Source organism: Paractinoplanes rishiriensis, assembly GCF_016862375.1.
GTDB classification, from domain to species: Bacteria; Actinomycetota; Actinomycetes; order Mycobacteriales; family Micromonosporaceae; genus Actinoplanes; species Actinoplanes rishiriensis.
Genome location: NZ_BOMV01000012.1, coordinates 57068 through 114110 on the forward strand (window position 1 = coordinate 57068; position 57043 = coordinate 114110).

A 57043-nucleotide genomic window follows, 5' to 3' on the forward strand; every position below is an offset into this window, starting at 1 on the left:
CCGATGCTGATCGTGATGGCGACCGCCCTGGACGTGCCCCTGTCCACGGTGCTGCACACGGCCGGCGCCTACTACCTCGCGTACGGCCTCATGCAGCCGGTCTGGGCCATCGTGTCGGACCGGCTCGGCCGGGTCCGCACGCTGCGTTTCACCCTGCTCGCGGCCGGCGTCGCCGCCGCCGGATCGGCCGCCGTCACCAACGCCGCCCAGCTCGGCGTGGCCCGGGCGCTGACCGGCGCGGCGTTCAGCGCGGCCATCCCGGCCAGCCTGGTGTACGTCGGCGACACGGTGTCCGCCGGCCGGCGGCAGACCGAGGTCACCAACCTGATGGTCGGCGTGGCGCTGGGCACCGCGCTGGCCTCGGCCGGGGCCGGCGCGCTGGCCCAGGCAGCGAGCTGGCGGGTGGCGTTCCTGGTGCCCGCGGCCGCGTCGCTGCTGCTCGTGTTCCTGATGCGCAAACTGCCCGAACCGGCGAACGACCGCCCGGCCGAGCCCCTGTTCGCGCCCGTGGGCCGGCTGGTCCGCTCGCGCGCCGCGCTGCTCGTGCTGCTGCTCGCGGTGGTCGAGGGCGGCGTGCTGATCGGCGCCATCACGCTGCTGCCGCCGGCGGTCGAGTCGACCGGGGTGAGCCCGGCGCTGGCCGGCGCGGTCACCGCGGTGTACGGCATCGCGGTGCTGGTGTTCGCGCCGCTGGCCGGGGTGGTGTCGCGGCGCCGGCCGGCCTGGTGGCTGATCGGGCTGGGCGCGGTGGCGGCGGTGGCGGCGTGCGGCCTCGCGGCCTGGACCAGGCAGGCGTGGGCGGCGGTGGGGATCGCGGCCCTGATCGGCCTGGCCTGGGCGAGCATGCATTCCTCGCTGCAGACCTGGGCCACCGAGGTGCTGCCGTCGGCGCGGGCCACGGTGGTGTCCGGTTTCGCGGGGTCGTTGTTCGCCGGCAGTGCGCTGTCGGCCGCCCTGGTGGCCGGTCCGGCCGAGGCGGGCCGCTACGGCGCGGTCTACGCCGGCCTGGCCGTCGCGGCCGTGCCGCTCGGCATCCTCGCCACGGTGGCGCGCGCCCGGTGGCGCCCGGCTCCCGCAGTGCCCCCGCTGCCCGGGCCCCGGGAGCCCCGCGCCGATGTTCCTTCCGCCGCCCCTCCCGGAGGTCGCGATGACCGGCCCTAGAATCGTGCGAATGACGGCCCCGACGCTCCGCGACGTCGCGCAGCTCGCCGGGGTGCACCCCGCGACCGCTTCCCGCGCGCTCAACCCGCAGACCCGCCCGCTGGTCAACGCGGACACCGCGCGCAAGGTGCTGCGCGCCGCCGAGTCAATCGGCTACCAGCCCAACCCGATCGCCCGCAGCCTCAAGACGGCCCGCAGCAGCACCGTCGGCCTGGTCATCCCCGACCTGACCAACCCGCTGTTCCCGCCGATCGTGCGCGGCATCGAGGACGTGCTGACCCCGGCCGGCTACAACGCCTGGATCGTGAACACCGACAACGACCCGGACCGCGAGGAAACCCAGGTCGAGTCGCTGCGGTCGCGCCAGGTCGAGGGCCTGATCGTGGCCACCGCCAAGCGCGAGCACCCGCTGCTCGTCCGGCTGCACCGCCAGGGCATCAAGATGGTGCTGGTCAACCGCCGGGTCGACGGCCTCGAACTGCCGTCGGTGACCGCGGACGACGATGCCGGCGTGGCGCTGGCCGTGTCGCACCTGGCCGCCCTGGGACACACCCGCATCGCCCACCTGGCCGGCCCGCAGGACACGTCGACCGGCGTGAGCCGGGCCCGCGCGTTCCGGCACGCCATGCACGACCACCGCCTGGCCGACGACCCGGCGCTGACCGTCGAGTGCGGTTACTGGTCGGAGACTGCGGGCGCCGCGGCGCTGCGCAGCCTGCTCGACTCGGGCGCCTCCTTCACCGCGGTGGTGGCCGGCAACGACCTGATCGCGCTGGGCTGCTACGACGTGTTCGCCGAACGCGGCATCGCCTGCCCCGAGGAGATGAGCGTGGTCGGCTTCAACGAGATGCCGTTCCTCGACAAGATGCGGCCACCGCTCACCACGGTCGCGATCCCGCACTACGAAATCGGCGGCGAGGCGGCCCGCCTGCTGCTGGACACCCTCGACGAGCCGGAGCGCCACCCACGCTCGGTGCTCCTCGCCCCGTCTTTGGTGGTACGCGCATCGACCGGCCCGCCGCGCTCCGCGTGACCCCACGTTGCAGGTCAGGCGGGTGCCGGCAGGTCCGCTTCCAGCATCCGTGCCGCCCGTGGGGCAGATCACCGGCCGCGCCCTCACCGTGGAGAACCCGTCGGGGCTCGGCTACACGCTCGTGCCGGGTGGTCAGTAGCCGTAGCGGCTCTTGAGGTGCCGCCACCAGTCGCGGAGCATCCAGGCGTCGAATTCGGTGAGGTTGCTCATGAAGTATGCGGTGGCCATGCGCTGGCCCCAGTCACCGCCGGCGCCGCCGCCGAAGCCGTCGGTCAGCCACAAGGAGTGGTCGTAGTGCCGTGCGACGCCGCCCGGGCAGTTCGGGTACTGGCCGTTCTGGTTGAAGAAGCGGCCGCACGTCGTGGAGCACTGCGGCGCGTTCTCCCGGATGTCGTTGACGTAGATGTCGACCGACGTGTCGGTCCACTGCAGCTGCGAGCGGTTACGCACCGCCCAGCCGACCACCCGCACCGGGACGTCGGTGTACGGCCAGGCCTCGCATTGAGGTCATGAGAACTCGGTGATCAAGGGCCGGGCGCCGGTCGCGGGGCGGCTCTCGGGGCGGCTGCGTTTCTGCGCGTACATGGCGGCGTCCGCGCGATCGATCAGCCGGTCGGCCGGCTCGGCGAGACCGGGCGCCGCGAACGCGACCCCGACGCTGGTGCCGACGGTGCACGAGGTGCCGGCGACGGTCATCGGCTGGCGGATCGCCTGGTGCACCCGGTCGATCAGCTGCCGGACCTCGTCGTCGGAGATCTCCGGGCAGAAGATGAGGAACTCGTCGCCGCCCATGCGGCCGACCACGTCGCCGGGCCGGACACCCTGCTGGAGCCGGCGGCCGACCTCCTGCAGCACGACGTCGCCCGCCTTGTGGCCCAGCGTGTCGTTGATCGGTTTGAAGCCGTTCAGGTCGCAGAAGAGGACGGCGGAGCGCTCGGTCAGGGCGGCTTCGATGCCGGTCAGGACGGCCCGGCGGTTCGGCAGACCGGTGAGCTCGTCGTGCGTCGCCTGGTAGGCCAGCGCGTGCTCGGCCCGGCTGCGCTGCTCGGCCAGCTGCCAGAAACGCACCAGCACCAGCGGAATGACGAACGCGGTGCTGACCGACAGGACGAGCACGTCGGGCGGAGCGTGACCGGACGCCTGGGAGAACCCGGCGACCACGGGAGTAGCGAGCAGCATCAGCCCGATGCGGACCAGCCGTCGTGGGGTGAGCCGGTCGATCACGGTGTTGTCGGGCCGGCTCAGGTGTGCGGCGGCCGGGTGCAGCGCCGCGGCGGCGACACCGAGGTATCCGACGAACCAGAAGACGCGGACCCACGGTGGGTAGTCCACGCCCTGCCCGCCGGAGGTGGCCGCCGACACGGTGATGCCGAGCAGCGTGCCGGCGGTCGAGATGAACAGGTAGAACAGGGTGCCGCGGGCCTTGACGGTGGTGGTGGCCACCCGGAGGAGCGCGCCCAGAAGTGCCATCAGGATGAGGAGCTCGACCAGGACGGCGAACTGCCCGCCGCCCCCGACGCCCTGGCTCACCAGGCGCGGGCGCAACAGCAGTTCCCAGACCACCCCGGCGCCGGACACCCCGACCAGCGTCGCCTCGAGGATCCCGCCGGGATCGTGCGGTGCATGGCGCAGGACCAGCACGATGCTGCCGCACAACAGGCCGACGTAGCCGAGGGCCATGCATCCGTGGCGCACCAGCTGGTAGTGGCTCAGCTCGACCACGGCCGGGTCGGCGACCCGGAGCAGGTGCGGTACGGCCAACAGGGCCACCCCACCGGCCAGCAGGTGCCACGGCAGCACGTCAGTGATCTTGTTGAGGCGCCTGCCCACCTCGATCGCGAGGATGGGCAGCAGGTTCACGGCGAGGAAGACCAGGCCGCGCTGGGACGCGTCGACCGCCAGGTAGGCGGCGAACGACGCGGCCACCAGCAGCACAAAACCGGCATTTACCAGGGCACGGTGCACGGATGGCCTATCGACCACCGCCCGGCGCGCGTGATGCTTTCACAGCAAGGCCACAGCCTGGCCCGCGTGACGCTTTACCGCGAGGCCACAGCCCAGCCCGCCGGTTCGAGACGCAGCTGCGCCGGCGGGCGGATCTCGGCGGCCCCGGCGAGCAATTCCCGCACCTGCGGCACCGGCAGGTCCGCGGTCGCGTCGCCGATGTTCAGCGCCACCACCAGCCGCTCCGAGCCGTCCGATACCTCGTACACCAATTGCTCGTTGGCCAGATGCACCACCCGGGTCCTGGCCCGATGCAGCCAGGGATGCCGGCGACGCAGCCCGATCAACTCCTGGTGCAGCGCGAACGTCGGCCGGCCGAACGGGGCCAGCTCCGCCGGGGTGGCCGGAAACGGCGGCCGTACCGCGTCGTCGCCGGCGTTCCGGTCTTCCTTGACCCCGCGGAACGCCTGTTCGTCGCCCGCGTAGATCGAGGGGGTGCCGCCCACGGTCAGCAGGATCGCCAGCGCGTGCGCGAGGTGTCGTTCGTCGGTCAGCCTGCTGGCGACCCGGGTGACGTCGTGGTTTCCCACGAACGTGAGCGGCGCGAACGCCTCGAGGAACGTGTTGTGCCGGTCCAGCGCCCAGGACAGCTCGAAGAAGTTCCGCTCGTTGAGCGAGCTCCAGATGGCCTTCCACAGCTCGTACTGGGTGACCGCGTCGACCGTCGACCCGTGCACGAACTCGACGTAGTCGCCGTGCAGCACCTCGCCGACCAGGTACGCGTCCGGGTGCGCGGCCCGGACCTGCGGCAGCACCCCGGCCCAGAACTCCTGCGGCACGGCGTACGCCGCGTCCAGCCGCCAGCCGTCCGCGCCGCGCTCCAGCCAATGGTTCATGACGGCGACGACATGGCTCCTGACGTCGCTCGACCGGTGATCGAGAGCGACCAGGGCGCCGTGGCCCTCGAAGTCCGCGTACTGCGGTTCGACGCCCGGCTGCCACTGCTGCGGCCAGGTCAGCCGGAACCACGACGCGGTCGGCGCGGCCGGCCCCTGCTCCAGCACCGCCCGGAACGCCGGGTGGCCGCGGCCCACGTGGTTGAACACGCCGTCCAGCAGCACTCGCAGGCCACGGCGGCGGGCGGCGGCGATCAGCGCGTCGAAGTCGGCGTCGTCGCCGAGCCGTGGATCGATGCGCAGGTGGTCGACGATGTCGTAGCCGTGCGTCTCCGAGGCGAAGACCGGACCGAGGGCGAGGCCGGAGGCACCCAGCTCGATCGCGTAGTCGAGCCACGCCTCCAGGCGGCGCAGCGGATGCGGGCCGGGCTGCGGCTCGCGGGCGGGGTACGCGCCGACGAAGCCGAGCGGGTAGACCTGCCACCAGAGCGCGTGCCGGACCCATTCAGCCATCTGTGCAAAGTACCCCGGAAGGCTGTTCGTCGCTGGCGGCCCCTTTGCGCGGTGACTCCCTCCCGAGCCGGGTGCCGCCGCCGCGTACGGCAACGAGCGTGCGGTGGGCGAGGCCGTCGCGAGTGTTCGCCCTCGCTGCGCCGGGCCGGCGACCGGATCCGGGACCTGGATGAGCCGGCCGGCCGAACTACATGACTGTAACTAGATGATCTTTGCCGTCCGGCGTGCGTACCGTTCGCTGGTGGGGATCTTTCTCGACCCGATAGCGCCGATGCTCGCCGCCGCCGGCCGGGCACCGGCCGGTCCGGACTGGGCGTGGGAGTTCAAGTATGACGGCGTTCGCGCCGTGGTGTACGTGTCCGGCGGTCAGTTGCGGGCGCTGTCGCGGAACGGCAACGACGTCACCGACGGTTACCCGGAACTTGCCGAACTTCCCGGCCTGCTGGGTGACCGGGCCGCGATCCTGGACGGCGAGATCGTCGCCAACGAAGCCGGCGACCGGCCCAGCTTCGCCCGCCTCCAGCAGCGTATGCACCTGCGCCACCCGTCGCCGGCGCTGGTCGCGAGCGTACCGGTCAGATTTTATGTCTTTGATGTTCTGCACCTCGACGGCCGGGAGTTCACCGAGCTGCCGTACGCCGCCCGCCGCGACCTGCTCGCCGGGCTCGGCCTCGACGGTGACCGCGTGTCGACGCCCGCCAACCACACCGGCGTCGACGGCACCACCATGATCCGGGCCGCCGAGCTGGGCGGCTTCGAGGGGGTCGTCGCCAAGAAGCTCACCGCCCCGTACCGGCCCGGCAAGCGCAGCGCCGACTGGACCAAGATCCCGCTGGTGAAGACCCAGGAGTGCCTGGTGCTCGGCTGGAAGCCGGGCGAGGGGCGCCGCGCCGGGCTGGTCGGCTCCCTGCTGCTGGGCGTCTACGACGACCGGGACCGGCTCGCCTACGTCGGGCATGTCGGCACCGGGTTCACCGACCAGATGCTCCGCCAGCTGGAGACGGATCTGCGGCCGCTGGCCCGCGCCACGCCGCCGGTGCCGGATGTGCCGCGGGAGTTCGCCCGGCACGCCCGCTGGGTGGAGCCGTGCCTGGTCGGCGAGGTGGCGTTCCGGAACTGGACGCCGGACGGCCGGCTCCGGCACCCGTCGTGGCGCGGGCTGCGCACCGACAAGAGCGCACCCTCCGTCCACCGGGCGCCGCCGATACCACCGGCACCGGGCACCGTGACCGGCGCGATGGCCACCGCGGACGGGCGCTGGCGCGTCGAAGCGGTACAGCGGGGAAGGCAACAGTTCTACCGGTTGATCCACGGTGACAACGTGATCGACGGGCTGGCCATCGCCACCGTGACGCGACTGCTCGCCGAAGCCGGCATCGACCTCGCCGACCTGACCGAGGTGACCGAACGGCCGACCGGCTCCGGCTTCACCGCGGCGTAGCCCCGGAGCTCAGCGGGGACCCATCACCACCGCCGGGTCGAGGCCGAGTCCGGTCAGCACCGCTCGCGCGGCGTTGCGCCCCGGCCGGCCGCTCACACTGCCGCCCGGATGGCTGGTCGAACCGGTCAGGTAGAGCCCGTCAATCGAGGTGGCGTAGTCGGGCCAGCCCACCAGCCACTCGCCGCCGTCCATCGCGAACTCGCCGCCGTGGCACGACCCGCCCAGGTTGTGCTGGTTGTGCGCGGCCACGTCGACCGGCGACTCGGCGCACTGGGCGAGGATGTCCAGATTGGTGCGCGCCGCCACGAGCCCGAGTAACTCGTCGGCGAAGAAATCCCTGGCGACGGACCAATCGCGGCCGTCGGCGCGCTCCCACGGCGCCACCGTCAGGATCTTGAACGTGCCGGCCCCCGCGGGCGCGCGCGACGGGTCGACCACCGTCTGGTTGACCAGCAGCAGCCACGGGTCGGTCGCGTCGGTCTGGCCGCGATGGAAGGCGTCCAGCTGGCGCGCGATCCCCTCGGTGCCACCGAGGCCGGCCGCCGCAGCCCGCACACCGGAGAACGTCAGGTCGGATCCGAGCGCGGCATGCACCGCGAACACGCTCAGGCCCGGACGCCACGCTGCCCGCGCCCGGTCCAGGTCACCCGGCACCCGTTCCAGCATCCCGGGCAGGGTGGCCAGGTGGTTGGCCGCGACGACCGCGCGCCGGCCGGCGACCCGGCGTCCATCGGCCGTGTGCACCGCGACCGCGCGTCCGTCGCGTACCTCGATGCGGTTGACCACGGCGTCGCACTCGACCACGCCGCCCCGGTCCGTCAGCAGCCGGATCAGCGCGGCCGGCAGCGCGCCCGAGCCACCCAGCGGCGTCGACCAGCCGAATCGCAGCCGGCCCGCGGTGATCGAGGACGGCAGCACGCCGGTGCCGGGACGACGCGGGTCCTGGATGGTGGCCAGCGACAACCAGAGCATGAGATCCCGTACGGCGGGATGGCCGAACCGCTCGTGCACGACGTCCCACGCCGAGCGCGCCCGGAGGTCCCGGTATGCCGCGGCAGCCGCCGACGAGCCCAGGTCGAACCCCGACGACCAGCGCCCGTGCACCTCGGCCAGCCCGCCCTGCCACTCCTCGACGAGCTGCCGGAAGGCCACCGCGTCCGCTGCCGACCAGCGTGCGATCTCGTCGGCCGTGGCGTCCAGGCTGCGATGCACCGTCAGCAGCGACCCGTCGTCGCGGGGGAGTACCACGGCCGGGTCGGTATGCACATACTCAAGTCCCCAGCGCGACACCAGTTCCAGTTCGTCGTCGGCGAGCAGCGGGTTCGACTGGATCAGCACGTGCGCCGACGAGCACGAGTCGTGCGCGAAGCCGGGCAGCGTCAGCTCCTCGGTCACCGTGTTCCCGCCGGGGATCGGCCGGGCCTCCAGCACCGCAACGTCAAGACCGGCAGAGGCCAGGTACGCGGCGCAGATCAACCCGTTGTGGCCGGCGCCGACGACCACGACATCCACTTCCTCCGGCATGCCCATCGGCCGATCCTGCCATGCACACGATTGCAATAGCTATGGCCTGCGCAGGTGTAACCATGTTGACGTGTCGTGGGCAAACGTTTGGGGGAAGGGCTTGCTACCGTCCTGCGACGATGGACCTCCAAGCCGTGCTGCGCGCCCTCGCCGACCTCGCTCCGGCCGGCGCCGACCGGATACTCGACGTGACCCGCGGCGGCCGGGCGCTCGCCTGGCTGCCCCGGCCCGACGTGGCGCCGCGCGGCAAGGCCTTCGACCGGCTGGCCGCGCTGGACGCGCTGCATCGCGAGGAGCGCCTGCTGCGTCGTGGCTGGGGTCTGGTGGTCGGCTCCATGCCGGTGGATGGCAAATTGCAGCGGGTACGCCTCCCGTTGCTCACCGAACCGGTGCGGCTGCAACGCGGTCTGCGCGGCTACCACGTCCTGCCGGCCGGCGAACTGGAGGTCACCCCGCTCATCCGCAACCGGACGCTGGCCGCCGACCTGGCGAACGGCCCGCTGGTCGGCACCCCGCCGTGGCTCACCGCGGTCGGCACCACGGCCTGGATGCGGGCGGTGGCCGAGGCCGCCGGGCTGCCGGTCGCCGACGTCCGCCCGGCCGGTGAGATCCCCCGCAAGTTGCCGGCCGACGACCTGGTCCTGTTCCCGGCCGCCGCCCTCTACCTGTCCCGCGACGTGTTCAGTGCCGGTCTGCGCGACGCCCTGATCTCCTGGGCCGCCCGCCCCGGCCTGGACCGCACCGCGCTGGCCCACGTCTACGGCGACACCCAGGCCCCGGTCCCGCCGTCCGCCGACGAGGACGTGCTGTCCCCGCTCCCGCTCAATCCGGCCCAGCGGGAGGTGGTCCGGGCCGCGCGGGAACGGCCGCTGACCGTGGTCTCCGGCCCGCCCGGCTGCGGCAAGAGCCACGCCGTCGTCGCGGCCGCCATCGAGGTGGTCGACCGCGGCGGCTCGGTGCTGATCGCGACCCAGTCCAGTCACGCCGCGGACGTGCTCGGCGACCTGCTGCGCCGCTATCCGGGCCCGACCCCGGTGCTGTTCGGCGACGCCGAGCGGCGCGCCGCCATCGCCACCGAACTCGGCGCGGGCGCCCCGGCCGGCACCCCGGACCGGGTGCTGCGGGCCGACCGGGACGCGGTCGAGCGGGCCCGCAGCCGGGTCCGCGGCCTGGAGTCCGCGATCGAGGCCGCGCTGGCCACCGAGGCCCTGGCCGCCGAGTTGCCGCAGTGGGAGCCGCTGCTGCCCGGCCTGGCCGTCGACGTGCCCGGCGCCTTCACCCCCGACGCCGGCCTGGATCCGGCCCGCAACCGATGGTCCCGCTGGTGGCAGCGCCGCCGCCTGGGCGTCGCCGGGGCTGTCCCGGACGACCGGGTGACGGCCGCCCTCGAAGCCGCCCGCTGCATCCGGGCCGCCGCCCGCCTGGCCAGCACCGGCGGCACCGACCTGACCGCCACCTGGACCGCACTGGTCGCCGCCGACGAGGCCCTGGCCGAGGCCGCCGGTCAGGCCGTCCGCCGCCGGGCCACCAGCGCCGCCCGCTGGTCGCGGGAGGCCAGGCGGGCGGCCGGCGGCCTGGCCACCGCACTGCGGGCCGGCCGCGACCGCCGCCGCGAACTCCTGGCCACCCTCCCGGGCCCGGCCCTGGTCCGGGCCCTGCCACTGTGGATCGGCACGGTCACCGACGTGGAGGATCTGCTGCCGCCCACCCCCGGCCTGTTCGACCTGGTGATCCTCGACGAGGCGTCGCACGTCGACCAGATCCGCGCCGCCGCCGTGCTGGCCCGCGCCCGCCGCGCCCTGATCGTCGGCGATCCGCGCCAGCTGCGGTTCGTCTCCTTCGTGGCCGACGTCGACGTGACCGGCACCCTGCGCCGGCACGGCCTCGACGACCGGGTCGACGTGCGCCGGGTCAGCGCCTTCGATCTGGCCGCCGGTGCCGCCCCGGTCACCTGGCTGGCCGAGCACTACCGCGGCGACCCGCACCTGATCGAGTTCTCGGCACAGCGCTTCTACGCCGGCCGGATCACGCTGGCCACCCGGCACCCGCGCAACGAGGACGCCGACGCCATCGACGTGGTTCGCGTCGCCGACCCCGCCGCCGAGGTCACGGCGGCCGTGGAGGTGGTCCGCGACCTGGTCGGGAAGGGCGAGAGCGGCATCGCGGTGCTGACCCCGTTCCGCGCTCAGGCCGAGGCGGTCGAGGCCGCGCTGCTGGCCGCCTTCGACCTGCCCGAGATCGAACGACTCGGCCTGCGGACCGGCACCGTGCACGCGTTCCAGGGCAGCGAGGCCGGCACCGTGGTGGCCTCGCTCGGCCTGGCCGGCGACGACCCGGCCGGCCGGCACCGGTTCGTGGCCGACCCCAACCTGTTCAACGTGCTGGTGACCCGCGCACGCCGCCGCATGATCGTGGTGACCGCGCTGGGCCCGCAGACCGGCGGCCTGGTGGGGGAGTACCTCGCGCACAGCGCCCGCCGGCCGGCCCCGCCGGCCGGCGGTACCGGCAGCGGCGATCGGACCTGGCCCGGAAGACTGGCCGCAGAGCTGGCCCGGGCCGGCGTGCCGGTGCGGCGTGACTACCCGGTAGGCGACTGGCACGTGGACCTGTGCGCCGGAGAAGCCGGGCCCGCCACAGCCGGACATATCAGAAATGCCGGAAGGGTGAGCGGCGGGCGCGCAGGCGTTGGGCCCGGAGGCTTCGCCGCCGCACAAATCGAAAATACCGTAAGTGCGCCCGGCGAAAGCGCCGGCGTGGCCGGCCTCATCTGCGCGGTGCATCCCGACGGGCCGGCTGCCCACATCCGTCGCGAGCGGGCCCTGCGCCGGGCCGGTTGGCGCCTGCTCGACGCGTTCCCCAGCCGCTGGTCGGACAACCCGGCCGCGGCCGCCCTGGAGCTGAGCCGGCAAGTACTTGCCCAGCAGGAAAGTGAGTCGTAGACTTTCCCGCAAGGAAAGTACATGTCGAGGGGGAAATACCATGACCATCCCACCGATCGACGCCGAGCTCGCCCTGGCCGAGGTGCAGGCCCGCCGCGCGCAGGTGATCGACAACAACCTCACCCCGCCATGGTTCTGGCCGTCGCTCGGCGGTCTCATCCTCCTGTTCGTCGCGGCCGTCGAGAGCGAGGTGCCCTGGCTGGTCGCCACCGGCAGCATCGTCTACGGCGTCGGCCTGGCCGTCCTGATCGCGCTGGTGGTCCGCCGGGTGCGGGTGCAGATCCGGCCCGAGCTGCTGGGCGTCCGGGGCTTCCTCACGATCTTCGGCTTCGCGGCCGGCCTGGTCGTCGCCGGTCTCGCCGTGGGGCTGACCCTGGAGGCGCTCGACGTGCCCTGGCCGGCCACCCTCGCCTGCCTCCCGGTCGCCGCCGGCCTGGCGTTCGGCGGCCCGCGCCTGATCCGCCACCTGCGCACGCTGATGCTGGACGGCCCGCGGTGACCGAGCCGCGGTTCGACGAACTGATCCACGCACCCACCCGCCTCTCCCTGGTCAGCCTCCTGGCCGCCACCGAGTGGGCCGACTTCAAATACCTGCGCGACAGCGTGGGCCTCTCCGACTCGGCGCTCTCCAAGCAGCTCACCACGCTCGAGGAGGCCGGCTACGTCGAGATCCGCAAGAGCTTCGTGGCCAAACGCCCGCGCACCTCGGCCCGGCTGAGCGCGGCCGGGCGCCAGTCCTTCACGGCGCACATCGCCGCGCTTCAGGAGATCGTGGCGCGCGCCGGGCTCTCGGTGGTGCCCGACGAGGTCAGCCCCTGACCGGCGGGCCGGGCCAGCCGGATCCCGATGGCGCCGGCCACCGCCACCACCCCGAGCACCAGCAGCGCCGCGTCCAGGCCGCCGATCGCGCCGCTGAGCCCGGCCACCACGAGCGGGCAGGCGAACTGGCCGAGGAACACCGCCGACGTCCACAACCCGGTGCCGCGGCCGCGCTGCTCGAAGGTGAGCGAGCCGAGCGACCAGGTGAGCAACGCCGGCAGCAGCAACCCGTTGCCGAACCCGGTGAGCACCGCGAACGCCACCACGGCCGGCACCGTCGAGGCCAGCGAAAGGCCGGCCAGGCCCAGTCCGGACAGCGCGAAGGCCATTGGCGCGGTGACCGCCGGGCCGAAGCGGGCCAGCCGGGCGAAAAGGAACGCGCCGGTCGCGGTGCCCAGCGAGCCGATCGCGCTGACCGCACCGATGGTGGCCGTGGACGCCACGCCGATGTCGTCGAGCTTGAACGACAACTCCACGATGAGGACGTAGAAGACCAGACCGCCGAGCAGGCTCACCCCGGCCGGGGCCGCGATCTGCCGCCACGGCACCGGCGCCAGCCTGCGCTCGGCGGCCACCGGTGCCGGCTGCCACAGGTAGCGGGCGGCCAGCGCCGCTAGTGGGAGGCTCACCGCGTACAGCCAAAAGGGGGTGCGCCAGTGCTGCGCGCCCAGCGCGCCGCCCACCGCGAAGAAGACCGTGGCGGCGACCGTGGTGTAGACGACCTGAAGGCCGAAGTAGCGCTCCCGCTGCGGGCCGTGGAAGTAGTCGGCCAGCAGCGTCGTGCAGCAGGTCATGATGGCTGCCTCAGTGAGACCGACCAGCACCCGGCTGGCCACGATCAGCTCCAGCGAAGGCAGGTAGAGCGGCGCGGTGCCGACGATCGCGTACACCACCAGGGCACCGACCAGCAGCCGCTTGCGGCCCAGCCGGTCGACGATCCGCCCGGCCACGGTCGCGGTGAGACCGATGATCAGGGCGGGCGCGGTGAGCACGATCGGGGTCAGCGTCGCCACGCCGGGGGTGCCGGCGAACGCGTCCTCGATGCGCGGCAGCACCGGGGCCAACAGCACGGCGCCGAGCACCCCGAGGCAGCTGGACAGCAGCAGGATGAGGGCCTGCATGCGCCCGGCCGGGCGGCCGGTCGCGGGGTCGACAAGGGTTTCCGGCACGGTCCGCTCCCAGGGGTGAGGGTGATGGGCGTCACTGGCCAGCCAGTGTCGGCGTGCCGGGCCGGGCCGCGGAAATCACTAATCCTGAACCCCGCCATCCACCGGGCTGATGGCCCGTATCAGCAATCCGCTCTTCCCGGGGGCGCCGCCGGTGCCGGACCGTGGGGAGCTGCCGGAACTCGACCGCTCCGACCCCGAGGGTGCCATCGCCGAGGCCGTGAAGCGCTACTCCAACTGGGGCCGCTGGGGCGCCGATGACGTGCTCGGCACGCTCAACTTCCTGGACGACGCCAAGCGCCGCGAGGGCGCCGCGCTGGTCCGCCGCGGGGTGAGCTTCTCGCTGGCCCAGTCGTTCGACATGAACGGGCCGCAGAAGGGCTGGCGCCGCCGCACCAACCCGGTGCACACCTTGCTGGACACCGGCCTGGACGCGGAACGCGGCCAGGGCTTCCCGCACGGCCTGGGCGGCGCCGACGACGTCGTCTTCATGCCGCTCCAGGCGTCGACCCAGTGGGACGGGCTGGGCCACATCTTCGACCACGGGCGCGCCTGGAACGGCCGGCGGGCCGGCGACGTGGTGACCAGCGAGGGCGACCTTGTCACCGGCATCGAGACGGCGGCCGCGGCGATCGCCGGCCGGGGCGTGCTGCTCGACGTCGGCCGCGCGTTCGGCACCGGCGGCGAACTGCCGGACGGCTTCGCCATCACCGCCGAGCACCTGCGGGCCACCGCCGAGGCGCAGGGCAGCCCGGTCGGCCGCGGTGACCTGGTCTGTGTGCGCACCGGCCGGCTGGCCCGGGCCCGGCGGGAGGGCTGGGGCGACTACGCCGGCGGTCCGGCACCCGGCCTGTCGTTCACCACGGCCGGCTGGCTGCACGACTCCGAGATCGCCGGCATCGCGACCGACACCTGGGGTTTCGAGGTCCGCCCGAATGAGTTCGACGACGCGTTCCAGCCCCTGCACCAGGTCGCCATCCCGCACCTCGGCCTGTTCATCGGCGAGATGTGGGACCTGGACGCGCTGGCCGACGACTGCGCCGCGGACGGCGTCCACGACTTCTGGCTCACGGCGGCTCCGCTGCCGGTGACCGGCGCGGTCGGCGCTCCGGTCAACCCCCTGGCCGTGAAATGAGCCGTCAAGTGAGGAGCATCCGATGACCGCCGTGCACACCGTCCTCGTCGTGGGCAGCGGCCTGGCCGGCACCGCGACCGCCATCCACCTGGCCGGCCGGGGCGTCGCCGTCGACCTGGTCGAGATCAAGCCGGACATCGCCGCGATCGGCTCCGGCATCACCCTGCAGGGCAATGCCCTGCGCGAACTGCGTGCGCTGGGCGTCTGGGAGAGCTGTCGGGAGCAGGGGTACGCCTTCGACGTCACCGGCCTGCGCGCGCCCGACCCGGCCGGCACGCTGCTCGTGGAGATCCCGGACGCCCGCACCGGTGGCCCGGACCTGCCCGCCGTGATGGGCATGCCCCGGCCGGCGCTGGCCCGCATCCTGGTCGACCGGGCCGTGGCGGCCGGCGTGCGGGTCCGCTTCGGCACCACGTACACGTCGCTGCGCCAGGACGACGCGGGCGTGGACGTGACATTCGCGGACGGCTCGACCGGCCGGTACGACCTGGTGGTGGGCGCCGACGGGGTCCGGTCGTGGACCCGGCGGCAGCTCGGCATCGAACTGGAGACCCGGTCGACCGGCATGGGCATCTGGCGCGCGTTCGGGCCGCGGCCGGCGAGCGTGACCCGGACCGACCTGTACTACGGCGGGCCGTCGTACATCGCCGGGTACTGCCCGACCGGGGAGAACTCGCTGTACGCGTACATCGTGGAGCCCGCACAGGACCGCTCCACGCTGACCCCCGCGGAGCAGCTCGCCACCATGACGGAGCTGGCCGCGGCGTACCACGGACCCTGGGACGAGATCCGCGACCTGCTGACCGACCCGCAGACGGTGAACTACACCTGGTTCGAGACGCACGTGCTGCCGGCGCCGTGGCACCGCGGCCGGGTGGTGCTGATCGGCGACGCCGCGCACACCTGCCCGCCCACCCTGGCCCAGGGCGGCGCACAGGCCCTCGAGGACGCCGCGGTGCTGACCGGACTGCTGACCGAGCGGGACACCGTGGACGACGACCTGTGGGCCACCTTCACCGCCCGCCGCTTCGACCGCGCCAAGACCGTGGTCGACGCGTCCAACCAGCTCGGCCAGTGGCTGCTCGACGACGTGCGGGGCGACGTGCCCGGCCTGATCCGCAGCGTCGCGGCCGTCGTCAGCCGGCCGGCGTGAACGGAGAGACGATGACCCAGCGACTCATCACCCACCTGCGGCACGTCGACCTGGCCGTGCCCGACTACGGCAGGCAGCTCGACTTCTACACCGGCACCTGGGGCCTGAAGGCCGAGCACAGCGACTCCGGGCTCACCTTCCTGGCCGCCGAGGGCAGCCCCGAGCAGTACGTGGTGCGGCTGCGCCAGGCCCGCGACAAGCGCATCGACCTGATCGCGTTCGGCGCCGCCTCGGCCGCCGACGTCGACACCCTGGCCGCGCGGCTGGCCGCCGACGGCGTGCGGCTGGTCGGCGAGCCCGGCAAGCTGCAGACCCCGGGCGTCGGCTACGGCTTCCGGTTCTTCGACAACGAGGGCCGTACGGTCGAGATCTCCGCGGACGTGGCGGTCCGGCAGCACCGGCCGATCGAGGAGGGCGAGTCGATCCCGGTCCGCCTCTCGCACGTCGTGCTCAACTCGGCCGACCCGGAGGCCACCCGCGCGTTCTACGAGAAGCACCTGGGGTTCGCGCTGTCCGACACCCTGATGCACCCGCACCTGGGCAAGATGATGTGGTTCATGCGGGTCAACACCTGGCATCACAGCCTCGCCATCGCCCGCTGCCCGCACCCGTCGCTGCACCACGCCAGCTTCGAGCTGCGCGGCCTCGACGAGTACATGCGCGGCACCGGCAGGGTGCTCCGGGCCGGCGTCGAGAAGATCTGGGGACCTGGCCGCCACCTGGCCGGCAACAACACGTTCAGCTACTTCCTCGACCCCAGCGGCAACACCATGGAGTACACCACCGAGCTGGAGCGGATCGACGAGGACACCTGGCACCCGCACCTCTACGACTTCACCCGGCCCGAGGTGGCCGACCAGTGGGGCACCGCGAACGCGATGAACGAGTTCGTCGCGAAGCGCTCGTTCAACGACCCCGACCAGGGGCTGTTCCAGGCCCCGCCGGTCTGATGCGGTTCGCTACCTACGAGGCGGGCGGCGAGCGCCACGCGGCGGTCGTCTCCGCGGCCGGCCTGCACGCGCTCCCCGGTGTCACGGTTCTCGACCTGGTGCGCGGCGGCCTGCCGGCGGCGCGGGAGATCGGTGCGGCGGCCCTCGGCGGGCCGGCCGTGCCGGTCGGGTCGGTGCGGCTGCTGCCGCCACTGGAGCCGGTGGCGGTACGCGACTTCGTGGCGTTCGAGGAGCACGTCGAGGGCGTCGTGCGCAGCGTCGCCGGTGGTGCCGGGGTGCCGCCCGAGTGGTACGAGGCACCGGCGTTCTATTTCACCAACCCGTACGCGCTGGTCGGCGCGCACGACGACGTGCCGGTGCCGCCCGGCTCCAAGCTGTTCGACTTCGAGCTGGAGGTCGCCGTGGTGGTCGGCCGGGACGGCGCGTCGCTGACCCCGGAGCAGGCCCGCGAGCACATCTTCGGCTACGCGGTCATGAACGACTGGTCGGCCCGCGACCTGCAACGCCGCGAGATGAGGGTGCAGCTCGGCCCGGCCAAGGGCAAGGACTCGGCCACCACCCTCGGGCCCTGGCTGGTCACCGCCGACGAACTGGCCCCGCGCGCCGATCCGGACGGCCACCTGCCGCTGGAGATGCGGGTGTCGGTCAACGGCACCGAGATCGGCCGGGATCTGTTGTCGCACATGGGCTGGCCGTTCCAGGACCTGATCGCGTACGCGTCCCGCGGCACCACGGTCCGGGCCGGTGACGTGCTCGGCTCCGGCACCTGCGGCAACGGCGGCTGCCTGGCCGAGCTGTGGGGCCGCCGGGGCGCGACCGAACCGCCGCCGCTGCGGCCCGGCGACGTGGTCGAGATGACCGTCGAGGGCATCGGCACCATCCGCAACCGGGTTGTCGAGGGCCTCGACCTGCCACCCGTCCGCCCCGCCCGCCGCCGCTGAGAGGACCTCACGATGTACGAGTACTTCCCCGGCAACTACGTCTGGAACCTGGGCGTCGTCGCCACCCTGAACTCCGGCGGGCTGATCGACGAGGTGGACCGGGCCTGCCGCCCGATCCGGGAGGCGGCGACCCGGGGTGAGGACGCCGGCACGCCGGACTTCCTGCGGGCCTGGACCGCGCTCACCGACCAGCTCGTGAGCCAGGCCGAGGCCGCCGAGAAGGCCGGGCACCGGCGCACCGCCGGCCAGCTGTACTTCCGGGCCACGAACTACCTGTGCCAGGCCGAGCGGATGCTGTCCAACGCCGACCCGGACCGGCTGCCGGCCTACCGCCGGGTGCTGTCGCTGGCCGGGAAGGCGTTCGAGCTGCGCGACCCGCGGATCAGCCGGGTGGAGATCCCATACCGGGGCGGCAGCCTGCCCGCGTACTTCAGCGCCGCGCCGGGTGATGGTCCCGCGCCCGTCGTCGTGCTGGTCAACGGGCTCGATTCGACCAAGGAGCACATGTACGCGTCGAGCCACTGGGCGGAGCTGGCCGCGCGCGGCATCTCGTGCCTGATGCTCGACCAGCCCGGCACCGGCGAGGCGCTGCGGCTGCGCGGCCTGACCGCCCGGATCGACGCCGAGACGTGGGCCGGTGCCGCGGTCGACTACCTGGAAACCCGCTCCGGTGTGGACGCTGCGCGGATCGGCATCGTGGGCTGGTCGCTGGGCGGCTATTACGCGCCGCGCGCCGCCGCGTACGAGAAAAGATTTGCTCTCTGCGTGGCCTGGGGCGCCAACCACAACTGGGGCGCGGTGCAACGACGCCGGCTGGAACGCGAGGGTGAGCGCCCGGTCCCGCACTACTGGGAGCACGTGCTGTGGGTCTGGGGCCACACCGACCTGGCCGAGTTCATGGAGTACGCGGACGGCGTGCACCTGGACGGCGTGGTCGAGCACATCACCGTGCCGTTCCTGATCGCGCACGGCGCCGGCGACCGGCAGATCCCGCTGGAGTACGCCCGTCGCTCCTACGACCAGGCGGTCAACAGCCCGAAGCGCGAGCTGCGCGTGTTCACCGCCGAGGAGGGCGCGACCGAACACATCGGCCTCGACCACCTGCCGCACGTGAGCAGCTTCATCGCCGACTGGGTGGCCGACACGTTCGCCGCATGACATCTGTCATCCGAACCGGTGTGCGGGCGCACTACTGAGCCGGCCCGCGGCATCGAACACTTTCTGCATGACGAGTTCAGGTGCTGCGCCGGCGGTCGAGGTGACCGAGCTGACCCGGCGCTACGGCAGCTTCCTCGCGGTGCGGGGAGTGTCGTTCCAGGTGGAGCGGGGCGAGCTGTTCGCGCTGCTCGGCACCAACGGTGCCGGTAAGACGTCCACGCTCGAGGTGGTCGAGGGCCTGGAGCGGCCCACCGGCGGCGGCGTGCGGGTGCTCGGCCACGACCCGTACACCGAACGCCCCGCGGTGCGCCCGCGGATCGGCGTGATGTTGCAGGAGGGCGGCTTTCCGCCGGACCTCACGGCCGCGGAGACCCTGGCCATGTGGGGCGGTACGCTCTCCCGCCCGCGCCCGGTGGGCGAGGTGCTCACGCTGGTCGGCCTGGACCATCGGGCGACGGTACGGGTCAAGCAGCTCTCCGGCGGCGAGCGGCGCCGCCTCGACCTGGCGCTGGCCCTGCTCGGCCGGCCCGAGGTGCTGTTCCTCGACGAACCGACCACCGGCCTCGACCCGGAGAGCCGGCAGCGCACCTGGCAACTGGTCCGCGGCCTGCTGCTGGACGGCGTCACGGTGCTGCTCACCACGCACTACCTGGAGGAGGCCGAGGCGCTCGCCGACCGGCTCGCCATCATGCACCGCGGCGAGATCGTGACCACCGGGTCGGTGGCCGAGGTGGTGGCGGCGTATCCGGCGCGGATCCGGTTCGCGCTGCCCGAGCACGTGCACCGGGGCGAGCTGCCGGCGATCTCCGGGGTGCAGCCGGGCGACGGGCGGGCCATCACCATCCAGACCGCGGCCCTGCAGCAGACGCTGACCGTCCTGCTCAACTGGGCCGCCGACCGCGACATCGCGCTCGGCGAACTGGACGCCCGCTCGGCCTCCCTCGAAGAGGCGTTCCTGGCGATCGCCGGTGCCGACCGCGAGGCGGTGGCCGCATGAGTGCCGTGCTGCGCCGGGTCCGGTCGCTGTCCGCCGCCGAGATGCGCCTGCTGTTCCGCAACAAGACCGCCGTTTTCAGCGCGTTCGTGCTGCCCCTCGGCATGGTCGGCCTGCTGGCCGGCGTCAAGATCGACGGTGGTCAGCTGTCCACCAACGCGTTCGTCATGACGTCGCTGCTCGGCTTCGTGCTGCTCGCCGCGGTCTATTACAACCTGGTGACCACGTACGTCTCCCGGCGCGAGGAACTGGTGCTCAAGCGCCTGCGGGCCGGGGAGCTCACCGACCGCGAGATCCTCGCCGGGGTGGCCGCGCCGGCCATCGTGGTGGCCGTCCTGCAATGCCTGGTGGCCGCCGTGGCCGGCGCGGCCTGGCTCGGCCTGCCGGTGCCGGTGAACCTGGTGCTGCTGCTGGTCGCGGTGCTCGGCGGCACGGTGGTGTTCGTGTTGCTGGCGGCGGCCTCCGCGGCGTTCACCCGGACCGCCGAGATGGCCCAGGTGACCACGCTGCCGGTGCTGATGGCCTGCCTGCTGGGCTCGGGCGTGGTCCTGCCGCTGACCGAACTGCCCGAACCGGTCGCCGACGTGCTGCGGGTGCTGCCGCTCACCCCGGTGGTCGACCTGATGCGCCTCGGCTGGTCCGGCACGGTCGGTGTGGAGGCGCCGGCCGGCTTCACCGGCGTGCTGGCGCCGTCGCTGGCCCCGCTCGGCCTGCTCGCGGTCTGGCTGGTGCTGGGCACGCTGGCGGTCAAGCGCTGGTTCCGCTGGGAACCGCGGCGCTAGGGTCGGCTTCATGTTCAGGTGGTGGCGGGAACGCAGCCAGGCGGCGCGCTTCGACTTGTCGGTCCGGGGGTCGTTCTATCTGAACTTCGGCATCGTGGTGGCCCTGGCCACCGTGTCGCTGATGTCCGACCTGGGCGACGGCACCTGGCTGGTGCTGCTGCTGTTCGCGGCCCAGGCGGTGTGCTGCACCCTGCTGGTGCGCGCCGGCCTCGACCACCACGCCGGCCGCCGCTCCCGCCCGGTCGTGCTGGCCGTGGTCGCGGTCGCGGTGACCGCGGCCGGGGTGCTGGCCGCGTATCTCGCCTACCCCGACGCCGACCCCGACCGGCAGGACGGGCCGGCGAACGCCATCCTGGTCATCCTGGGCGGCTGCCTGGTGGCGGCGCTGACCACCGCGGTCCGGTCGTACGTCACCGTCGCCACCGGCCTGGCCCTGTGCGCGACCGCGTACGGGATCTCGGCCGCCCAGGGTGTCCGCAACATTCCCGGCCTGCTCGCGTTCGGCTTCATGCTCCTGGTCGTCGGCCTGGCCTGCCGGGTGACCACCTGGATGCTCGACGTGGTGTGGGAGCTCGACCGCGCCCGGCAGGTGCAGGCCGGCCTCGCGGTGGCCGAGGAGAGGCTGCGCTTCGCCCGCGACCTGCACGACGTCGTCGGCCGAACGCTCTCGGTCATCGCGCTGAAATCGGAGCTGGCCGCCCAACTGGCCCGCCGAGGCCGCGACTCGGCGATCGACGAGATGCTCGAGGTGCGCCGCATCGCCCAGGAGTCGCTGGACGAGTTGCGCGCCGTGGTCGGCGGTTACCGCGCCGCCGACCTGGACTCGGAGCTGGCCGGCGCCCGCTCGCTGCTGGCCTCGGCCGGCATCGAATGCCGCATGATCGGCGACGGCAGCGGCCTGCCCGCCGAGGTGCAGGGCACGCTGGGCTGGGCGGTCCGCGAGGGCACCACGAACGTGCTGCGGCACAGCGACGCCCGCACCTGCACCATCACCCTGCGCGGCGCCGCCGCCGGCGAAGTCACGCTGACCATGGACAACGACGGCGTCCGCGCCCCCGCCCCGGCCGCCGGGTCCCGGGTCCGCTTCGGCAGCGGCCTGGTGGGCCTGGCCGAGCGGCTGGCCGCGCTGGGCGGCACCGCCACCGCCGAACGCCACGGCAAAGACAGCTTCCGCCTGACGATCACCCTCTCGGCCGCCCCCGCGGCGGCGTCCCGCTCCGCGGCACCGCCCGCCCCCGCTCCACCGCTCACCATTCCCGCCGCCACGGCCACCGCGCCCGAGCCGCCGATATCGGCGGGTGACGTAGCTGGAGAGCGGGAGCCCGCGTGAGCGACACGCCGATCCGGATTCTGCTGGCCGACGACGAGCACCTCATCCGCGGCGCCCTGGCCGCGCTGCTCGGGCTCGAGCCCGACCTCACCGTCGTGGCGCAGGCGGCCACCGGCGCCGAGGCGCTGTCGATGGCGCGGGCGCTGCACCCCGACGTGGCCGTGCTCGACCTTCAGCTCCCGGACCTCGACGGGGTGCGGGTCGCCGAGCGGCTGCACGACGAGCTGCCGCGGTGTCACACGATGATCGTTACCAGTCATGGGCTGCCGGGGCATCTCAAGCGCGCGCTCACCGCGGGGGTCCGCGGCTTCCTGCCCAAGACGGTGTCGGCCGAGACGCTGGCCACCGTGGTGCGCACCGTGCACGGCGGCGGCCGCTACGTCGACCCGCAACTGGCCGCCGAGGCGATCGGGGCCGGCGACAGCCCGCTCACCGCCCGCGAGGCGCAGGTGCTGGAACTCGCCGCCGCCGGCGCACCGGTCGAGGAGATCGCCCGGAAGGCGGCGCTGTCGGCCGGCACGGTTCGCAACTACCTGTCCGCCGCGGTCACCAAGCTGGGCGCGGCCAACCGGCACGAGGCGGTCCGGCTGGCCCGCAGCTACGGCTGGATCTGAACGCCGAATCCAAATCGATTCCGCAATTTATCCGTGGCAATAGCTTGTGTCCCACATGGACCCGTGGCAATATCGTCGGCGATCATCAACTGAGTGCGGCGGGCTTCCGCCGAACGGGGACTTAGGGAGATGTTCTGCCATGGGCGAATTATTGCATCCGTCGTGCGCTGGATGACATGCCGGTCCGGACCGAGACCGTTGCGATCAACATTGGTGAGGATGCCGAATTAGGCGACCGCGTGGATGCGGTCGAATGGTCGTGCGACGCGTTGTCGCTCGATCCGGCACACCTCGGAAACGTGCGGAACGCGCAGTGGGAGACCTCCTACCTGTTTGCCGATTCGGGGGGCACGACTGTCGGTCTCCTTTCGCTGCACCGCAGCCGGTCGGAGCATTTCCCGGTGGAGATGTTCGACCCGGCGGCGGTCGCGCCCGCGGTCTTCGGGGCCTGGCGCCGGCCGGCGAGCGACTACCTGTTCCTCGGCGGCGGCACCGATCTGGTGGCCGGCTGTGCCCTGGCCCGGCACCTGCCGGAGGCGGAGCGGGCGCGGGTCGGGCGGGCCCTCGCCGACGCGGCCTTCGCGACCGCCGAACGACGCGGACTGTGCCCGGCCGCGATGTACGTGCCGGACGGCCAGGCCGCCCTGTTCCGTGCCGGCCACCGCCCCGGCGTGGTGGTCGAGCACCTGGCCGAACTGCCGGTACCGGGCCCGGACCTCGACTCCTACCTGGCCTTTCTCGACTCGGGACGGCGCTCGGTGGTGAGCCGCGACCTGAACCGCCTGGAGCGGGCGGGCCTGCACGGCCGGCCCGGTCCGGCCGCGGATGCGGCCGCCGAGGGCGCTCCGCTGGTGGCCGCCGTGAAGCGCCGGCACGGCATCGCGGAACACCCGCGGCTCACCGCCCTGCGGCTGAGCCGGTGGGCCACCGTGCCGGTCGGGTGGCGGCTGGCGTTCGAGGTGCGCGACCGGCACGGCCGGCTGGCCGCGGTCAGCTTCGGCTGCCACGACGGCGACGTCCTCGAACTGTTCGAGATCGGGTTGGACGACGGCGCCGACCGGCATCTCGCCTATGTCGAGGCGCTGGTCTACGCGCCGATGCGATATGCGATTGCCGAGCGGTGCCGGGTCATTAGACTCGGGCTCGGATCGTCCCGCCCCAAAGACCTGCGCGGAGCACGGTTCATTCCCATGTGGGCCATCGGAGAGGAGATGCGGAAATGACCGCGCAGACCGATGACATTCGCAGCGAGGAATGGCAGAACGCACTTCCGGACGCCACCGTTCCGCAAAACCGCCGACAATTTCCGCGCTGCGATTCGTGGAACGCGTGGAAAATCGGCGGGGCATTCAATTCCCGCTCGGGACGCTGTTGGCGGACGGCTCGTTCGGAGCCGTTTCCGGCGGGCTCAGCGGCACGACCGGAATGCGATGACCGTAACCGAGCGCCCGCCGCCCGCGCCACATCCACTGCGCATCCGCGCAGTCCGCTACCAGTTCCTGGTGGTGGGCCGAACTTGCCGTCCCTCGTGCGCACGCCTCAGGAGTTGAGCCTGCCATGACGATCCTTCAGGAACCGCGCCGCCTTCAGCGCATCGCCACGACCTACAGCCAGCGGGCCCGGCTCGACGCCTGGCGCACCCGCGGCGCCCGGCCGGCACCGGTCTCGTTCGGGCTGCGGCTGCGCGGCCCGGTGTCGCACGAACTGCTGGAGCAGGTGCTCACCGCGCTGGCCGCCCGGCACACCGCGATGCGCACCGCCTTTGCGCCGGACGCTGTCTGCCTGCCGCCCGGCGAGGTTCGCTGGGATCTGCGCCGCTTCCGGCCGGGGGAGCGGCCGGCCGCCTACGACTGGCTGCACGAGCCGTTCGACCTGACCGCGCCGCCGCTGTTCCGCGGCGTCCACCTGCGCTCCGGCGAGGTGTCCGAGATCGGGCTGGCGGTCGACCACATCGTCATGGACGGCGGCTCGGTGCGGGTGTTCCTGCTCGACTTCCAGCGGATCTACCGCTGGGCGGTGGGTGTCACCGCCGCGATCGGCGAGGGCGCCTCGGACATGGGCGAGTTCGCGCGGGCCGAGCGGGACTGGTGCCGCGAGCGCGGGGCCGAGTCGGTGCGGTTCTGGTCCGGGCGGTGGCGCGACTTCGGCCCGTTCCCGCCGCTGCGGATGGACCCGCCAGCCGGCGCCGGAGCTGGGGCCGGCGTCTGGCGGGACACGGTAGCCGTACACGGTCATGGTTTGAATGTCGGCCGGGTGACCACGCCGGTGCTCACCGCGGCGGCCGCCCTCGCCGCGATCCGGGACGTCACCGGCGCCACCGAGGCGGGCGTGATACTCCCGTCCGCGCGCCGGTTCCTGCCCGGTCTCGACCAGACCATCGGCTATCTCACCAACCGGGTGCTGCTGCGCCTCGACACTCCGGCCGGGCAGCCCTTCGAGGATCTGGTACGCGCCGTGCGGGCGTACACGATCTCGGCGCTGGAGCAGACCATGATGCCGTTCGAACTGCTCACCGCCGAACTGGCACCCGGCTCGGACCCGCGCCGCCCGGGTCACCCGTACCTCCATCTGAATGTCATGCGGCCGCCGGCCGCGCCGAGCCTCCCGGGTCTCGAGGTCGCCTGCTTCGAGCCGCCCCGCCACGACGCCGACGCCCACCTGTCCGGGATGCACGTCGATCTGGCGGACACGGCCGGGCCGGTGCTCTCGGCGACCTACGCCAACGCGGTGTTCGACCCGGCGTTCGTGGCCCGCCTGATGGAGCGGATGTCCGGATATCTGCAGGGAACCACCGGGTGATCGCCCGCGGCCGGCTGCTCGACCGCGGGCGACCGCTGGGGTTACTGGATGGCGAAGCTCGGGTGCGGCGGCTGGTTGTAGGCGGTGTTCTGCCAGGCAACCGCCTCGCGGTACATCCGGTCCTGCATCAGCGACGGACGCGAGATGCTGGTGGCGTCCGTGGTGGAGTAGATGCGCAGGGCCGTGTTGTTCGTGGTCGGGAAGATGACCTCCTCGCGCCAGTCACCGAGGATGTCGGCGGACAGCGACGGGGTGGCCTTGGTGCCGTTGTTCGAGTGCACGCCGCTACCGGTCAGCAGCCGGGTGTCCGAGCCGGTCCCGTACTTGCTGATGTTGGTGCCGTCGAGCAGCTCGCGCTGGGCGTCGCCGTCCCACCAGATCACGAAGTTGGCGCTGGACGGCTTGCGCCCGATGTTCGCGCCGCTGGTGTTGCGCAGGCCGTCGACCGCGTTCGACCAGGACTCGGCGCCCGGGCTGCCGGACCAGATGTCGGCCGAGACGGCCCGGCCGTTGTCGCAGTTGCAGGCCGGGGTCGACCAGATGATGCCGCCGGTGCGGGCGTCACCCATCCACATGGCCGGCTTGCTGCCGTCCTCGCTGGGCTTGAAGAACTCCAGCCCGGACCGGCTCGGGATCAGATCACCCACGTGGTACGCGTCGCCGTGCCCGCGCCCGGAGGTCCACAGCCCCGAGCCGTTGTCGTCGATGGCCATCGAGCCGTACATGATCTCGTCGCGCCCGTCGGCGTCCACGTCGGCGATCGACAGCTGGTGGTTGCCCTGCCCGGTCCACGCGGAGCCGTTCGTGGAGGAGTTGCTGTCGAACGTCCACTTGCGGGTCAGCGCGCCGCCCCGGAAGTCCCAGGCCGCGATAACGCTGCGGGTGTAGTAGCCGCGCGCCATGATGATGCTCGGGTACGAACCGTTGATGTACGCGGTGCCGGCCAGGAAGCGGTCGACCCGGTTGCCGTACGAGTCACCCCAGCTGCTCACGGTCCCGCGCGCCGGCACGTAGTCTGCGGTGGCCATCGCCGCACCGGTCTGCCCGTTGAAGACGGTGAGGAACTCGGGCCCGGCCAGCACGTAGCCGGACGAGTTGCGGTGGTCGGCGGACGCGTTGCCGATGACCACGCCGGTGCCGGAACGGGTGCCGTCGGCGGTCTTCATGGCCACCTCGGCCCGGCCGTCGCCGTCGTAGTCGAACACCTGGAACTGCGTGTAGTGCGCGCCGGCCCGGATGTTGCGGCCGAGGTCGATGCGCCACAGCCGGGTGCCGTTGAGCTTGTACGCGTCGATGAAGACGTTGCCGGTGTAGCCGGACTGTGAGTTGTCCTTGGCGTTGGACGGGTCCCACTTGAGGACGATCTCGTACTGCCCGTCGCCGTCCAGGTCACCCACGGAGGCGTCGTTGGCGGCGTACGTGTAGGACTCGCCGCTGGGCGTGGTGCCGCCACCCGGGATCTGGATCGGCACGTCCTGCTGGGCCGCGGCCAGCGCCACGGTCGGTGCGACCGCCGCGAGGGTCTCGACCCCGCCGCTCACCGGCCTGACCGTGTACGAGGCCCCGACCGGCCCGCTCGCATCGGTGAAGTTGGTGCCCGCGGTGATCGGCGCGGAGTTGAGCTTGGTGGATCCCCGGTAGACGTTGAACGCCACCCCGGCCGGGTCGGACTTGAGCAGCCGCCAGGACAGGAAGTTGCCCTTGGCGGAGCGCAGCACCACCAGCCCCCGGTCGAGCTTCTCGGTCGTGCTGGTCGGGTCCACGGCCGCGGCCACCGCGCCGGGCGTCTCAGCCGCCTGAGCCGACACCACCAACGTGGTGCCACCCCAGGCGACCGCAGCCACAGCCGCAACCACAGTCGCCCCCCGAACAACTTGCTTGACACGTTTCATTGTCGGCTTCCCCTACTCGGTGGTGGATAGGCAAGCGCTTTCCTGAAACGTAGCGTTAACATTGGTAATTGTCTATATGCGTCCAACTCCGAACTTCCATGTGCGGATCACCCACACCACCCAACCTGGACGTATGCATGCGGACGCCGCTGCCGACGGGCGGTGCCGGCCGGCTTGCCGCGGTGGTGAGGGGCGGTCGGGATCTCAGTCCCTGGCGGATGGTCGGCTGTTCGCATCGATGCCGCCGGCCGCCACGTCGGTGCCAGTGTGCCCGGTGCCCGGTGCCCGGTGCCAGTGTGCCCGGTGCCCGGTGCCCGGTGCCCGGTGCCCGGTGCCCGGTGCCCGGTGCCCGGTGGCTGTGCGTCCGGTGGCTGTGCGTCCGGTGGCTGTGCGTCCGGTGGCTGTGCGCCTGGTGGCGGTGACCCTGCCCGGTGAGTGGACCGTTGCTTCCCATCCGGCAGGTCAGAATGGACAAAGCGTATGAATCACCGCATTCTCGCGGCCCTCGGCGCGATCTTGAAAACTTGCTGTCTGCCGCGAACACGGAATCGACAACTCTGCCTCGACGGGCCACACCACGGCGCTCGGCGGACACGACTCGGCCGTCCCCGCCGCCCAGGTCGACCGAATCGGCCTTGGCGCCACCCTCGCGGACCTTGGCGGGCGGCCGACCACCGCTTCCGGTGTCGGAACGCCAAGATGGCGCTGCATGGGGAGGTCGCTTGCGGATCTTGGTGGGGGCGCCACGGGAAGCGGTGGTCGGCGCGTCAAGGTCGCTGTCAGCCGAAAGGGGATCGCTGAGTTGGGGGAGCGGGCGGAAGGGCGCCTGCCTGCTAACTTTTGGCTAGTTCTGGGGCTGGAGGCGGGATGAGCTTTGTTCAGATCATCGAGTACGAGACTGATCGGCCTGAGGAGATCGCGGCGCTCGGGGAGGCTCGAATGGCCGAGGGCGGGCCGCCGGACGGGTTCCGGCTCACGGTGGCTCGGGATCGGGACAATCCGAACCGGTACGTGAGCGTGGTGTCCTTTCCGTCCTACGAGGAAGCCATGGCCAACAGCGCGCGGCCGGACACCGACGAGTTCGCCCGGAAGATGGCGGCGCTGTGCACCAGCCCGCCGCGCTTCCGGAACCTGGACGTCATCCGCGAAGCTCTCTAGCGCAGCAGGCCCGCCAGCCAGGGGAGTTGGCGGGCCCACTGGTGGCCCACGCCGCCCTCGTGGTCGTTGAAGGGCCAGACGTCGATCACCTTGTCGGGCTGGGTCGCGGCCCTCGAGCCGTACCAGTTGAACGCGGCGTAGACCGTCGACGGCGGGCAGACCGTGTCCATCAGCGCCACCGAGAAGCGCGCGGGCGCGGTTGCCCGGCGGGCATGGTTGACGGCGTCGATGTAGGAGAGGGTCCGGTACGCCGTCTCCTCCCGGCCACGGTGCACCGACAGATAGCGGGCGACCTCGGCGTACGGGTCCTTCCCGGTGATCTGCACGGCCCGGCGGAAGTGGCACAGGAACGGGACGTCGGTGAGCACGGCGGCCACCTCGGGCACCAGACCGGCGACCGCCAGCGCCATGCCGCCGCCCTGGCTGCCGCCGGAGACCGCGATCCGGGCCGGGTCGACGCCGTCCACCGCGCGCAGCGCCTCGAAGGCCCGCACCGCGTCGGTGAACAGGCGCCGGTAGTAGTGGTCGTCCGGGTCGTTGATGCCCTTGGTCATGACGCCCGGCACGGCGGGACCGGCGCCCACCGGGTCGGGAGTGTCGCCGCCGTTGCCCCAGGTGCTGCCCTGGCCGCGGGTGTCCAGGAACAGTTCGGCATAGCCGGCCGTGGCCCAGCGGAGGTGATCGGTGGGCAGGCCGCGGCCGCCGCCGTAACCGTTGCAGCTGAGCACCGCCGGCAGTGGGCCGTCCACGCCGCGCGGCCGCACCAGCCAGCCGCGCACCGGGTGCCCGCCGAAACCGGCGAACGTCACGTCGTAGGTGTCCACCAGCGCCAGATGGGTCTCGACCGGGGAGATCTTCAAGCTGAGGTCGTACGCGCGGGCCTCGGTCAGCGTCTTCTGCCAGAAGGCGTCGAAGTCCGAGGGCTCGTCCACCTCGGGTGCGTAGCCGGCGAGTTCGGACGGGTCGAGGTCCCACAACGGCATGGGTGAAAAGCTCCTGATCGGCTGTGGGTGGGGGAAAGTGGCGCGGGCGTGCCGGGGCAAACCGGCACGCCCGCAAAACCGGAACTACAGAACCGTCACGGCGTCGATCCACTGGTCCTGGCCGCCGCCGATGTACAGGTTCATCGTGTGGACGACGTTGATCGTCGGGCAGCCGGGAGCCAGCGCCGTCAGGTCCAGCGCGTAGATGCCCTCGCCCGTGGGGTGGGCGTCGCCCTGGCACCACGTCCATGCGTCCCCGGTCTGGAAGGACACCGCGAACGAGCCGTTGTTCGACGGTGACGCGAAGGTCAGCGTGGCCCGCTTGCTCAGGTCGATCGGCTCGGCCAGCTGGGTGCCGAACCAGCCGCCCGCCGTGCCGGTCAGCCGCAGGCTCTGCGCCCCGTCCGCCTTGAACTCGGTGCTGGTCGCCGTCGTGCCCGCGTCCGGGTTGAAGTTGGCCGGAGCCCACCCCTGCACGCCGCTCTCGAAGTCGAACAGCTTGAGCGCCGCGCCCGGTTCCGGCTTGACCGTGACGGTGATCGTGGCCGGTGCCGAGCGGCGCCCGCGGTTGTCCGCCACCGTGTAGGTCGTGCTGGCCCGTCCATAGAACCCGTCGGCCGGAACGAACGAGACGGTCCCGTCCGCGGCGGCCGCAAACGTGCCCCCGGTGACGGCCGTTGCCGACAACCGAACCGTGGACGGCACCACCCGGGTGGCCGGCCGGTACACGATGTCGTTGGCGAGCGCCGCGACCGTGGCGGTCGTCCCGAACTCGACCGTCGCGCCGTCGTCGTCGGCAACCGGCGGGAAGGTGGACGCCAGCCCGCGGATGCGCTTGCTGAAGTTCCCGAGCGTCGTGCACACCGGGCTGGGGCAGTACGTCGTGAAGCCGTCGTAATCCCCGTACAGCGACCCGTCCTCCATCTTGTCGGACAGGATCCAGTACAGCGCCCCGGCCTGCCCGGACGCCGTCACCGCGTCGGTCCACTCCTGGTAGACCGCGTTGCGCCGGGTCTTGTCCTTGAGGCCGAACTCGCCCAGCATCACCGGCTTGCCGATCCGACGGGCCGCCGCGGCGTGGTCGAGGATGTACTGCGTCGACCACTCGGTGGTCTTGCCCCAGTGGTCGGGGTACAGGTGGTAGCTCATCAGGTCGATGTTCTTGAGCGACGCCAGTCGGACCGTGTCCACGCCGTCGGCGCCGTTGTGGGTCCAGTCGTCGCCGCCGGGCTGGTCGTTGAAGAAGCCCTCGTCGCCGGCCGTCACCAGGTGCTTGCGGTCGACCGACTTGATGAACGTGGACATCTCGTCGGCCCAGGCCGTCACCGTGTCGGTGGTGCAGGTCGACGAGCGCGGGTAACGGCCCGAGCCCACGCAGCGCGGCTCGTTCGCCAGGTCCCAGGCCATGATGGTCGGGTCGTTCTTGTACTGGATGCCGGTGATGGTGTTGGTCCGGTTCAGCACGTGCGCGATGTAGTCCCGGAACCAGCCCCGGATCGTCGCGTCGGTGTAGAAGTCGTCGTGGTACGAGCCGCCGGCCCATTCCACGTAGCGGTCCATGCCGCCGAAGTCACCCCAGTTGTTGGTGAACGGGATGACCAGGCGTACCCCTGCCTCTTTTGCCTTTGCCACCACGGCATCGAGCCGCTCGAGGCCGTCCGGACCGTCGTTGTACTTCGGGTGGCCGGTGCCGTCCCAGTACTGGAAATAGACGCCGTTCTGGCTGCCGGCCGTCGGGTTGGTGCCGTCGGCGGTGCCGGTGTCGAACCAGCCCCAGGTACGCAGCACCGTGAAGCCGGAGGCGGCGGCCTTGTCGATGACGTTGTCCCGGGCCACCGCGGACTGGTAGTGCAGGTAGTAGTTGTTGGTGCCGGCGAATCGGAACGGCTTGCCGGCCAGCAGCAGCCGGTTGCCGGATCGGGTCACGAAGGACGAGGAGGCCGGCGCCGCGCTGGCGGGGACGGCGGCCATGGTGGACAGCAGGGCCGTGGCGAGGACGACGGCCCCCCGGGTGCGGAGTTTCACGGCGCGAATCTAAACGCGCTTAACTTACTGGTCAAGGCGTGACCAGCATCGATGTAACTCATCGATAACGTTCGAAATGACAAAGCCATAACGGATCGCCACACACCGGGCGGCACCGGGACATCAACTCTTGACATAGCAAACTTAAGCGACTTAATAATGTCCCGTCGATGTCCCGTTCCCATCCCCCGCCGTTGACGGCGATCGATTGAGGGATCCACCCATGCGCAGACACCCCACCCGGCGAGTCGTCCTCGCCGTGGCCGCCACGTCGGCCTTGTTACTCTCCCTGGCCGCCTGTTCGGACAGCTCCTCCGAGGGCAAGTCCACCGGCACCGCCGCGAACAGCTCCATCACCATCTTCAACGGAGCCACCGGCACGATCGTGGAGAACTGGAACCCGTTCACGCCGACGTTCCTTCAGCCGACCAACGGCCTGATCCACGAGCCGCTCTACTACTTCAACCTCGCCACCGAGGCCAAGCCCGAGCCGATCCTGGCCACCGCCTACGAGTGGGCCCCGGACGGCAAGACGCTGACCATCACCACGCGTGAGGGCGTGAAGTGGTCGGACGGCCAGCCGTTCTCGGCCAAGGACGTGGCGTTCACGTTCGACCTGATCCGGCGCACCCCGGCGATCAACAGCGGCGGCACCAAGTTCGACTCGGCCACCGCCAAGGACGACAAGACCGTGGTGCTGACGTTCCCGCAGAACGCGTTCACCGAGGAAGCCAGCATCATCGGCAACACGCCGATCGTCCCGGAGCACGTCTGGAGCAAGATCGCCGACCCGGGCAAGAGCATCAACCCGAACCCGGTCGGCACCGGCCCGTACAAGCTCAAGACCTTCTCGGCGCAGAGCTACGTGATGGAGAAGAACCCGAACTACTGGGTGGCCGGCAAGCCGGAGATCGCGAACGTCCGGTACATCGCGCTGGCCACCGCCGACGCCGCGAGCGCCGCGCTGATCGCCGGTCAGGTGGACTGGATGAGCTCCTTCCTGCCCGGTCTGGAGCAACTGCTCAAGGACAAGAAGAATCTGGCGTACGTGAACACGCCCGCGCTCACCGCGTCGATGTTCACCTGCTCGAACGCGGCCATGGGCTGCAGCGGCCCGCAGACCGACGTCGCCGTGCGCCAGGCCCTCTACCACGCGATCGACCGCGAGCAGCTCAACAAGCTGGCCGGCGGCGGCTTCGCCGGTAAGGCGTCGCCCACCCTGCTGCTGCCCGACCGCGACAAGAAGTGGATCACCGACGAGAAGCTGGTCGACACCCCGCCGGCCCCGCACCCCGAGATGGCCAACGAGATCCTCGACAAGGCCGGCTGGGCCAAGGGCGCGGACGGTATCCGGGCCAAGGACGGCAAGCGGCTGACCCTGACCATCCAGACCGTCACCGGCTGGAGCGACTTCATCTCGCTCAACGACGCGATGGCGCAGCAGCTCAAGGCGGTCGGCGTCGAGCTCAAGCCGACCCAGCTGTCCTGGAACGAGTGGAACAACAACCAGGTGCAGGGCAAGTTCCAGCTGTCGCTGGACTCGATCGGCCTGGGCGCGTCGTCCAACCCGTACTACACCTACAACCCGCGTTACCACTCGCGGACCGCGGCCAAGGTCGGGGCGCCGGCCGGCAACAGCGGCAACTACGCCCGCTACAGCAACCCGGTGGTGGACAAGGCGATCGACGCGGCGGCGATCACCAACGACGAGGCGGCGCAGAAGGCGCAGTACGCGATCATCCAGACCGAGATCGCCCGGGACCTGCCCTACATCCCGATCTACCTGAACTCGATGCTCACCGAGTTCAACACCGCGAACGCCACCGGCTGGCCCACCAACGACAACAAGTACGCCCTGCCGGCGTCCTGGAAGCAGTGGGACAACCGGGCCGTCCTGCTCAACCTGAAGCCCGCGAAGTAACCGGACCGGCGCCGAGGAACGCACCATGCGATATCTGTTCCAGAAAATCGGGTTCTACCTGGTCGCCTTCTGGGCCGCGGTCACGGTGAACTTCTTCATCCCGCGACTCATGCCGGGCGATCCGGTCGATATCCTGCTCTCCAAACTGGGCCAGCGCGGTCCGGTCACCCCGGAGACCAGGCACTCGGTCGAGGTGCTCCTCGGCGTCACCACCGGTCAGTCGATGTGGTCCCAGTACGTCGACTACCTGCGCAACCTGGCCATCGGGGACCTCGGCGTCTCGGTGGTGTTCTTCCCGGCCTCGGTGAGTTCGATCGTCGCGCAGACCCTGCCGTGGACGATCGGGCTCATCGGCCTGGCCACGATCATCTCGTTTCTGGTCGGCGTGGGTCTCGGCACCCTCGCCGGCTGGAAGCGGGGCTCGTGGCTCGACCACCTGATCCCGGTCACCACGATGTTCCAGTCGGTGCCGTACTTCTGGCTGGCGCTGATCCTGCTGTTCCTGTTCGGCAGCGTGTGGCCGCTGTTCCCGCTCAACGGCGGCTACGACGTGTACGAGGTCACGCCCGGCTGGAACGCCGCGTTCATCGGCTCGGTGATCTACTACGGCACGCTGCCGGCGCTCACCATCATCATCTCGTCGGTGGGCGGCTGGATGCTCGGCATGCGCAACATGATGGTGTCCACGCTGTCCGAGGACTACATGGTCACCGCGGAGGCCAAGGGCCTGCGGCCCGGCCGGATCATGCGGCGGTACGCGGCGCGCAACGCGGTCCTGCCCTCGGTCTCCGGGTTCGCCATCTCGCTCGGCTTCGTGGTGGCCGGCTCGATCGTCACCGAGGCCGTCTTCTCGTACCCGGGCATCGGTTCCGCCCTGCTGCAGGCGGTCGGCGGCAACGACTACGCCCTCATGCAGGGCATCTTCCTGGTCATCACGCTGTCGGTGCTGGGCGCCAACCTGCTGGTCGACCTCCTGTACTCGGTCATCGACCCGCGCACCCGGGCCCGGAGCTGAACATGACACTTGCCACCCAGGCGGCCGAGTCCGCCGACGCCGACACCGCGGCCGCGCTCGCCACCACGAGACGCCGCCGGATCCCGCTGCCGCCGATGACCGGCAAGCTGCTGACCGGCCTGCTGATCGGCGGAATCATCCTGCTGTTCGGGCTCGCCGGGCCGTTCTTCGTGCAGGACCCGTCCGAGGTCAACAACATCGGGCTGTCCGGGCCGAGCGCCGACCACCTGCTCGGCACCACCCAGACCGGGCAGGACGTCCTCGCCCAACTCGCCTACGCCACCCGCGGCTCGCTGACCATCGGCGCCATCGTGGGCGTGCTGACCCTGCTGCTGTCCGCGTTCTTCGGCATCGTGGGCGCGTACGCGGGCGGCTGGCTAGACGAGGCGTTCTCCCTGTTCACCAACGTCATGCTGGTCATACCCGGCCTGCCGCTGGTGATCGTGATCTCCAGTTATGTGCCGGACAAGAGCCTGATGCTGGTGGCGCTGGTGCTGTCCATCACCGGCTGGGCCGGCTCGGCCCGGGTGCTGCGCGGCAACACGCTGAGCCTGCGCAGCCGCGACTACGTGCTGGCGTCCCGGGTGGCCGGCGAGAAACGCTGGCGCATCCTGGCCGTGGAGATCCTGCCCAACCTGATCCCGCTGCTCGCCTCGCAGGTGGTGTTCGCGGTCATCTTCGCGATCCTCGGTGAGGCCGGCCTGTCCTACCTGGGCCTCGGCGCGAGCGGATCGTTCACCTGGGGCACCATGCTCTACTACGCGCAGAACGGCCTGGCTCTGCGGCTCGGCGCGTGGTGGTGGTTCGTCCCGCCGGGCCTGATGCTGGCCCTGTTCGGCGCCGCCCTCTCCCTGATCAACTTCTCGATCGACGAGATCATCAACCCGAAGCTGCGCAACCAGACCCGGGGCGCCCGGCGCGGCTGGCGGATGTCGCGGCAGCAGCTGGCCAAGGCGAAGGAGGGCACGCTGTGAGTTCGGTGCTGACGGTCCAGAACTTCAGCGTCGACTACCTGGTCGAACCGGTGGTGCACGCGGTCAAGGACGTCTCGTTCACGCTGAGCCGCGGCGAGGTGCTGGGTCTCGCGGGGGAGAGCGGCTGCGGCAAGAGCACGTTGGCGTACGGGATCGTCCGCCTGCTCAAGCCGCCCGCGATGATCACCTCGGGGCACGCGGTGTTCCACGCCCCGGACGGCGGCGACCTGGACTGGAACGAGCTGGGCACCGAGGAGCTGCGGCAGGCCCGCTGGGACAAGATCTCGATGGTCTTCCAGGGCGCCATGAACTCGCTGAACCCGGTGGTCTCGGTCCGCGACCAGTTCGAGGACATCTTCACCACGCACCGCCCGCGGATGGGCCGGCGGGAACGCCGGCGGCGCTGCGGCGACCTGCTCGAACGGGTCGGCGTGGACCGGGGGCGGCTGAACGCGTACCCCCATGAGCTCTCCGGCGGGATGCGCCAGCGGGTCATGATCGCGATGGCCATGGCGCTGGAGCCGCAAATCATGATCATGGACGAGCCGACCACGGCCCTGGACGTGGTGGTGCAGCGCGAGATCCTGCGCGAGATCGCCCGGCTGCGCGACGAACTGGGCTTCGCGGTCATCTTCATCACCCACGACCTGCCGCTGCTGCTGGAGATCAGCGACCGGATCGCGGTGATGCGCAGCGGCGAGATCGTCGAGCTGGGCAACGCGCTCCAGCTCTACACCGCCCCGCAGCACGAGTACACCAAGCAGCTGCTGGCCTCGTTCCCCAGCCTCACCGGCGACCGCGGCTCGTTCGTCCGCGGCGCCATGGACGACCGCCTGCTCGCGCTCGACGCGGTGCAGGTGGGCAAGGAGGCGGCATCCTCATGACCACGATGGACGTACGGGGTCTCACCAAGGACTACCGGCTGCGGAACGGGCTGCGGACCAGCCGGCTGCGGGCGGTGAACGACGTCACCTTCACCCTCGAGCACGGCCGGACCATCGCGCTGGTCGGGCAGAGTGGCAGCGGCAAGTCCACCATCGCCAAGCTGCTGCTCCAACTGGAGCGCCCGACCGCCGGCGACATCCTGCTGGACGGCGAGCCGGTGGCCCGCCGAGGCTCCGGCCTGGTCCGTTACCGGCAGCGCGTGCAGATGGTCTTCCAGGACCCGTTCGCGTCGCTCAACCCCCATCACACGATCGCGCATCACCTCGAGCGCCCGGTCCGGCTGCACAACCCCAAAATGACCAGTGCAGAGGTACGCCGGCGCGTGCTGGACCTGTTGGAGCGGGTGCGCCTGACCCCGGCCGGGGAGGTGGCCCGGCGCCGCCCGCACGAGCTGTCCGGCGGGCAGCGGCAGCGGGTCGCGATCGCCCGCGCGCTGGCCCCCGAGCCGGGCGTGCTGATCGCCGACGAGCCGGTGTCGATGCTCGACGTGTCGATCCGGCTGGGCGTGCTCAACCTGCTCGCCACCCTGCAGCGCGAGGAGGACCTGGGCGTCCTCTACATCACCCACGACCTGGCCACCGCCCGGCACTTCTCGGACGAGATCCTGGTGATGTACAAGGGCAGCATCGTCGAGCGCGGCCCGGCCGACGAGGTGATCCTCAACCCGCAGCACGAGTACACGAAGACGCTGGCCGAGGCGGCGCCCAACCCGGAACGGCGGCTGGGCGAGCTGAGCCGCTAGGCCTCATCCGCTAGCCCAGCGCCGCACGGACCTCCTCGGCCTCCGGCGCGCCGAGGTCGGCGTAGAGCGCCAGCGCCCGCTCGAAGTGCTCGCGGGCGGTGGCCTCGTCGCCGAGCGCGCGGTGCACGTGGCCGAGCCCAGCGCCGGCCCGGGCCTGCTGGTCGCGGAAGCCGATGTCGCCGGCAACCGTGGCGGCCTCGGTGAAGCAGCGCCGGGCGTCCTCGGCCCGGCCGGCGGCGTGTGCGGCCTCGCCGAGGCTGTTCAGCACCCAGGCGACGCCCTCCTGGTCACCGCTCTCCCGGGCGATCACCAGCGCCTGCTCGTGGTAGCCGACCGCGTCGTCCGGCTCGCCGAGGCGGGTGTGCAGCGTGCCGAGGCTGTCCAGCACGCCGGCCTCGCCGATCCGGTCGCCGAGGCTGCGCTGCAGGGCCAGCGCCCGCCGCAGGTGCCCGCCGGCCGGCTCGTACCGGCCGGCCCGCAGTTCCGCGTCGGCCAGCACGCCCAGGGCGTACGCCTCACTGTTGGTGTTCCTGGTTTGTACGGCCAGATCCAGGGCCTGCTCGCAGTAGTCGATGGCCTCGGCGACCCGGCCGGCGCGTTCCAGGGTGATGCCGAGCCCGCTGAGCGTGTTGCTCTCGCCGACCCGGTCGCCGGCCTGCCGGTACATCGCCAGCGCCTGCCGCAGATATCCGACCGCCTCCTCGCTGCGGCCGGACCGCTCGGCGACCATGCCCAGGTTGTGCAGCGCGGTGCCCTGCCCGGACCGGTCGCCGGCCTGCCGGAACAGGGTGAGGGACTGCTCGGAGTATTCGGCGGCCCGCCGCACCCGGCCCATCTGGAAGTGGGCGAAGCCGAGGTCGCGCAGGGCGTGTGCCTGCGCGGTGGCGTCACCGATGCGGCGGGCGGCCTCCAGGGCGTGGCCGTGGATGGCCATCGCATCGGCGTTGTGCCCGCTGCCGAGATAGCGGGACAGCACCCGGGACAGCCCGACCGCGTGCGCCGCCGAGTCGTGGCCGGCGACCGCGAGCATGGTGGGCCGTTCGCCGTCCAGCCAGGCGACGGCGTCGTCCGGGTCGGACAGGTCGGGCGCGGGCGAGCCGGCCGGTGGGACCCGCGGGCGCCGGTAGGCCTCGGCCGGGTGCAGCGTGTCCATGGCGGCCGCCGCGGTGCTCAGGTAGTGGTCGAACAGCCGGGTCAGCGCGGCCCGGCGGTCGGCGGGCCGGTCCTGGTCGTGCGCCCGGGTGGTGGCGAACGCGCGGACCAGGTCGTGGAACGTGTAGCGGCCCGGACCGGCCGGCAGCAGCAGGTGGTCGCGCCACAGCTGCTCGAGCCCGGCCCGCGCGGTGTCGAGACCGGTGCCGAGCAGGGCCGCGGCCGCGTACGCGTCGACGTCCGGCCCCGGGTGCAGCGCGGCCAGTCGCAGCAGCCGCTGCTGGTCGGCCGGCAGGTGCTGGTAGGACAGGTCGAGGGCGAGCTCGATGCCGGAGTCCAGGCGGCGGTCGCGGTGCCGCTCGTCGAGCCGGTCGGCGTGGTCGGTGAGCGTCCAGCCCGGCGTGCTGCGCATGTGCCCGGTGATCAGCGAGAGCGCGAGCGGCAGGTAACCGCAGCGCTCGGCGATCCGGGCCGCGGCACCCGGGTCGGTGCCGGTCGCGATCTCGGGCACCGCGCCGGTCAGGAACGCCAGCGCCTCGTCCGGGCTGAACACGTCGACGGTCAGCCGGGTGGCCGCCAGCTCGGCCAGGTTGCGCCGGCTGGTGACCAGGGCGAGGCAGCCCGGGGTGTCCGGCAGCAGCGGGCGGACCTGGTCGGTGCCGGCCGCGTTGTCGAGCACGACGAGGGCGCGCAGGCCGGCCAGGCGTTCCCGGTAAGCGGCGGTGCGGGCATCCACCCCGTGCGGAATCTGGTGGCCGGGCACGCCGAGCAGCCGCAGGAACCCGTCCAGCACCGCGGCCGGGTCGGCCGGCGGCTGCATCGGGTCCGGGTGGAAGCCGCGCAGGTTGACGAACAGCACCCGGTCGAACGGCTCGTCCCGGCCGAGCAGGTGCCCGGCGTGCACGGCCAGCTGGGTCTTGCCGACTCCCGCCATGCCCTCGATCGCGGTGATCACCACGGCGCCGCCACCCGCCACCGAGAGGGCGAGCCGGTCGAGCTCGGTCGTGCGGCCGGTGAAGCCGACCAGGTCCTGCGGCAGCTTGTCGTGCACCCGCACCTGCGAGACGGCCTCGGACTCGCCGGCCACCACCCGCAGCGCCTGGCGCCACTGGGTGACATACCCCACGTCGGGGTGCAATGCTTCCACCACGGCCAGCACCAGGTCGGTGTTGAGCCGCCGCCGCCCCGACTGGAAACAGTTCGCGACGGTGGACCGGCGGGCCAGCTCGGCGGCCGGCCGGCCGCTCGCGGTCCAGGCCGCGTTCACCCGGTCCTTGATCGTCTCGTAGGAGGGGTCACCCGCCCAGATCTTCAGCAGGCGCAACCGTTCGACCAGGTCGTCGATGTGGTCGGCCTGGGCCGGATCGGGCAGGGTGGCAAACGGCATTCGCCCTCCAGATATCGAGCGCGGCGGATCAGCGGGGCCGAGGTTAGTGCGCAGCGATGCCCCGCGTCCAAAATCGTCCAGACTTCACCACCGCCGCCGACGGACACCCGACACTGGATGCCACGGGGGGCCAGGGAACCTCAGGGTCCCGGGCGGCAAAGACGGAACGATCGGCCCCGCGGTAACCCCAGAGCTGCGGGGCCGATCGTTCATCGAATTCCCCCTTCCCGGCCCGCCTCGATGCCGGAGCGAGAATGCCGGCGGCGGCCACACCGCGTGCCCCTGCGACCAGGTGAGCTACAGGACCGTCCCGGCGGCCGGTGGGGTCAGCCGCAGCATCCGCCGTCGCCGGGGATGGTCTCGTCGCCGACGACCGGGTTGCTGTTGCAGACACCGGTCTCCGGCAGGTCGAGCTGCACGTCCCGGGCGGCGGCCCAGTCCCCGGCGAGTGCGGCGACCACCGAGCGGGCCTGCTCGTATCCGGTGGCCAGCAGGAACGTCGGCGCCCGCCCGTACGACTTCACCCCGATGGCGTAGTAGCCCGGTTCCGGATGGCCGAGTTCGTCGACGCCGTGCGGTGGGACGGTGCCGCAGGAGTGCTCGTTGGGGTCGATCAGCGGCGCCAGCGCCCGGGTCGAGCCGAGGACCGGGTCGAGGTCGAGGCGCAGCTCCGCCACGATGCCGTGATCCGGACGGAACCCGGTCGCGGCGACGATCCGGTCCACGGTGACCTCCCGGGCGCCGTCGGAGACCACGACGCCGTCCGCCGCGGCGGTGAGGCGCTCGACGCTGAAGCCGGTCAGCAGGGTGATGGCGCCGGACTCGACGTGCGCGCGCAGCCGGCTGCCCAGCGCGCCCCGGGCCGGCAGCGCGTCTGCGGTCTCGCCGCCGTAGGTGCGCGCGGGCGAGGCCGCCCGGATCGCCCAGGTCACCGTGGTGCCGGGCTCCTGCTCGGCGAGTTCCGCCAGCGACAGCAGCGTGTTGGCCGCCGAGTGCCCCGCGCCCACGACGAGGATGCGACGACCCGCGAATCGGTCGCGGTCGCGGCCCAAGACATCCGGCAAAGCACTTTCCACGTACGCTGCCACGCCGCTCTCGCCGTGCGCGGGGATACCCGATGCGCCGAGCACGTTCGGCGTGCCCCAGGTGCCGGTTGCGTCGATCACCGCGCGGGCGAGCAGGTCCTCCCCGGAGTCGAGCCGGAGAAGGAACGGCGTCTCGGCGCGGCCGGCGGTGCGTACCCGGTCGAGGCCGAGGCGCGTGACGGCCACGACGCGGGCACCGTAGCGGAGGTGCGGCTTGAGCGCGGGCAGGTCGGCGAGCGGCTGCAGGTAGTCCGCGGCGAGCTCGGCGCCGGTGGGCAGCCGGTCGTCGTCCGGGCGCACCCACCCGGCGTCGCCGAGCAGCCGGGCCGCGGCGGCGTCGATGTCGAAGCGCCAGGGCGAGAACAGCCGCACGTGTCCCCACGCACGGATCGCGGCCGCCGGCGAGTCACCGGCTTCGAGGACGACGAACGGCAGGCCACGCTCGGTCAGGTGGGCCGCGGCGGCCAGACCGACCGGCCCGGCGCCGAGAACGGCGATCGGAAGGTTGTCGGACACGGAGAGCTCCTATGCGTTGTAGTGGCTGCGACGTTCGATGAGGACGACGGCGCGCCAGCGATTGCCTTGAGTGAGGTGCCGGCCGACCCGCTCGCGGACCCCGACGGTGCGGGACCCGGCGGCGTGGTCGGGGATCATCCGCAGCAGCCCTGCCCGGACGCGACCGCGCCGGCCTTCGCCGCGCTGCTGCAACACGCCTGCTCGGCGGTGGCCTCGGCCGGTGTGCCGCAGCACGGACCGCCGGCTGCGGCCGGCTCGGGGAGGGTCAGGGTGGTTTGCGGCGGGGTTCCGCAGCACCCACCGGTGCCGGACACGGTCAGGGCGGCGGCCGGGTCGCCGGTGAAGCCGCCTTGGGCCGGGATGTCGCTCATGATGAGCCTCCTGGTTTCGATAACTCTCGAACTCGATGGATGTCGAAACCGAGAGTTGCACACGGTTTCGATGCCTGTCAAACTCGACACATGTCAAAATCAGTCGTGCCGGCGACAGTCGAGGTCGAGGTGCCCTGCTGCCCGCCGATGGCTCAGCAGCGGGTCGACGCCGCCACCGCCGGTGTGCTCGCGCCCGCATTCAAGGCCCTGGGTGACCCGATCCGGCTCCAGTTGATGTCGATGATCGCCTCGGCGCCCGGCGGCGAGATCTGCGTGTGCGACCTGACCCCGGCGTTCGAGCTGTCCGGCCCGACCATCTCGCACCACCTCAAGACCCTGCGCGAGGCCGGCCTGGTCGACGCCGAGCGCCGGGCCAGCTGGGTCTACTACCGCGCCCGGCCCGGCCTGATGAAACAGCTGGCCGCCCTGCTCGACCCGGACGACGCCGGAAGTTCACTTGACGCCGCCGATTAAGGTCAGTAGTTATTGACTCAATGAACGGCCATACTTCTGCGTTGCGGGCGCGGGCCCGCATCCACGCCGCGCTCGGCGATCCGGCCCGGCTGGCGATCGTGGACGCGCTGACGCTCGGCGACGCCTCGCCCGGCGAGATCGCCCACGACCTGGCCATGCCGACCAACCTGGTGGCGCACCACCTCAAGGTGCTGCGGGAGGCCGGCCTGATCGCCCGGACCCGGTCCGAGGGCGACCGCCGCCGCACCTATCTGCGGCTGCGGCCGGAGGTGCTCGCCTTGCTCGTCCCACCACCGCTGCAGGGCGCGGACCGGGTGGTGTTCGTCTGCACCCACAACTCCGCCCGCTCGCAACTGGCCGCCGCGCTGTGGCGCGACCGGATCGGCGGGCCGGTCGCCTCGGCCGGCACCCAACCCGCGGCCCGGGTGCATCCGCGGGCGGTCAGGGTCGCCCACCGGCACGGCCTCACCCTCGACGCCACCGGGACCGCGCACATCGACGACGTCCTGGACGACGGCGACCTGGTCATCGCGGTCTGCGACAACGCCCATGAGGACCCCGCCGCCCCGGTCCGGCCGCGGCTGCACTGGTCGGTGCCCGATCCGGTCCGGGTCGGCACCGACGCTGCGTTCGAGGCCGCCTACACCGACCTCGAGGGCCGCATCGACCGCCTCGCCCAGGTGGTCCCGCACCACGCCGACCAGGACTGAGCACAGACCGGAGCCCCGCCACCATGACACCCCCTGCCGCCTGGCGTCGTCTGCTGGCCGAGTTCACCGGCACCGCCCTGCTGGTGACCGCCGTCGTCGGCTCCGGCATCATGGCCGCCACCCTGTCGCCCGGCGACGTCGGCCTGCAGCTCCTGCAGAACTCGGTCGCCACCGCCTTCGCGCTGGGCGCGCTGATCCTCACCTTCGGCCCGGTCTCCGGCGCCCACTTCAACCCGGTCGTCTCCGCCGCCGACTGGTTCCTAGGCCGCCGCAGCGGCACCGGACTGACTGGCCGGGACCTCGCCGGCTACACCGTCGCGCAGACCGCCGGCGCGATCGCCGGGTCGATCCTGGCCAACCTGATGTTCGACCTCGCACCGGTCACCATCTCCACCAAGGACCGCGCCGCCGGGCACCTGTGGCTCGGCGAGGTCGTCGCCACCACCGGCCTGCTCCTGCTGATCTTCGCCCTGGCCCGGTCCGGCCGCGCCGCGGTCGCCCCCGCCGCGGTCGGGGCCTACATCGGCGCCGCGTACTGGTTCACCAGCAGCACCAGCTTCGCCAACCCCGCCGTCACGACCGGCCGCGCGTTCACCGACACATTCGCCGGCATCGCCCCCGCCTCGGTGCCCGGCTTCGTCATCGCGCAGACCGTCGGGCTGCTCGTCGGCACCGGTCTGCTGCTCGCCCTGTACCCCGGCGCCGGCCGCACCGCGGACGCCGTCGTCGTCGACCACCCCGCAACGAAAGTGACCCACCATGACTGACAAGCCCAGCGTCCTGTTCGTCTGCGTGCACAACGCCGGCCGGTCCCAGATGGCCGCCGGCTGGCTGCGCCACCTGGCCGGCGACGCGGTGGAGGTCCGCTCCGCCGGCTCCGCCCCCGCCGAGACAATCAATCCCGCCGCGGTCGAAGCCATGCGCGAGGCCGGCATCGACATCACCGGCCAGACCCCCAAGCTCCTCGACTACGAGACCGCCCAGGACTCCGACGTCATCATCACCATGGGCTGCGGCGACGCCTGCCCGATCTTCCCCGGCAAACGCTACGAGGACTGGAAACTCGACGACCCGGCCGGCCAAGGAGTCGACGCCGTCCGCCCCATCCGCGACGAAATCAGAACCCGCATCGAAGCCCTGCTCGCCGACCTCCTCCCGGCCGGGAAGTCATCGACGCAGGTGTGATTGCAGCACCAGCGCCGCGGCACCCGTCGCTGACGCGGTTGCGGCCGCCAGCGATACGGTCACCGTCACGGAACGGTGCCAGGTGCGGGTGTCGGCCGCCCCGATCCGGCGCATGATCGCCGGGCCGTAGATGAACGACGCGGCCGCGAATCCCGGGCCGGTCAGGACCACCAGGTCCAGGTCGATCAGGTTGACCACCGACTCGGCGGCCGCCGCCACGTGGCGGGCCGAGTCCTCCAGCAGGTCCCGGCAGCAGGGGGCACCGCCGCGCGCGGCCCGGGCCACCGCGGCGAAGTCGTCCGCCACGCTTCGCCGCGGTCCGGCCGGAACCAGCCCGGCCTCACCGGCCGCCCGCGGATCGGCCAGCGCGGCGCCCACCACCGTGCGCGGACCGGCCAGCGCCTCCAGACAGCCCCGGCCGCCGCACCAGCACGGCGGGCCGTCGGTCTGCACGCACAGGTGGCCGAACTCGCCGGCGTGGCCCCGGCCGCCGCGCATCGCCCGGCCGTCCAGCACGATGCCGGCGCCCAGCCCGGTGCCCATGTAGAGCGCCGCGAACGCCTGGTCCGGGCCGACCCGGGCGACCCAGTACTCGCCGACCGCGGCCGCCGTCGCGTCGTTCTCGACCAGCACCGGCCAGCCGGTGGCCTTCTCGAGCTCGCGGCCCAGGTCGTCGCCGCGCCAGCCGTGCAGCCGGGCTGGGCCGTCCTCGGGGCGGCTGTGCGGGGCGGCCGGCCACACCACGCCGACGCCCAGGCAGCGGTCCGGATCGACGCCCGAGCCGGCCAGCAGCAGATTGACGTCGGCCACCAGCGCGCGCAGCAGCGCCGGCCGGTCGGCCGTGTCCGGCGCCGGCCGGGCCAGCCGGGACAGGATGCCGCCGGTCTGCCCGGTCAGCACGTACGTGGTGGTCAGCTCGTCGAGGTAGATGCCGACCGCGATGCGCGCGCCGGGGTCGAGCCGCAGCAGCGTGCGCGGCTTGCCGGCGGTGGGCGTGCGGCCGGTCTCGACGATCAGGCCCTCGCCGAGCAGCCGGCGCACGGTCATCGACACCGCCGCCTCGGTGAGCCCGGTCATCGCGGCCAGCTCGACCCGGCTCAGCGGCTCGGACGCCCGGATCGCGTCCATGATGCTCTCCCGGGCGCCGGGACGGCCGCGCCGCGAACCGGCCGCTCCTCTCACTCGTCCACCACCGAGGCTCGCCAGAGCATGACGCGGTCGGGGTAGAGCACCGGCAGCCGCAGGCCGGCGGTCGCCAGCGCCCGGCCCGGCAGGCGTACCCCCTGCGCGGTGGCCCAGGGTAACGCAGCTCCCCAGGCCGCGGCGTTGCCGTCGGCCGTGTCGCCGGGCGGCTGCGGCCGGACCTGGTAGACCCGGTCCGGGTCGAGGCCGGGCAGGGCCGCGGTGCCGGGCGGGTAGGACGCGCTGGTGGCCGTGGCGATCACCGCGTACAGGGCGTCCGAGCGGTCGGCGGCCACCACACCGGTCAGGTGGTACGCGGGGTTGGCCAGGTCGGCGTGCACCAGCGTGCCGGTGTGCAGCAGGCCGCGTACCTCCTTGTAGAAGGCCACCCACTCGGCGAGGCGGGCCAGCTCCCCGGCGTCCGCCGAGGTGAGGTCCCACTCGATGCCGAGGTGTCCCCAGATCGCGGTGCCGGCTCGCATGTCCAGTGCCTGCTCGCGGTGCGTGGTGTGCGAGCGCGGCGCGCCGATGTGCGAGCCGATCAGCTCCAGCGGCAGCAGCAGGCTGGTCCAGCGCTGGATGCCGACCCGCTCGTGCGCGTCGATGCAGTCGGACGCCCAGACCCGGTCGGTGCGCTGCAGGATCTCCAGGTCGACCCGGCCGCCGCCGGACGAGCACGACTCGATCTCCACCGCCGGGTGGCGTGCGCGCAGGTCGTCGAGCAGGCGGTAGACCGCGTGGGTCTGGTCGTGCACGCCGGCCCGGCCGGTCGCCGGGTGGCCGGCGTCGACCAGGTCGCGGTTGTGGTCCCACTTCAGGTACGCGATGTCGTACTCGGACAGCAGCGCGTCGAGCCGGTCCCGGATGTACTCGTACGCCTTGGGGTTGTCCAGGTCGAGCACCTGCTGGCTGCGGGCGGGCGGCGGGATCCGGTTGCCGGCCGCCATGATCCAGTCGGGGTGCGAGCGGGCCAGGTCGGAGTCCGGGTTGACCATCTCGGGCTCGACCCACAGCCCGAACTCCAGGCCGAGCCCGCGCACCACGTCGATCAACGGGCCGAGGCCGTCCGGCCAGACGTCGGGGGAGACCCACCAGTCGCCCAGGCCGGAGCGGTCGTTGCGGCGCGAACCGAACCAGCCGTCGTCCAGCACGAACCGCTCGGCGCCGGCGGCCGCCGCGGCCTCGGCCAGCCGGGTGAGCCGGGTCAGGTCGTGGTCGAAGTAGACGGCCTCCCAGGTGTTGACCACCACCGGCCGGGGCTTGGCCGGATGGTTCGGCCGGCTGCGCAGGTAGGTGTGGAACCGGCCGGAGAGCTCGTCGAGCCCGTTCGCGCCGAATGACCCGTACAGCCAAGGGGTTTGATAGCTATCGCCCTCGCTCAGCGTGACCTCGCCCGGCAGCAGTAACTCTCCGCCGCCCAAGGCGGAATGCCCGTGGTAGTTGCGCTCCGCGATCGACCGGGCGCCGCCGGAGAATGCGGTGTGCACGCCCCAGACCCGCCCGTGCCGGTTGCCGAACCCGGCCGTGCCGGCGACCAGGACGTGCGCGGTGTCGTATCCGGTGCGCCCGGTGCGGTTCTCCCGGACCCGCAGGCCGTGCGTGAACGCGGTCCGCTGCGGTGAGCGCTCGCGCAGGTGGTGACCGGTGAAGTCGAGCAGGTCGGCGGCTTCCTCGGGCACCGGCAGGAAGAGCGTGAGCTGGTCGAGCCGGTAACTGCCCGGTGCGGTGCTGGTCAGCCGGGCCCGGGTGCGCAGGACCCCGCTCGGATGCAGCTCGACCTCGATGACGATCTGTAACCCGGCGGCCTCGTCAAAAGCGGAAATGCGCAAACCATCGGCCGTACGCTCCGCATCGGTCACCGCGAACGCGCTCGACCAGTCCCGGCCGTCCCGGTGCCCGGCCAGTCCCGGGTGTCCCTGCCAGCCGGCCGACTGCTCGGGCAGCAGGGACACGCGCACCGATCCGTCGACCGAGAACCCGATCGCCTGCGGCGCCGCGGCCAGCGCCAGATCATGGAGCCGGTCGTCGCTGAGGTCGCCGAGGGCCTCGCCCCAGTGCACGATCGCGGGCAGTGCGGTGCCCCGGCAGTCCAGGACCACGCTCACCCCCGCGGCGCTCAGATGCACCAGGTCGCTCATCGGGCCTCCCCAACCTGTTTGACGGGCTTCTTTAGTTGCTTAAGAATGCTATAGCCGCAGGCCGTACCGGCAAGAGATTTACGACGGGAGCGTCCTAAATGATCCGAAGCGACGTGCACGAGGGCTGGACCGTCCGGGCGGTCGGCGGGCTGGTGCCGGAGGCGATCGCCACCGGCCCCGTGCCGGCCACCGTGCCCGGCAGCGTCCACACCGACCTGCTCGCCGCGGGACTGATTCCCGACCCGTACCAGGGCACGAACGAGACCGGGCTGGCCTGGTTCCACCGCACCGCCTGGCTCTACGAGTCGCAGCTGGCGGCCGCGGCGGCCGAGGACGGCGAGCGCGTCGACCTGGTCTTCGACGGACTCGACACGGTGGCCACGGTCAAGCTGGCCGGCGCCGAACTGGGCCGGACCGCGAACATGCACCGCTCGTACCGCTTCGACGTGCGGCACCTGCTGACCGGCGGCCCGCTGCCGCTGACCGTGCGACTCGACTCGGCGCTGGAGCACGGCGAGGCGGTCGAGCGCGAGATCGGTGCCCGCCCCCGGGAATACCCGCACCCGTTCAACGCGATCCGCAAGATGGCCTGCAGCTTCGGCTGGGACTGGGGTCCCGACCTGCAGACCGCCGGCATCTGGAAGCCGGTGCGGCTGGAGCGCTGGCGGGTCGCCCGGCTGGCCGTGGTCCGCCCGCTGGCGACCCTCGACGGCAGCACCGGCCGGCTCGCTGTGCACGTGCAGGTGGAGCGCTCCGGCCTGGGACCGGAGGCTGAGCTGACCGTTGCCGTCGCGCTGTCTGACGGCCCACGGGCGGAACTGACCCTGCCCGCCGGCGTTTGTTCCGGTCGTGCCGACCTCGAGGTGCCGGACGCCGCGGTGTGGTGGCCGGTGGGCTACGGCGCGCAGCCGCTCAGCACCGTCACCGTGTCCGTGTCCGCCGGCGGCAGCGCCCTCGACGTCGCCGAGCATCGCGTGGGATTCCGCTCGGTGCGGCTGGACGAGACGCCGGACGAGATCGGCCGGGCCTTCACGCTGCTGGTCAACGAGCGGCCGGTGTTCGTCCGCGGCCTCAACTGGATCCCCGAGGACCACCTGCTCACCCGGCTCACCCGCGACGACTACGCGGCGGCGATCGACCGAGCGGTGGACGCCAACGCCAACCTGCTGCGCATCTGGGGCGGCGGCATCTACGAGTCGGACGACTTCTACGACCTCTGCGACGAGCGTGGCGTGCTGGTCTGGCAGGACTTCCCGCTGGCCTGCGCCGCGTACGCGGAGGAGGAGCCGGTCCGTTCGGAACTGCTCGCCGAGGCCCGGGAGAACGTGATCCGGCTCAGCCCGCACCCGTCGCTGGCGCTGTGGAACGGCGGCAACGAGAACATCTGGGGCTACGAGGACTGGCGCTGGAAGGCGAAGCTGAACGGCGCCACCTGGGGTGCCCGGTACTACTACGAGGACTTCCCGGCCCTGCTGGCCGAGCTGGACCCGACCCGGCCCTACCACGCCGGCAGCCCGTCCAGCCCCGGCCTCGACCCGGCCGAGGTGCACCCGAACGACGACCGCTACGGCACCCGGCACGAGTGGGAGGCGTGGAACCGGCAGGACTACACGTTCCACGACAACTTCGTGCCCCGGTTCTGCTCCGAGTTCGGCTGGCAGGCGCCACCCACCTGGGCCACGCTGACCGCCGCGCTGGCACCCGAGGACCTGCACCAGGAGTCGGCCGCGTTCCTGCTGCACCAGAAGGCGCAGGGCGGCAACGACAAGCTCAACGCCGGGCTGGCCCACCACCTGCCGGTGCCGGCCGACTTCGCGGACTGGCACTGGGCCACCCAGCTCAACCAGGCGCGGGCCACCGCGTACGCGGTCACCCATCTGCGCTCGCACGCGCCGCGCACCATGGGCAGCATCATCTGGCAGCTGAACGACTGCTGGCCGGTGACGTCCTGGGCCGTGGTCGACGGTGCCGGCCGTCGCAAGCCGGCCTGGTACGCGCTGCGCCGCGCGTACGCCGACCGGCTCTTGACCTTCCGGGGTGATGAGCTGGTCGCCGTCAACGACAGCGACGCACCGTGGCAGACCCGGGTGGCGCTGCGCCGGCTCGGCTTCGACGGCACCGAGTACGCGGCCGGCCACCTCGACCTGGACGTGCCGGCCCGCTCGGTGCGCGTGCTCACCCCGGACGCCGACCTGCTCGCCGCCAAGGACGCCACCGCCGAGGTGCTGGTCGCCGACGCCGAGGGCCACCGCGCCACCCGCCTGTTCGCCGAGGACCGCGACCTGGCCTACCGCGCCGCACCGGTGTCGGCCGCGGTCACCCCGGTCGAGGGCGGATACTCGATAACCGTGACCGCCTCCTCGTTCGCCCGCGACGTCGCGGTGCTCGCCGACCGGGTCGCCCCCGACGCGGTGACCGACGACATGCTCGTCGACCTGCTGCCGGGGGAGAGCCACACCTTCGTGGTCCGCACCGCGGCCACCGTCGACCTGGCCGCGTTCGCCGCCCCCGAGGTGCTGCGCAGCGTCAACGCGCTGGCCGGGTGACGTGGCCGCGCCCGGCCAGCTGATCGGGCTGGTGCTGACCGGCGGCGCCGCGGCGCGGGTCGGCGTCGAGCCGTTCATCATGGAGCTCATCGCCGGCATGGAGGAGGCGCTCGCCCCGCACGGCATCACGGTGCTGGTGCTGGTGGTGCCCGACCTCGAGGCCGAGCTGGCCACCTACCGGCGGTGGGCCGCCGAGCACACGGTCGAGGCGGTCGTGGTGGTCAACGTGGTGCACGACGACGTCCGCCCGGCCCGGCTCGCCGAACTCGGCATGCCCGCGGTGCTGGCCGGCCGGCACCGCGACGCGGAGGCCTTCGCCAAGGTGGTGACCGACGACGCCGGCGCGATGACCGCCGCCATCGACATGCTGGCCGGCCTGGGGCACCGGGTGATCGGCCGGGTCAGCGGCCCCGCCGACCTGGTCCACACCACCGAACGCTCGGTGGCGATGCGCTCGGCCGGCGAGCGGCACGGCATCCAGGTGCGCATCGTCGAGGGCGACTACAGCGCCGAGGACGGCGTGCGCGGCATGCACGACCTGCTGGCCGGCGAGCCGCCGCCGACCGCCGTGGTGTTCGACAACGACGTGATGGCGGTGGCCGCCGAGCAGGAGCTGATCCGGGCCGGCGTGCCGGTGCCCGCGTCGGTGAGCCTGCTCGCGTGCGACGACTCGCCGCTGTGCGAACTGGCCGTGCCGCCGCTTTCGGCATTGAGCATCGACGTCCACGAGCACGGCCGTACGCTGGGCAGAGCCGCGGTGGCGACGCTGGCCGGGGAGCCGGCACGGGACTACGCCGGCCCGCCGATCCGGGTCCTGCGCCGGGCCAGCACCGGTCCGCTCAACCAGTAGGGAACCTTCCGGCGGGTCACCGCGTGTACAGGGCATGGTGGTGACGACGACGGAGCCCGCGTCCCGGACGGACGAGTTCGAGGCTTTCTACCGGGCGCACGTGGACCGGGTCTACCGGGCCCTGGCGGTGACCCTGCGCCGCGACGACCTGGCCCGCGACGCGGTGGCCGAGGCGATGGCCCGGGCGTACGCCCGCTGGCACGTGGTCGGCGGCCTCGACAACCCGGCCGGCTGGGTGTTCCGGGTCGGCCTGAACTGGGCGACGTCCTGGTGGCGCAAGGCCCGGCGGGAACGGCCACCGGCCGAGGAGTCCCACCACCCGCACACGCCGGCCACCTCGGCCGGCGAACTGGCCGCGCGGGACGCCCTGGCCCTGCTGCCGACCGCCCAGCGCGCGGTGATCACCTGCCGGGTGCTGCTCGACCTGACCACCGCCGAGACAGCCGCCGCGCTGGGCCTGAGCGAGGGCACGGTGAAGAGCCGGCTGTCCCGCGGCCTCGCGGCGCTGCGCACCGCACTGAGCGAGAAGGAGTGACCATGGACCAGATCCCGGCCCCGGTGGAGACGGCGGTGCGGACCGCGGCACAGGCCGCGCCCGGCTACCGCGGTGACCTCGACAGCGTCTACCGCCGGGCCCGCGCACGCCGGCAGCGTCTGATAGCGACCGCCGCCGGCGTGGCCGTGCTGATCACCGCGGCCGGTGTCGGACTGGCGCAGCGCCGTCCGGCGCCGCCGGTGACCGTGCTGCCGGCCACGCAGCCGGTGGTCAAGCCAGCTCCCGCCCAGCGCCTGCTGCTGTCCGGCGCGGTCGGCACCTACCGCACCGACGGCGCAGCCGTGCGGCTGGGCGGCCGGGACCGGGTCGGTGAGATCCTTCCGGACGGCACCCTGGCCGGCCATCCGGTGCAGGGCGCCGACGGCTGGGACCGGACGGTGGGCCTGCCGGACGGCCGGCTGGTGGCCCTCGGCCCCCGCGACCTGATGCCCGACGTGGAACGTCCCGACGGCCCCGACATCGAGGGCCTCGAGTACAACCTGGTGGTTGCCGCCCCCGACGGCGCGGTGCAGCTGAGCCGGGACGTGCGGGTCAAGGGGGAGGCCGTCACCCTGCTCACGGCGACGGCGGAGACGGCCTGGCTGTGGCGGCCGGCGGGCCTGTACTCGCACGACCTGGCCACCGGGACCGAGAGCCTGGCCGTGCCGCGCAAGACCCTGGGCATCGCGCAGGTCTTCGACGGCTCGACCCAGTTCGCCGACCTGAACGGCGACCGGCTCATCGTGGCGGCCGACTCGACCAGGTGCGCACCGAAGGTGCTGGACATCGGGCAACCGGTCCGGCCCCTGCCGCTGGCCCTGGCTGACTGCAGCACCATCGCAAACCTGCGGCTGTCCCCGGATGGCAACGTGGTCGCGGTGACCTACCTGACGCGGCAACTGATCCCGCATGTCGCCCTGGTGCGGATCGCCGACGGTCGCGTGCTGGCCGACCAGGCGCCGTCAATCGCGTCGTCGTCGCTGGGCTGGGGGATGGATGTGGTCTGGCCGGACAACCGCTCGGTGACCGTGGTGACGTACCCGGTGGAACCGAGCGGCACCTACCGGCTGAAGCCGACCACCATCACGACCGGATCGTGAACGTGTGCCGGCCGGAGCCGACGCGGTGGCTCCCGGCCGGCAGCTGAACCTCGGCGGTGACGTTGACCGGGATCTCGACGGTCAACGTCACCGCGTTCCAGTCGACCTGGACCGGCCCGGCCTGCGTCCAGACCGTCCCGGCGGCGCGGGTCAGCCGGCTTCCCGGATGACAAATCCGGATCTCTCGCCCGCCGGGCGATGTGACGGTCACCCCGAGCAGGGCCCGCTGCAGCGGAGCCAGCGCCGCCGCCCCCCACCCGTGCGACATGCTCTCGCCCGTGTCGAGCGCCTCCCACGACTCCCACGTGAAGGTGCCGCCCCGGGCCAGCACATTCGCCCACCCCAGCGACTCCGGATCGGTGAGCCGCCGCAGCACCTCGTCGTCCCGCCCCGCCAGGTGCAGCGCGGTGAGCAGCACGTCCGCGGTCATCGGCCCCATCGCCAGCCCGAGCGACACCAGGTGGTCGGCGATGACCGGGTGCGCCTCCGGCGGGGCAACCCCCAAGGCGATGGCGTACGCGTTGGCAATCTGCGACGCGTGCCCACTCCCCAAGCCGTCGACGTAGACGCCGTCCGCCCGCCGCAGCCGCGCATTGATCGCCTCGACCAGCGCATCGGCGTCCGCGGTGAATTCGCCCGCCGGCAGCCCGAGCAGTGCCGCCTGTTTCGCCGTACTGCGCAGCGCGTCGACCGCCAGCATGTTGACCGTGGTCCGCGCGGCCGTGCCGGTGTCGTAGCCGTACCGGTTGGGCCAGTCCACAATGCCGAACTCGTACGGCCCCGCGCCGCCGCTGAGCCGCGTGACCAGCCTCGTCTCCGGATCCCGGTGCCGGCGCACATAGTCGGTCACCGCGACCGAGACCGGATACGTTTCCGCCACCAGCCCCGCGTCTCCCGACGCCACGTAGTAATCCCACACCCACCCCGGAAACATCTCGGTGAAATCCGGGATGTCCCGCTTGCCGTCGCCATTCGGGTAGACCGCATTGAGTCGCCCGTCCGGCCAATAACGTTTCTGCGAGGCCGCAATTTCCCGGATCGCCCGCGCGGTCGCCGCCCGATCCCCGCACCCGTGCATGAGCGCCCGCGAGATGGTGACCGCGTCCGCCAGAAACTGCCCCTTCTCCCGGGTCGGGGTATCCAGAAACTGTTCCTGCGTGCTGTAGAGCGCCGACCGCTGCATCATCGCGAACACCGCATCGAGCGTCGGATTGTCGCTGGCGAACGCCGCCGCCCGCGCCGGGTCCGTGTCGGTGTGCTGCACCACCGCCGTGATTTCCCCCGGTTCGCTCACCTCGAGATACCGGAAACCCACGTAGGTGAAAGCTTCGAAGATCTGGTCACCCTGGCTTTGCACGTACGTGTAGGAAAGGTCGGTCACCTGATTGGCGTGCGGCGTGTTGGCCACCGTCCCGTCCGCATTGCACAGGTATCCCGCCACCAGATCGACGTGCCGGCCCGCTGTCCCTTCCCGGAACCGCACCCGGGGAGTGGCCGGAACGACTTTCCCGAAGTCCGCCACCACGGCACCCGACTCCAGCGTGACGACGCTGATCGGCGCCACGGTCGTGTACTTCAGCCGAGTCAACTGCGCCGTGAGATGGGTGAACACGCCGGCCGGGTGCACACCGACAACGGCGGGCCGTTCCCATTCGGAGTCGTCGAATCCCGCCGACGCCCACCCGTCCTGCGCCCGGACAATCCGCCCGTCCACGTTCTCGACGAAGTCCCGCCCGTCGTCGTTACGCCATTCCGCGTCGAGCCACGGCCCGCGCGAAACCCGCCACGTGTCGTCGGTGACCACCACGTCCCGGGTTCCGTCCCCGTATTCGATCACCAGCCGGACGAGCAGCCCCGGTTCCCCTTCCGGCCGGCCCTGCCCCGGTCCGTACCAGTGATAGAGCACCCCCAGCGCCCCGGTCCCCGGCGCGAGCCGTCCGGTGACGTCGGTGACCTGGTAGTAACCCTCACCCGGATACGCGAACGCCGCCCCCCGATCCACCAGCCGGGAATCGATGAAGGCGTGATACTGCTGCGAGGCCGCCACATAGAGCCGCCCCCGGACGACGGCCTTGTCGGCCACCGCAAACTCAACCCGGGCAAGCGTGTACTCGTCCGTTTCCCCTGCTGCCCGCCGAATCCAGGAAGCCCCCCAGTCGGAATCCGCAATCCCGGTGTCGAACCCCGCCGGCTCCGCCCACCCGGACTCCCGGTCCGCACTGTCCCAGGTCCGAACGCTCCACCGGTACGAGGCGCCCCGCCCGAGCGGACCCCCCGCGTATTCCACATACGCCGTACGTTCTGACGGGACTTTGCCGCTGTCCCAGACCTCGACGTCGTCCAGCCCATGCCAAACCCGGATGTGGTACGCCGTCTGACGCTCGCCGTTCCCGGTATGCCGAGGCAGCCACCCGAACAGCGGCGCCCCCTCAACCCCCAACGCCCGCCGCCGGTCATTGACCGTGAGCCCCGCAGGCGCAAGCGGCTGACCCCCGCCAGCCGAGCCCGCAGACTTGAACACCGGTTCCGGCTGCATAAGCCAACTCCAAGGCAACGGCGAGCGAGGCCCAGCCAGACCCACAAACGGAAGGAGTGGCAGCGGCCCTGTCCCGCCACCACTCCACCATTGAAATGTTTCACTAGGCATGATCGACATTAGGTCCCCCACTACCCACTGTCAAGTTGCCCCACCTCCACCCCACCACGCCCGATCCCTTCCTCATGCAGCACCGTCCAGCTCGAGCCGCGCAGCCTCCCCGAAACGATTCAGCACAACCTTCCGCCCAACGCCCCCGACGCCGCCGCCATCCTTTTCGGCCATCGTGTGACGGGACACCCGCCGGAGACATATCCGACAAACACGGCTTTAGCCGGGCGTCGACGGGCCGCCGTGGCCAGATCTTGGCGATCTACGGTCATTCCCGAACGGCAGATCGACAACATCGCGGCGCGGACTAGCGCCAGCGGGGGATGTTTGCCAAAGGTCCGGGCGAGCGCCGAATTGCCGGGCGGGACCTGACATCACGACTCCACCGCACCGGGAAGACTCGGACAGTGTTATCCGCGCCAGGATCTGTCTGGGTCAGCCCTCAGGCCGGGCCGAACGCGGGTGGACCGCGAAGCTGGTGCCGGGCGCGGCTCCACATGTTGGCCGTGGCTCCGGATGTTGGCCGTGGCTCCGGATGTTGGCCGTGGCTCCGGATGCTCGGTGGAGGCTCCTCAATGGGGTCACTTTCCGCGTCGCAAACCATTGCGAAGTGCCTATATCGCCCGCCCTGGCTTCGATCTTGGGAAGTTTGGGTCTGGTGGTGACGTGAGTTCTTCGACTTCTGCGGCTCGGGGCGGCTGGTTGGCGGTGCACGGGTGTCGGTGACGTGGTTTTGCGCTGGTTGGGGCTGAGGGGGGTCGATGGGCGGTTCGCCGAAGAGTGAAGCTTCATCGATGGGCCGGTGGGACACATCCGGTGGTCGGTTCCCTCCGTACTGAGGTGTGCGGGCCGCGCAACAGCTCGCGGCGCATCCCATGCAGGAGGAACACGTGACCCATACTCCGCCCGGTGAGCCGGAGCACGACGCCGACCGGACTGCGCCATCGGGGGAGACGGAGTTTGACGGGCGGGCGGTCGACCTGTCCGGATACCTGACGGAGAGCGACATCGAGCAGCGGGCCGCCTATCTGGCCTTCAGCGACAGCCCCGAACCGTCCGTCGCGGATCTGGACGCGATCGTCACCAAGCTCCGGAGCGACAACTGGGCCGTGGAGGAGGACAGCCTGGTCGGCGGCCTGCGGTGGGACCGCCCCGCCGACGAACTGCCCGCCGAGACGGACGCGGGCGGCGACCTGCGGTCCGAGTGGGCCATGGAGGTGCTGGCCGGCATCCGGAACGCGGCACGCGACGCCCTGCCCCAACCGGCAATGCAGGAACCCGGTGCCGAGTGGGGGCTGTCCGCAACGGACGGTGCCGGCGGAGCGCCCGCGGAGAAGTCGGCTGAGCACCGGTGGGCGGCGGCGGAACCGGCCGCGGGGGGTCCGGCCCCCGGGACACGCATCCCGGGGATGGCGGCCGCGGGGCAAAGCGCGCAGGCACCGGCGGCGCAGGCACCGGCGGCGCAGGCACCGGCGGCGCAGGCACCGGCAGCGCAGGCACCGGCAGCGCGCGGCTGGAACGCGGGGAGAGCGCCGGCATGGAGGCGCGCCGCAGGAGGCTGGAACGCGGGGAAACCGGCCGCCGGAGCACGCACAGCCGAGGAACCGGCCGCAGTGGCGCCGGCCGCCAGCGGCGGGCCGGGCGGTACCGGACGGGCTGCGGGCGGGCCGGGCAACGACGAGCGAGCAGCCGGTGCCGGCGGCGGCGATGGCGGCAGTGGCGATGCCGGCAGTGGTGCCGGCAGTGGTGCCGGCAGTGGTGGCGGCAGTGGTGCCGGCAGTGGTGGCGGCAGTAATGCCGGCAGCGGTGGCGGTGGTGGGGGTCGGCGCGGGCCTCGGCGGGTTGAGCAGTGGGCGGCCAAGCGGAACGCCACCGCCAACCCGCACGCCGAGTGGGCGGCCGCGGCCGGCGTGAAACAGCCCGTGGACGAGCCGACCGCGGAGTGGCCGGCCGGCGCCGTCCGCGCCGGGCCGACGCACGGGGATGAACTGCCGGGGTGGAAGTCGCCACCGGAGCCGGAGGCCGTGGGCGTCCGGGTCCGGCGGGCGCGTAAGCCGCTTCTCATGGCTGCCGTGGCGCTCTTTCTGCTCGGGATGGTGGCGGCCATTCTGGTGGCGCCGCGGTTCATCGACGGGGCCGACCGGACCGAAGCCGCCGCCATGCCGGGCCGCGGTGGTGGCGGCACCACCGCGCAGGGGCCGCTCGACGGGGTCACCGA

At 72.2% G+C, this 57043-nt stretch carries 46 protein-coding genes and 1 pseudogene (2 of these 47 cut by a window edge); 32 read left to right on the forward strand and 15 right to left on the reverse strand.

Annotated features, from left to right (window positions below; translation table 11 throughout):
* Positions 1-1161, forward strand: the 3' portion of a protein-coding gene (locus tag Ari01nite_RS08610; RefSeq protein WP_203780583.1) for an MFS transporter. Its footprint begins 69 nt before the window's first position; 1161 of the gene's 1230 nt are visible here — the last part of the coding sequence; its start codon lies beyond the left edge, outside the window; its stop codon occupies positions 1159-1161.
* 10 nt (positions 1162-1171) lie between these two features.
* Complete coding sequence (locus tag Ari01nite_RS08615) at positions 1172-2194, forward strand: LacI family DNA-binding transcriptional regulator (protein ID WP_203780584.1); 1023 nt, start codon at positions 1172-1174, stop codon at positions 2192-2194.
* 132 nt (positions 2195-2326) lie between these two features.
* Here Ari01nite_RS08615 and Ari01nite_RS08620 read toward each other — a convergent pair whose 3' ends face one another.
* From Ari01nite_RS08620 to Ari01nite_RS08630, 3 genes are all read right to left on the reverse strand, one after another.
* Positions 2327-2665 carry a hypothetical protein gene (locus Ari01nite_RS08620; RefSeq protein WP_239162584.1) on the reverse strand — a complete coding sequence of 113 codons (339 nt, stop codon included), beginning with the start codon at positions 2663-2665 and terminating at the stop codon, positions 2327-2329.
* 36 nt (positions 2666-2701) lie between these two features.
* Positions 2702-4159 carry a GGDEF domain-containing protein gene (locus tag Ari01nite_RS08625; RefSeq protein ID WP_203780585.1) on the reverse strand — a complete coding sequence of 486 codons (1458 nt, stop codon included), beginning with the start codon at positions 4157-4159 and terminating at the stop codon, positions 2702-2704.
* Between the two features lie 74 nt (positions 4160-4233).
* Positions 4234-5547: an alpha-amylase family glycosyl hydrolase gene (locus Ari01nite_RS08630; RefSeq protein ID WP_203780586.1), complete on the reverse strand. Its 1314-nt coding sequence runs from the start codon at positions 5545-5547 to the stop codon at positions 4234-4236.
* Between the two features lie 241 nt (positions 5548-5788).
* Between Ari01nite_RS08630 and ligD the strand changes: the two genes are divergently transcribed.
* A complete protein-coding gene (gene ligD, locus Ari01nite_RS08635) occupies positions 5789-6988 on the forward strand; it encodes a non-homologous end-joining DNA ligase (RefSeq protein ID WP_239162585.1) in 1200 nt (399 codons plus the stop codon).
* 9 nt (positions 6989-6997) lie between these two features.
* Here ligD and Ari01nite_RS08640 read toward each other — a convergent pair whose 3' ends face one another.
* Positions 6998-8518 carry a phytoene desaturase family protein gene (locus Ari01nite_RS08640; protein ID WP_203780588.1) on the reverse strand — a complete coding sequence of 507 codons (1521 nt, stop codon included), beginning with the start codon at positions 8516-8518 and terminating at the stop codon, positions 6998-7000.
* A gap of 113 nt (positions 8519-8631) precedes the next feature.
* Here Ari01nite_RS08640 and Ari01nite_RS08645 point away from each other — a divergent pair, with 113 nt between their 5' ends.
* Genes Ari01nite_RS08645 through Ari01nite_RS08655 form a run of 3 tightly spaced genes read left to right on the forward strand, consistent with a single transcriptional unit; the run spans position 8632 to position 12270 of the window.
* On the forward strand, positions 8632-11451 hold the full coding sequence (locus Ari01nite_RS08645; RefSeq protein WP_203780589.1) for a DEAD/DEAH box helicase: 2820 nt from the start codon (positions 8632-8634) through the stop codon (positions 11449-11451).
* Between the two features lie 40 nt (positions 11452-11491).
* Complete coding sequence (locus Ari01nite_RS08650) at positions 11492-11950, forward strand: hypothetical protein (RefSeq protein ID WP_239162586.1); 459 nt, start codon at positions 11492-11494, stop codon at positions 11948-11950.
* Positions 11947-12270, forward strand: a complete 324-nt coding sequence (locus Ari01nite_RS08655) for a winged helix-turn-helix domain-containing protein (protein ID WP_203780590.1) — start codon at positions 11947-11949, stop codon at positions 12268-12270. The genes Ari01nite_RS08650 and Ari01nite_RS08655 overlap by 4 nt, the downstream gene beginning before the upstream one ends.
* Here Ari01nite_RS08655 and Ari01nite_RS08660 read toward each other — a convergent pair.
* Positions 12213-13439, reverse strand: a complete 1227-nt coding sequence (locus Ari01nite_RS08660; RefSeq protein ID WP_203780591.1) for an MFS transporter — start codon at positions 13437-13439, stop codon at positions 12213-12215. The two genes, Ari01nite_RS08655 and Ari01nite_RS08660, sit on opposite strands and share 58 nt — an antisense overlap.
* A gap of 109 nt (positions 13440-13548) precedes the next feature.
* Between Ari01nite_RS08660 and Ari01nite_RS08665 the strand changes: the two genes are divergently transcribed.
* The 11 genes from Ari01nite_RS08665 (at position 13549) to Ari01nite_RS08715 (ending at position 25292) form a co-directional block, all read left to right on the forward strand.
* Complete coding sequence (locus Ari01nite_RS08665; RefSeq protein ID WP_239162587.1) at positions 13549-14571, forward strand: cyclase family protein; 1023 nt, start codon at positions 13549-13551, stop codon at positions 14569-14571.
* Between the two features lie 22 nt (positions 14572-14593).
* Positions 14594-15724, forward strand: coding sequence for an FAD-dependent oxidoreductase (locus Ari01nite_RS08670; RefSeq protein WP_203780592.1), 1131 nt, complete (start codon positions 14594-14596; stop codon positions 15722-15724).
* Positions 15725-15735: 11 nt separating this feature from the next.
* Positions 15736-16674 (forward strand): VOC family protein, encoded by a 939-nt coding sequence (locus tag Ari01nite_RS08675; RefSeq protein WP_203780593.1) that lies wholly within the window; start codon positions 15736-15738, stop codon positions 16672-16674.
* Positions 16674-17615, forward strand: coding sequence for a fumarylacetoacetate hydrolase family protein (locus Ari01nite_RS08680; protein ID WP_203780594.1), 942 nt, complete (start codon positions 16674-16676; stop codon positions 17613-17615). Before Ari01nite_RS08675 ends, Ari01nite_RS08680 begins: the two co-directional genes overlap by 1 nt.
* A 12-nt stretch (positions 17616-17627) precedes the next feature.
* Positions 17628-18773: an alpha/beta hydrolase family protein gene (locus Ari01nite_RS08685; protein WP_203780595.1), complete on the forward strand. Its 1146-nt coding sequence runs from the start codon at positions 17628-17630 to the stop codon at positions 18771-18773.
* A gap of 67 nt (positions 18774-18840) precedes the next feature.
* Positions 18841-19770, forward strand: a complete 930-nt coding sequence (locus tag Ari01nite_RS08690) for an ABC transporter ATP-binding protein (RefSeq protein ID WP_203780596.1) — start codon at positions 18841-18843, stop codon at positions 19768-19770.
* Positions 19767-20549 (forward strand): ABC transporter permease, encoded by a 783-nt coding sequence (locus tag Ari01nite_RS08695; protein ID WP_203780597.1) that lies wholly within the window; start codon positions 19767-19769, stop codon positions 20547-20549. Before Ari01nite_RS08690 ends, Ari01nite_RS08695 begins: the two co-directional genes overlap by 4 nt.
* A 10-nt stretch (positions 20550-20559) precedes the next feature.
* Positions 20560-21879 (forward strand): sensor histidine kinase, encoded by a 1320-nt coding sequence (locus Ari01nite_RS08700; RefSeq protein WP_203780598.1) that lies wholly within the window; start codon positions 20560-20562, stop codon positions 21877-21879.
* On the forward strand, positions 21876-22493 hold the full coding sequence (locus tag Ari01nite_RS08705; RefSeq protein WP_203780599.1) for a response regulator transcription factor: 618 nt from the start codon (positions 21876-21878) through the stop codon (positions 22491-22493). Before Ari01nite_RS08700 ends, Ari01nite_RS08705 begins: the two co-directional genes overlap by 4 nt.
* Positions 22494-22732: 239 nt before the next feature.
* Positions 22733-23716, forward strand: a complete 984-nt coding sequence (locus tag Ari01nite_RS08710) for a GNAT family N-acetyltransferase (RefSeq protein WP_203780600.1) — start codon at positions 22733-22735, stop codon at positions 23714-23716.
* Positions 23717-24050: 334 nt separating this feature from the next.
* On the forward strand, positions 24051-25292 hold the full coding sequence (locus tag Ari01nite_RS08715) for a condensation domain-containing protein (RefSeq protein ID WP_203780601.1): 1242 nt from the start codon (positions 24051-24053) through the stop codon (positions 25290-25292).
* Positions 25293-25333: 41 nt separating this feature from the next.
* Here Ari01nite_RS08715 and Ari01nite_RS08720 read toward each other — a convergent pair whose 3' ends face one another.
* A complete protein-coding gene (locus Ari01nite_RS08720; protein ID WP_203780602.1) occupies positions 25334-27184 on the reverse strand; it encodes a rhamnogalacturonan lyase in 1851 nt (616 codons plus the stop codon).
* Positions 27185-28051: 867 nt separating this feature from the next.
* On the opposite strand from Ari01nite_RS08720, the gene Ari01nite_RS08725 reads away from it, so the two are divergent.
* Complete coding sequence (locus Ari01nite_RS08725) at positions 28052-28342, forward strand: NIPSNAP family protein (RefSeq protein WP_203780603.1); 291 nt, start codon at positions 28052-28054, stop codon at positions 28340-28342.
* On the opposite strand, the gene Ari01nite_RS08730 is transcribed toward Ari01nite_RS08725, so the two are convergent.
* On the reverse strand, positions 28339-29325 hold the full coding sequence (locus Ari01nite_RS08730; RefSeq protein WP_203780604.1) for an acetylxylan esterase: 987 nt from the start codon (positions 29323-29325) through the stop codon (positions 28339-28341). The two genes, Ari01nite_RS08725 and Ari01nite_RS08730, sit on opposite strands and share 4 nt — an antisense overlap.
* A gap of 84 nt (positions 29326-29409) precedes the next feature.
* Complete coding sequence (locus Ari01nite_RS08735) at positions 29410-31350, reverse strand: cellulase family glycosylhydrolase (protein WP_203780605.1); 1941 nt, start codon at positions 31348-31350, stop codon at positions 29410-29412.
* Positions 31351-31573: 223 nt separating this feature from the next.
* Here Ari01nite_RS08735 and Ari01nite_RS08740 point away from each other — a divergent pair, with 223 nt between their 5' ends.
* The 5 genes from Ari01nite_RS08740 to Ari01nite_RS08760 are packed head-to-tail and all read left to right on the forward strand — an operon-like array spanning position 31574 to position 36947.
* Positions 31574-33271 carry an ABC transporter substrate-binding protein gene (locus Ari01nite_RS08740; RefSeq protein ID WP_203780606.1) on the forward strand — a complete coding sequence of 566 codons (1698 nt, stop codon included), beginning with the start codon at positions 31574-31576 and terminating at the stop codon, positions 33269-33271.
* 25 nt (positions 33272-33296) lie between these two features.
* Positions 33297-34286 (forward strand): ABC transporter permease, encoded by a 990-nt coding sequence (locus Ari01nite_RS08745; RefSeq protein WP_203780607.1) that lies wholly within the window; start codon positions 33297-33299, stop codon positions 34284-34286.
* 2 nt (positions 34287-34288) lie between these two features.
* Entirely contained in the window at positions 34289-35260 is a 972-nt protein-coding gene (locus Ari01nite_RS08750) for an ABC transporter permease (RefSeq protein WP_203780608.1), read from the forward strand.
* Positions 35257-36144: an ABC transporter ATP-binding protein gene (locus Ari01nite_RS08755; RefSeq protein ID WP_203780609.1), complete on the forward strand. Its 888-nt coding sequence runs from the start codon at positions 35257-35259 to the stop codon at positions 36142-36144. The genes Ari01nite_RS08750 and Ari01nite_RS08755 overlap by 4 nt, the downstream gene beginning before the upstream one ends.
* The gene (locus Ari01nite_RS08760) at positions 36141-36947 is read left to right on the forward strand and encodes an ABC transporter ATP-binding protein (protein WP_203780610.1); all 807 of its coding nucleotides are present in this window, start codon (positions 36141-36143) and stop codon (positions 36945-36947) included. The genes Ari01nite_RS08755 and Ari01nite_RS08760 overlap by 4 nt, the downstream gene beginning before the upstream one ends.
* Before the next feature lie 10 nt (positions 36948-36957).
* Here the strand turns inward: Ari01nite_RS08760 and Ari01nite_RS08765 are convergent, their stop codons facing one another.
* From Ari01nite_RS08765 to Ari01nite_RS08775, 3 genes are all read right to left on the reverse strand, one after another.
* On the reverse strand, positions 36958-39486 hold the full coding sequence (locus tag Ari01nite_RS08765) for an ATP-binding protein (protein ID WP_203780611.1): 2529 nt from the start codon (positions 39484-39486) through the stop codon (positions 36958-36960).
* A 326-nt stretch (positions 39487-39812) separates the two neighbouring features.
* Positions 39813-41087 (reverse strand): NAD(P)-binding domain-containing protein, encoded by a 1275-nt coding sequence (locus Ari01nite_RS08770; RefSeq protein WP_203780612.1) that lies wholly within the window; start codon positions 41085-41087, stop codon positions 39813-39815.
* Positions 41088-41221: 134 nt separating this feature from the next.
* Positions 41222-41458 (reverse strand): hypothetical protein, encoded by a 237-nt coding sequence (locus Ari01nite_RS08775; RefSeq protein ID WP_203780613.1) that lies wholly within the window; start codon positions 41456-41458, stop codon positions 41222-41224.
* A gap of 90 nt (positions 41459-41548) precedes the next feature.
* Between Ari01nite_RS08775 and Ari01nite_RS08780 the strand changes: the two genes are divergently transcribed.
* The 4 genes from Ari01nite_RS08780 to Ari01nite_RS08795 are packed head-to-tail and all read left to right on the forward strand — an operon-like array spanning position 41549 to position 43827.
* Entirely contained in the window at positions 41549-41932 is a 384-nt protein-coding gene (locus Ari01nite_RS08780) for an ArsR/SmtB family transcription factor (RefSeq protein WP_203780614.1), read from the forward strand.
* A gap of 41 nt (positions 41933-41973) precedes the next feature.
* Positions 41974-42642, forward strand: a complete 669-nt coding sequence (locus Ari01nite_RS08785; protein WP_239162589.1) for an arsenate reductase/protein-tyrosine-phosphatase family protein — start codon at positions 41974-41976, stop codon at positions 42640-42642.
* 23 nt (positions 42643-42665) lie between these two features.
* The gene (locus Ari01nite_RS08790) at positions 42666-43409 is read left to right on the forward strand and encodes an aquaporin (RefSeq protein WP_203780616.1); all 744 of its coding nucleotides are present in this window, start codon (positions 42666-42668) and stop codon (positions 43407-43409) included.
* Positions 43402-43827 (forward strand): arsenate reductase ArsC, encoded by a 426-nt coding sequence (locus Ari01nite_RS08795; protein WP_203780617.1) that lies wholly within the window; start codon positions 43402-43404, stop codon positions 43825-43827. The genes Ari01nite_RS08790 and Ari01nite_RS08795 overlap by 8 nt, the downstream gene beginning before the upstream one ends.
* Here the strand turns inward: Ari01nite_RS08795 and Ari01nite_RS08800 are convergent.
* Together Ari01nite_RS08800 and Ari01nite_RS08805 are read right to left on the reverse strand one after the other, a co-directional pair.
* Positions 43810-44955: an ROK family transcriptional regulator gene (locus Ari01nite_RS08800; protein ID WP_203780618.1), complete on the reverse strand. Its 1146-nt coding sequence runs from the start codon at positions 44953-44955 to the stop codon at positions 43810-43812. The two genes, Ari01nite_RS08795 and Ari01nite_RS08800, sit on opposite strands and share 18 nt — an antisense overlap.
* A gap of 50 nt (positions 44956-45005) precedes the next feature.
* The gene (locus tag Ari01nite_RS08805) at positions 45006-47147 is read right to left on the reverse strand and encodes an alpha-galactosidase (protein ID WP_203780619.1); all 2142 of its coding nucleotides are present in this window, start codon (positions 47145-47147) and stop codon (positions 45006-45008) included.
* Between the two features lie 98 nt (positions 47148-47245).
* On the opposite strand from Ari01nite_RS08805, the gene Ari01nite_RS08810 reads away from it, so the two are divergent.
* The 4 genes from Ari01nite_RS08810 to Ari01nite_RS08825 are packed head-to-tail and all read left to right on the forward strand — an operon-like array spanning position 47246 to position 52178.
* A complete protein-coding gene (locus Ari01nite_RS08810; RefSeq protein WP_203780620.1) occupies positions 47246-49693 on the forward strand; it encodes a glycoside hydrolase family 2 protein in 2448 nt (815 codons plus the stop codon).
* 1 nt (position 49694) lies between these two features.
* Positions 49695-50543 carry a LacI family DNA-binding transcriptional regulator gene (locus Ari01nite_RS08815; protein WP_239162590.1) on the forward strand — a complete coding sequence of 283 codons (849 nt, stop codon included), beginning with the start codon at positions 49695-49697 and terminating at the stop codon, positions 50541-50543.
* A 34-nt stretch (positions 50544-50577) separates the two neighbouring features.
* The gene (locus tag Ari01nite_RS08820) at positions 50578-51078 is read left to right on the forward strand and encodes an RNA polymerase sigma factor (protein ID WP_203780621.1); all 501 of its coding nucleotides are present in this window, start codon (positions 50578-50580) and stop codon (positions 51076-51078) included.
* A gap of 2 nt (positions 51079-51080) precedes the next feature.
* Positions 51081-52178: a hypothetical protein gene (locus Ari01nite_RS08825; RefSeq protein WP_203780622.1), complete on the forward strand. Its 1098-nt coding sequence runs from the start codon at positions 51081-51083 to the stop codon at positions 52176-52178.
* On the opposite strand, the gene Ari01nite_RS08830 is transcribed toward Ari01nite_RS08825, so the two are convergent.
* Both Ari01nite_RS08830 and Ari01nite_RS51795 read right to left on the reverse strand, forming a co-directional pair.
* Positions 52162-54261, reverse strand: a complete 2100-nt coding sequence (locus tag Ari01nite_RS08830) for a family 78 glycoside hydrolase catalytic domain (RefSeq protein WP_203780623.1) — start codon at positions 54259-54261, stop codon at positions 52162-52164. The two genes, Ari01nite_RS08825 and Ari01nite_RS08830, sit on opposite strands and share 17 nt — an antisense overlap.
* Before the next feature lie 93 nt (positions 54262-54354).
* A pseudogene (locus Ari01nite_RS51795) lies at positions 54355-54834 on the reverse strand (glycoside hydrolase family 78 protein); the annotation flags it as partial.
* A gap of 881 nt (positions 54835-55715) precedes the next feature.
* On the opposite strand from Ari01nite_RS51795, the gene Ari01nite_RS08835 reads away from it, so the two are divergent.
* Positions 55716-57043, forward strand: the 5' portion of a protein-coding gene (locus Ari01nite_RS08835) for a hypothetical protein (RefSeq protein ID WP_203780624.1). 574 nt of this gene lie beyond the right edge of the window; only the first 1328 of its 1902 coding nucleotides appear in the window; its start codon is at positions 55716-55718; its stop codon lies off the right edge, out of view.

What these genes read in the sequence shown, in the direction of transcription:
- Ari01nite_RS08695 (WP_203780597.1), top strand. Translation starts at nt 19,767, where the DNA reads ATGAGTGCCGTGCTGCGCCGGGTCCGGTCGCTGTCCGCCGCCGAGATG.
- Ari01nite_RS08810 (WP_203780620.1), top strand. Translation starts at nt 47,246, where the DNA reads ATGATCCGAAGCGACGTGCACGAGGGCTGGACCGTCCGGGCGGTCGGC.
- Ari01nite_RS08725 (WP_203780603.1), top strand. Translation starts at nt 28,052, where the DNA reads ATGAGCTTTGTTCAGATCATCGAGTACGAGACTGATCGGCCTGAGGAG.
- Ari01nite_RS08800 (WP_203780618.1), bottom strand. Translation starts at nt 44,955, where the DNA reads ATGGACGCGATCCGGGCGTCCGAGCCGCTGAGCCGGGTCGAGCTGGCC.
- Ari01nite_RS08675 (WP_203780593.1), top strand. Translation starts at nt 15,736, where the DNA reads ATGACCCAGCGACTCATCACCCACCTGCGGCACGTCGACCTGGCCGTG.
- Ari01nite_RS08795 (WP_203780617.1), top strand. Translation starts at nt 43,402, where the DNA reads ATGACTGACAAGCCCAGCGTCCTGTTCGTCTGCGTGCACAACGCCGGC.
- Ari01nite_RS08780 (WP_203780614.1), top strand. Translation starts at nt 41,549, where the DNA reads ATGTCAAAATCAGTCGTGCCGGCGACAGTCGAGGTCGAGGTGCCCTGC.
- Ari01nite_RS08775 (WP_203780613.1), bottom strand. Translation starts at nt 41,458, where the DNA reads ATGAGCGACATCCCGGCCCAAGGCGGCTTCACCGGCGACCCGGCCGCC.
- Ari01nite_RS08670 (WP_203780592.1), top strand. Translation starts at nt 14,594, where the DNA reads ATGACCGCCGTGCACACCGTCCTCGTCGTGGGCAGCGGCCTGGCCGGC.
- Ari01nite_RS08690 (WP_203780596.1), top strand. Translation starts at nt 18,841, where the DNA reads ATGACGAGTTCAGGTGCTGCGCCGGCGGTCGAGGTGACCGAGCTGACC.
- Ari01nite_RS08680 (WP_203780594.1), top strand. Translation starts at nt 16,674, where the DNA reads ATGCGGTTCGCTACCTACGAGGCGGGCGGCGAGCGCCACGCGGCGGTC.
- Ari01nite_RS08715 (WP_203780601.1), top strand. Translation starts at nt 24,051, where the DNA reads ATGACGATCCTTCAGGAACCGCGCCGCCTTCAGCGCATCGCCACGACC.
- Ari01nite_RS08650 (WP_239162586.1), top strand. Translation starts at nt 11,492, where the DNA reads ATGACCATCCCACCGATCGACGCCGAGCTCGCCCTGGCCGAGGTGCAG.
- Ari01nite_RS08720 (WP_203780602.1), bottom strand. Translation starts at nt 27,184, where the DNA reads ATGAAACGTGTCAAGCAAGTTGTTCGGGGGGCGACTGTGGTTGCGGCT.
- Ari01nite_RS08740 (WP_203780606.1), top strand. Translation starts at nt 31,574, where the DNA reads ATGCGCAGACACCCCACCCGGCGAGTCGTCCTCGCCGTGGCCGCCACG.
- Ari01nite_RS08790 (WP_203780616.1), top strand. Translation starts at nt 42,666, where the DNA reads ATGACACCCCCTGCCGCCTGGCGTCGTCTGCTGGCCGAGTTCACCGGC.
- Ari01nite_RS08730 (WP_203780604.1), bottom strand. Translation starts at nt 29,325, where the DNA reads ATGCCGTTGTGGGACCTCGACCCGTCCGAACTCGCCGGCTACGCACCC.
- Ari01nite_RS08760 (WP_203780610.1), top strand. Translation starts at nt 36,141, where the DNA reads ATGACCACGATGGACGTACGGGGTCTCACCAAGGACTACCGGCTGCGG.
- Ari01nite_RS08750 (WP_203780608.1), top strand. Translation starts at nt 34,289, where the DNA reads ATGACACTTGCCACCCAGGCGGCCGAGTCCGCCGACGCCGACACCGCG.
- Ari01nite_RS08615 (WP_203780584.1), top strand. Translation starts at nt 1,172, where the DNA reads ATGACGGCCCCGACGCTCCGCGACGTCGCGCAGCTCGCCGGGGTGCAC.
- Ari01nite_RS08630 (WP_203780586.1), bottom strand. Translation starts at nt 5,547, where the DNA reads ATGGCTGAATGGGTCCGGCACGCGCTCTGGTGGCAGGTCTACCCGCTC.
- Ari01nite_RS08645 (WP_203780589.1), top strand. Translation starts at nt 8,632, where the DNA reads ATGGACCTCCAAGCCGTGCTGCGCGCCCTCGCCGACCTCGCTCCGGCC.
- Ari01nite_RS08820 (WP_203780621.1), top strand. Translation starts at nt 50,578, where the DNA reads ATGGTGGTGACGACGACGGAGCCCGCGTCCCGGACGGACGAGTTCGAG.
- Ari01nite_RS08640 (WP_203780588.1), bottom strand. Translation starts at nt 8,518, where the DNA reads ATGGGCATGCCGGAGGAAGTGGATGTCGTGGTCGTCGGCGCCGGCCAC.
- Ari01nite_RS08805 (WP_203780619.1), bottom strand. Translation starts at nt 47,147, where the DNA reads ATGAGCGACCTGGTGCATCTGAGCGCCGCGGGGGTGAGCGTGGTCCTG.
- Ari01nite_RS08765 (WP_203780611.1), bottom strand. Translation starts at nt 39,486, where the DNA reads ATGCCGTTTGCCACCCTGCCCGATCCGGCCCAGGCCGACCACATCGAC.
- Ari01nite_RS08665 (WP_239162587.1), top strand. Translation starts at nt 13,549, where the DNA reads ATGGCCCGTATCAGCAATCCGCTCTTCCCGGGGGCGCCGCCGGTGCCG.
- Ari01nite_RS08685 (WP_203780595.1), top strand. Translation starts at nt 17,628, where the DNA reads ATGTACGAGTACTTCCCCGGCAACTACGTCTGGAACCTGGGCGTCGTC.
- Ari01nite_RS08745 (WP_203780607.1), top strand. Translation starts at nt 33,297, where the DNA reads ATGCGATATCTGTTCCAGAAAATCGGGTTCTACCTGGTCGCCTTCTGG.
- Ari01nite_RS08825 (WP_203780622.1), top strand. Translation starts at nt 51,081, where the DNA reads ATGGACCAGATCCCGGCCCCGGTGGAGACGGCGGTGCGGACCGCGGCA.
- Ari01nite_RS08700 (WP_203780598.1), top strand. Translation starts at nt 20,560, where the DNA reads ATGTTCAGGTGGTGGCGGGAACGCAGCCAGGCGGCGCGCTTCGACTTG.